A 57,671-nucleotide genomic window follows, 5' to 3' on the forward strand; every position below is an offset into this window, starting at 1 on the left:
CACGACTCGAAGCTATTTATATAGAACAGGAGCTTACCTTACAACCGGATTTTTGGGATGATCCCAAAAAGGCCGAAAAGCATTTGGCAGGAATGAATTCTAAAAAGGTATGGACAGATGCCTGGCAGAAAGTGAATGCCGAATTTGAAGATACACAGGTCTTGTTTGATTTCCTGCAATCAGGAGATGCAACAAAAGAAGAGATGGAAGAGCAGTTTGAAAAATGCCTGCACCTGATCGAAGACCTGGAGTTGAAAAATATGCTCAGCAGCAAGGAAGACCAGCTGAACGCGGTGATGCAGATCACTGCCGGTGCCGGTGGTACGGAAAGCTGCGACTGGGCAGCCATGCTGATGCGGATGTACATCATGTGGGGCGAGAAGAATGGTTACAAGGTGACGGAACAGGATTTCCAGGCGGGTGAGGTAACAGGGGTTAAATCTGTTACATTACAGTTTGCGGGAGACTTTTCTTACGGATACCTGAAGGGGGAAAACGGGGTACACCGGCTGGTGCGTATATCTCCTTTTGATTCCAATGCACGCCGTCATACATCTTTCGCTTCTGTATACGTTTATCCACTGGTGGACGATACGATTGAAATTGAGATAAAAGACGCGGATATTGAATTTGAGACCTTCCGTTCAGGCGGTGCCGGCGGACAGAATGTAAATAAGGTGGAGACTGCTGTGCGTTTGTACCACAAGCCTTCGGGCATTGTGATTAAAAACCAGGAATCAAGATCACAGCTGCAGAACAAGGAGAATGCATTGCGGTTATTGAAATCGCAATTGTATGAAGCCGAGATGCGCAAACGGATGGAAGCATCTGCTGCCGTTGAAGGTTCAAAAATGAAAATAGAATGGGGTTCCCAAATCAGGAACTATGTTTTGCATCCGTACAAGCTGGTGAAGGACCTGAGGACGAATTATGAGACCTCAAATGCACAGGCGGTACTGGACGGGGAGCTTAACGACTTTTTAAAGGCATATTTAATGGAATTCTAATGGGAAAATTTTGGCTGTTAAGTTTAGGACTTATGATTGGATTGCAGACACTGAAAGCACAGCAGGTTGTAGAGCTGTACCCGGGAGCGATACCCGGAGCAAAGGCTGCGCCTGCATCCTATAAGGAAATACAAACAGTAAAAGATGGTAAGGTGACAGGCCTTTCTAAGGTCTTTCACCCTACTATTACCATGTACGAGCCTGCTGCGGGCAAAGGCAGCGGCACAGCCGTAATTATTTGTCCTGGCGGTGGCTATCAGCACCTTGCTATCGGGCATGAGGGAGATGAAGTAGCGAGGAGGTTTACAGAGAATGGCATAACTGCCTTTGTATTGAAATACCGTCTTCCGGATGATACTACTATGGTGGATAAGTCCTTTGGTCCATTGCAGGATGCAGAACAGGCTATCTATCTGCTGCGCAAAAATGCAGCTAAATGGAAAATTGATCCTGCAAAAGTAGGAATCATGGGTTTCTCTGCCGGGGGACACCTTGCCTCTTCATTAACGGTACATTATAGGGACAGTAAAATAGAAAACAAAGAAAAGATAAGCCTGAGGCCAGATTTTGCAATACTGCTTTATCCGGTGATCAGTTTCACTGCACCAACTCATGCGGGATCTGTCAAAAGCCTGATTGGAGCTGACGGTACCCCGGAGCAGAAAGAGTATTTTTCCAATGAAAAACATGTAGATGCCCAGACGCCAATAACTTTTCTGGTTCACGCAAATAATGACAATGCTGTTCCTGTTGGAAACAGTATTTTATTCAACGAGGCACTTGTGAAAAACAAAGTTGCTGCGGAGATGCATCTCTATCAGGGCGGAGGCCACGGTTTTGGCCTGCATAACAAGACTACATCGGACGACTGGTTTGAGCGCCTGCAGAACTGGATGAAAGCTAATAAACTTTAAAGGTTGCTGTTCAGCAGGATCTCCTGTAATTCTTTCAGTTCTTCTACCTTCTCTGCCGAGCCGAGATTCTCATACGAGGAAATCAGGTTCCTGATGATTCTGCGGATGATCTCTACGTTACTGCATGGGGCATAAAAACCCGGAAGCGGCTGCAGGTTAAGCTGGCGCAGAAACTGATCCACATCGTGTTTGCCAAAGATTGCACCTTTATTAAAGGCGTTGATGTAAAACAATACCCCAAATTCATTGTCATCCCTTTTACTTTCATCAATATATCCCAGTATAAAATGCTGTGGCAGGTTTACGCCATAAACAGGTATATCCAACTTTTGCGCAATGGTAGAATAAATAATAGCCAGTGAGATCTGATTGCCTTTTTTTGTTTCCAGTACCTGATTGATATAGGAATTCTGAGGATCGTGGTGGTTTTTGGTATTGCCGCCGAAGCCGTTGATATTGTAAAAGATATGATTGATCAGTTTGATCTTTTCAACAGAACTCATTTCATACTGGAGGCCGGTCCATATTTCCCTTTTGATCTCCTCGATCTGGTTAATTATCTTTTGTTCGTCGAGATCAGGGTATTGATAGCGGTTAATTACCAGGGCTCCCTGTAAAAGATCGAATGCCCCGCTTTGATACCAGAGACTCAGATCTTCTTTTACGCTGTTAAACTGGATCTGGTGGACAAGATTTTCAATTCTTTCCTGCAATAGGGTGTCCAGGGATTTTTCCCATTCTGTTTCCAGGAAATGGATCACAGAATTCCCGTGTTCCAGCAGCCGGTCGCTGACATGCGAGAAAACTTCCGGATCGGGATCGTCCAGTAATTTTACCAATGCGCTTATTTCTGTACTATTTTCCATTAAATGCGAATTACAATGTTGTGTTTGCCTATTTTTGCTTTATGGTCTTACAATTTTTCAGCGATTATCTGAAGCATCGTTTAACTGCTAAAAGCAGGCATGGTACCCACTCACCTTTTGTATACAAACTGGTTGATGAGGTAATTTACGATTTTAACTCCAAAACCGATTATATTGGTATTGAGGCGCAGAGAAAAAAACTTTTAAATGACGATACCGTTATTACGGTGACTGATCTCGGCGCCGGCTCTCATTTGAATAAGAACCGTACCAAAAAAGTCAGAGAGATCGCGAAAAATGCCCTCAAGACCCCAAGACTGGCACAGCTGATCTACCGTCTGGCTAAAAACACCGGGCCCGAAACCATTCTGGAACTGGGAACATGTCTGGGTATAACTACTGCTTATCTCTCCAAAGCTGCTCCGGAAGCAGATATCGTAACTATTGAGGGCTGTCCTGAAACGGCAAAAAAGGCCTATAATAATTTTCAGGAGCTTGAACTGGAAAATATAGAACTGCAGGTAGGAAATTTTGATGAACTGCTGCCCAGGGTAATTGAGGAAACACCCAAACTGGATTTTGTTTACATTGACGGGAACCACCGGAAGGACGCTACGTTAAATTACTTTAAGTGGTGCCTGCCCAAGGTACATGAAGACTCGCTGCTGATCTTTGACGATATCTACTGGAGCAAAGGCATGAAAGAAGCCTGGGAAGAGATCAAAAGCCATCCTGATGTAAGGGTAACAATTGATCTGTTCTGGATCGGGCTGGTTTACTTTAAAAAGGGACAGGCTAAGGAGCACTTTAAGATTAAGTTTTAAAAGGCTTCTGCAAGACTCAGGTAAAAGCCTGATTGCCTGGCTTCATGCGGGCGTTTTTCCCCGATACCATAATCTGCCCTTACGCTCAGGCCTTTGGCCGGATCAAAGAAGTACCGCATTCCGCCACCTACTGATGGTTTAAATTGCTTCAGGGAGAAATCCCCATTCTGAAATACACGTCCGCCACCAGCGAAAACCACTACGCCAAAGCGGTTACTGAAACGGTAACGCAGTTCGGTTTGTGCGGCGATAAGATTTTCATCCCTGTACCGCCCGGCATAATAACCGCGCATAATGTCTTCATTGCCCATCTGGGGCAGTAAATAAAAGGGTGTATTGTTACCCTGAATGGTATAAAAGATCCCGTTTACAGCAAAAACAAGCTTTTTGGCAACCGGCCAGAAGTTTTTGAGCACCACGCGAATCTGGCTGCCACTAAAATCGTCCTTTCCAAAGATATCAGGAGCATACTGGTAAGTAACCCTGCCAAAGAAGCCCCTTGTGGGATAGTTATTTGAATTTCTTGTGTCGTATGTCTGTGATACGCCCAGGTAACCTACGCTCCCACCGGTTTTATCCAGAACGCGGGGGTCAGTATCTAAAATGCCCCCTGCATCTACGTCTCTGAAGGTATTTCTTTCAAAGGATATGGATACGCCGGTATAGGCGAAGGGAAAGATATTTTTTTCTACATCAAGGCCTGTCCTTATCTGGTGCTGTACAACCCTGTCTTTGTTGGCTGCCAGAGTTTGATTTCCGATGCCGAAGAAATCAAAAGGTGTACTGCGCAAACGCAGATCCCCAATAATATGGAAGTCGTTGCCTTTAGTCCAGATATCTCCTTTAAGGGTAACGTTATATTGTTTTTTGGTAGAAACGGATAGGATCGTTGCAAAGTTGGAACTCCTGTTCAGCGGGTCGGCTTTATCCAGATAGGTAGAATATAATGCGCCAACGCCAAATTCCATTCCTACTTCCTGAGAATATTTCAGAAAGGGGAGCGGCATAAAGCTGGCTTTACGGGTGGTGTCCATGTCTTCTGATAACATACGTTTGATCAGTTTCATTTGTCCGAAGCCGGACAGGGCAGAGAGCAGCAGGAGGTTACAGAATAAGAGTTTTTTCATTCGCTGTTTAACGCTTTATAATAGGTACGAATCCGCCAAATTAAACATTTGAAATGAATTATCTTTCTGAACAGTTAATATAGAGCCCCGGATACTACTGTTAAAATAACGTATAAGTACTGTACTTGGTTTTATCTATTTGATAACCTGCACCGACAAATGTTTTTAATATTATTTGCTACTTTTGCGGCTGATAAAAAAACAATATAAAATGAGCGTAACAAGAGGACCAATATCTAAATTCATGGAGGGGCATTACCTTCACTTCAATGCAGCGGCAATGATGGATGCAGCCAAGGGCTATGAAACACATCTGGATGAAGGCGGTAAAATGATGATCACCCTTGCCGGTGCAATGAGCACGGCAGAGCTGGGTATTTCACTGGCTGAGATGATCCGTCAGGATAAGGTTGCAATAATTTCATGTACAGGTGCCAACCTGGAAGAGGATATCATGAACCTTGTTGCCCATTCACATTATAAACGTGTGCCTAACTACCGTGACCTGAGTCCGCAGGACGAGTGGGACCTCCTGGAGAACCATTACAACCGCGTAACTGATACCTGTATTCCTGAAGAAGAAGCTTTCAGGCGTCTGCAGAAACACGTTCACAAAATCTGGAAAGATGCAGAAGATGCCGGGGAGCGTTATTTCCCGCATGAGTTTATGTATAAGATGCTGCTGAGCGGTGATCTTGAACAATATTACGAAATTGATCCTAAGAATTCATGGATGCTGGCAGCAGCGGAGAAAAACCTTCCGATTGTTGTACCGGGATGGGAAGATTCTACAATGGGAAATATTTTCGCATCATATGTGATGAAAGGCGAGCTTAAAGCTACGACCATGAAAGGTGGAATTGAATATATGGGCTACCTGGCGGACTGGTATATTGCCAACAGCGGCGGTAAGGGAATAGGTTTCTTCCAGATTGGTGGGGGTATTGCAGGCGATTTCCCGATCTGTGTGGTACCAATGTTATATCAGGATATGGAAATGGAAAATATTCCTTTCTGGAGTTACTTCTGCCAAATCTCTGACTCCACTACTTCATATGGTTCATACTCAGGAGCTGTGCCAAATGAGAAGATCACCTGGGGGAAACTTGACATCAATACGCCCAAATTTATCGTGGAGTCTGACGCGACAATAGTAGCTCCCCTGATTTTTGCATGGATATTAAAAATGTAATTATAACTTCCAAATTTTCCTAAAAAAAAGAGGGGATCAGAAAATCAGCAAAATTGAAAAAATGCTGATTTTCTTCGTTTAAAGCATAAAAAAGGCAATGTTTAGAATGATTATAAATTGTATTTACTGTCATTTCTTTGTCATTGGTAAATTAATAAATTTTACTTTTGTGGACGCTTTGACGGAGAACAGAAGTTTAAACATCAATTGCGGTTGTTACAGTTTTTTAAAATAAAGCATAAAATACTCATTATGAGGAATATCTCATTGATCATTAGAAGAGTTTGGAAGTCGGCATTCATGGTTACGGCTCTATCTGTTTTAATCGTTTCAGGTACACAAGCACAAGACGCAGCAGCGGGAAGAACGATCTTCAAAGAAAAATGTACGTCATGCCATGCTCTGGACCGCGATTTAATCGGTCCTGCACTGCAGACAGCCATTCCATTGAAGAGCGAAGCCTTTTTGATTAAATGGATTAACAATGCTCCGGCATTTATCGCATCAGGTGATAAAGAAGCAGTGGCAGAGTCTAAGTGGAATCCTAATGCAGAGATGACTGCATTCCCGACATTAACTCCGGTTGATATCAAAAACATCCTTGCATACATTAAAGCAGGTGAGCCGAAAAAAGCAGGTGATGCTGCCGGAGCCGGAGCTGGTGCTTCAGAAGAAGTATCTGATTTCTCTCTTGCAGGCGTTGTTGCAATTATCCTGATCTCAATCGCTGTATTGGTGATCTTAGGCCGCGCAATTAAAATGCTCGAACGTCTGATCCTTCAGAAACAGGGTGTGGTATTAGTAGAAGAGGAAAGTGTTTCAATGGCTGCCGGTATCAACAGGTTGTTCAAGAACAAAAAATTCGTTTTCTTCTTTATCCTTTGTTTAGTGATCAGTTTAGGTTCATGGGGATGGATGGGTATGTGGAATACTGGTGTCAACACTGGTTACCAGCCAACTCAGCCAATTAAATTCTCGCACGAACTGCACGCTGGTGTAAACCAGATCGATTGTCAGTACTGTCACGCTGGCGCATTCGAATCCAGAAATGCAACTATCCCATCGCTTAACGTTTGTATGAACTGTCACAAAGCTGTTCAGGCAAGAGACAGCCACGATGGTAATATTTCTCCTGAAATTCAGAAGATCTACAATGCACTGGGTTACGATGCGGATAAAATGACTTACGACAAGTCTAAAGAAAAACCAATTGAATGGGTTCAGGTACACAACCTTCCGGACTTCGCTTACTTTAACCACTCACAACACGTTGTTGTAGCTGAAGAAGCTATCCGTAAGGAAAAAGGTCTGAAACCAAACGAGCCGGTATGTTTTGCCTGTCACGGACCAGTGAATACTATGGCAGAGATCTATCAGTATTCTCCTCTGACCATGAAATGGTGTATAAACTGTCACAGAGACACAAAGTTAGAGGTGAAAGACAACGCTTTCTATACAAAAATTATTGCTGCGCATGAGAAAATCAAAAAAGGTGAGAAATTGACACCTGCGGCTTTAGGCGGAATAGAGTGTGGCAAATGTCACTATTAATAGTAGAGTTTAATAAAAAGAACGTTCGATAAACAGTAATATAGCTTAAATGGAAAGCAATAAAAAATACTGGAAAGGCTTAGAGGAATTTAACAAGACCTCCGATTTTGTTGAAAGTAACAAAAACGAATTCGCAGAGCCGCTTCCAATAGAAGATGTTTTAAATGAAGCAGGGTTAAGTACAGTAACCCCGCGCCGTGACTTTTTAAAAGCCTTAGGCTTTGGTCTTGGTGCGGTTTCACTGGCAGCTTGCCAGCCTGCTCCGATACACAAATCAGTACCTTACCTGATCAAACCAGAAGAAGTAATCCCGGGCGTTCCGAATTACTATGTATCCAGTTTCAAAGGGCAGAGTATATTGGTTAAAACCAGAGAAGGCCGTCCTATTAAGATTGAACCGAATCCTAATGCAGGTGAGTTTAACAATGGTACAGATGCAATTGCACAAGCTTCAGTTTTAGATTTATATGATGTTTCAAAACTTAAAACTCCGGTTTTAAAGAATGAGGAAGCCACATGGTCTAAAGTAGATGCGTTTGTAAGTGCCGAACTGGCAAAAGCTAAAGCTTCGGGTAAGAAAATCCGTATCGTTTCTTCATCTGTATACAGTCCTTCTACACTTGCGGTAGTGGCCGACTTTATTGCTGCCTATCCAACAACTAAACATGTTCAGTATGACGCTGTATCTTATACAGGTATCATCAAAGCGAACGAGAATAGTTTCGGAAAAGCTGTTGTTCCAAAATATAACTTTAACAGGGCAGACCTGATTGTAAGTTTTGGAGCTGACTTCCTGGGAACATGGATTAGCGGAGAAGAATTTACTTCTCAGTACATGACTAACAGGAACCACAAATCTTTGGCAAAAGGTAAAATGTCACGTCATTTCCAGTTTGAAGCTGGAATGAGTATGACAGGTACGAATGCCGATACACGTGTACCAATTAAATTATCAGAGCAGGGTGCTGCACTGATAACCTTATATAATGCGATTACTGGTGCAAATCTCGCAGGTGGTGCTTTGCCAAACAATGTTACTGCTGAAAAAGCATTAAAACTGGCTGGTAAAGAATTATTGCAGCAGAAGGGTAAAGCGCTTGTTGTTTGCGGATCAAATGATGTTTCTACGCAAATTCTTGTAAACGCTATCAACTCTGCCATCGGAAGTTACGGTACAACTATTGACCTTGATAACCCGATTAAACGTTACGCAGGAAATGATGCTGAGTTTGCAGAACTGCAAAACGAAATGAACAGAGGTGAAGTAGCAGCTGTTTTATTCCTTGATTCCAATCCTGCATATGACGTATCCAACTCAAAAGCATTTACAGATGGCTTGAGTAAAGTGCCCTTAAAAATTTCCTTCTCAGACCGTAAGGATGAAACTTCTGTTCTTTGTGATGTTATCGCGACTGGTCAGAACTACCTTGAAAGCTGGGGAGACGCAAATTCTTATGAAGGTACCTACTCGATTGTTCAGCCAACGATCAATCCTGTCTTCGACTCACGTCAGGCAGAACAAAGTTTACTGATCTGGTCTAACGCCCCGGTTAAAGAATATTTCCAGTACGTACGTAACAACTGGGAGAAAAATATCTTACCTGGTATTGGTAAAACGTGGAACGAATTGTTACAAACTGGTGTTTTCTCGGCCCCGGCCAGACCAGCAGGAACATATACCTTCAGTTTATCACTGGCAGCAGTAGCGCCTTCAGTTCTTAGTGCAGGTAAAGCTCTTGCCAAAGATATCGAACTTCATGTTTATGAAAGTGCTGCAATGCGTGATGGTAAACATGCAAACAATGCCTTCCTTCAGGAATTACCTGATCCGGTATCAAAGGTAACATGGGATAACTATGTTGCCCTGGCACCTAAATTCGCTGAAGAAAAAGGCCTTGCAGAATTTGATCTTGTTGAGGTTAAAGGAAGCAATGGTTACGCTATCATTCTGCCGGTTCTGATTCAACCAGGACAGGCAAGAGGAACTGCTTCTATCGCTTTAGGATACGGACGTACCAAAGTAGGTAAGGCTGGTGACAACGTTGGTAAAAATGCGTTTCCTTTCCTGAGCTTCAGCAATGGAACATTACAATATGCAACTACGGTAACGATCAGCAAAACTGGTGGTACTTACCAGCTTGCACAGACCCAGACTCACCATTCGTTCGAAGGCAGAAATATTATTCGTGAAGCAACCTTTGCTGAATACAAGAAAAACGCTGCTGCAGGAACTGGTAAAAAAGAAGAAGGACATAAATCTTACGATCTTTGGGATAAATACGAAAAACCTGGAAACAACTGGGTAATGGCAATCGATCTGAACGCCTGTACAGGTTGTGGTTCTTGTATCGTTGCCTGTAACGTAGAAAATAATATTCCTGTAGTAGGCCGTGATGAGGTTCGCAGACGCAGAGAGATGCATTGGATCCGTATCGACCGTTACTACAGCTATGAAGAAGGTGATAAGAGCGTATCTGAAGAAAAAGAGATCGCCCATATGGAGAACCTTGATAATGTGACTGTTGTTCACCAGCCGATGTTATGTCAGCACTGTGATCACGCTCCTTGTGAAACTGTTTGTCCGGTACTGGCTACCACTCACTCTTCAGACGGATTAAACATGATGGCTTATAACCGTTGTGTTGGTACACGTTACTGCGCAAATAACTGCCCGTACAAAGTTCGTCGTTTCAACTGGTTCAACTACTGGAATGATTCACGTTTTGATAACTACCTGAACAACGAGTTTACCCAACTGGTGCTTAACCCTGATGTTACTGCCCGTTCAAGAGGGGTAATGGAGAAATGCTCTATGTGTATCCAACGTATCCAGGCTGGTAAATTGCAGGCTAAAATTGAAAAACGTCCGTTAAAAGACGGTGATATCAAAATGGCATGTCAGCAAGCTTGTTCAGCAAATGCAATTGTATTTGGTGATGCAAATGATCCGGAATCAGAAGTTTCGAAAGCATTGAGAAGCGAGCGTATCTACTATGTTCTTGAAGAGATAAACACTCAGCCAGGTATAGGTTACATGACTAAAATTAGAAACACAGATTCACCAACAACAATAGCGTAAGCTGATATTAAAGAAAATACATTATGTCAGGACATAAGGAATCAATATTAAGAGAACCACTGATCACCGGAAGGGATATCACGTATGCAAAAATTACGAATGATATTTTGGACCCGGTTGAGAACAAGCCCAACAAGGCGTGGTGGATAGGATTTATCTTTGCCGTTTGCGGCGCACTGCTATGGGTAGTCTCAGTAAGTTATACTTTCTGGAACGGGATTGGATCCTGGGGTCTGAACAAGACTGTAGGATGGGCATGGGATATCACCGGCTTCGTATGGTGGGTAGGTATCGGTCACGCAGGAACATTGATTTCTGCAGTATTGCTGCTCTTCCGTCAGAACTGGAGAAACTCAATTAACAGGTCGGCAGAGGCCATGACTATCTTTGCCGTAATCTGTGCCGCTACATACATTATCGCTCACATGGGCCGTCCATGGTTGGCATATTGGGTATTCCCATTGCCAAACCAGTTCGGATCACTTTGGGTAAACTTTAACTCACCACTGGTGTGGGATACATTTGCAATCTCGACGTACTTCTCTGTATCATTATTATTCTGGTACACAGGTTTACTTCCTGATATCGCTACTATCCGTGACCGTGCTACCGGCTTACGCCGCAAGATCTATTCGATCTTCTCTTTCGGATGGAGCGGTAACGTAAAAACATGGCAGCGTTTTGAGACTGTGTCTCTGATCCTTGCAGGTATTTCAACTCCCCTGGTACTTTCAGTACACACGATTGTATCAATGGACTTTGCGACATCTGTAATACCAGGATGGCATACAACGATCTTCCCTCCATACTTTGTGGCTGGTGCGATTTTCTCAGGATTCGCGATGGTATTGACACTATTACTTGTTGCCCGTAAGGTGCTGGGTCTTGAGGACTATATCACCATGTTCCACATTGAATCGATGAATAAGATTATCATCCTTACAGGATCTATTGTGGGTGTGGCTTATATAACTGAGTTCTTTATCGCCTGGTATTCAGGTTCGGAATATGAAGCATACGCATTCGTCAACCGTTCAACCGGTCCTTACTGGTGGGCATACTGGATGATGATGACCTGTAACGTAATTTCACCGCAGTTGCTTTGGTTCAAAAAGATCCGTCTGAGCATTCCTGCTACCTGGATTCTTTCGATTGTAGTAAACGTAGGTATGTGGTTTGAGCGTTTTGTAATTATCGTGACTTCACTTCACCGTGATTACCTTCCGTCAAGCTGGGCAATGTTCTATCCAACCTGGGTAGATGCAGGCGTGTTTGTTGGTTCAATCGGGGTATTCTTTACATTATTCCTGTTGTTCCTGAGGGTTCTTCCTTCAATCGCGATTGCGGAGGTTAAGCTGTTGCTTAAATCTTCAAGCGAGCAGGCCAAGCTGGTTCAGATCAAAGAAGGTCACCTTGACAAGGCTCACGTTAAAGAATACGTAGAGTCGTTAGAGAAATTCGATAGTGTTAAACATGAAGATTACGCAAAAATATAACAATGAGTAATATCAAATATATTTTAGGCAGTTTTGGCGATCCGGACGAAATGATGCATGGCATCGAAAAGTTGCAGGAAAACAACATTAAGATACACGATGTGTATACGCCTATGCCAATTCACGGCATTGAAGCCAAATTAGGAGTTAAAAGGTCCAGACTGGATATCCTCGCTTTTTTCTGCGGGATCACAGGAACAGTGTCAGCATTTGCGCTGATCTACCTTACATCCGTTGTAGACTGGAGAAACAACATAGGTGGTAAACCTGCCTTCGCATTGCCGGATTTTATTCCGATTATGTTTGAGCTGACCATTTTGTTTACTGCATTTGGATTGGTATTATCTTATTATGCCTCAACCCATCTTTTCCCAGGAAGAGCGCCAAGGGTGATGGATTTAAGAGCTACTGATGATAGATTTATTATCGCTGTTGACGCACAGATAAATGCTGAACACAGTAAAATTGATGAATTATTAAAAGACGCTGGTGCTATAGAAGTTAAGCACAATGAAAGGAAGTATGTTAGCTATGAATAAGAATAAAATAGTTCTGGCCTCTTGTGTTGTTCTTAGCGTTATTGCATCGCTTTCAGCATGCAGGGACAAAGAGAGCAGAGGTTTAGAGTATGCAAGGAATATGTATGACAATGTTGCTTATAAGCCAAACAAGGCGAATAAGAACTTTGCAGACGGACTGACCAATCAGACTCCTCCTCCAAATACAGATCCGATTGGATTTGTGAAATATGAGTATGCAAATACTAAAGAAGGATACGAAGCAGCTGGTGTAAACCTTAAAAACCCATTGGCTAAATCTCCGCAGAACCTGTTGTCAGGTAAACATTACTTCACTGTGTTCTGCAGCCCTTGTCACGGTGATCAGGGTGATGGTAAAGGCCACCTGGTTCAGATTGAAAAATTCCAGGGTGTTCCGTCTTACCATGGTGATGCAGCATCCTCACGTGGTGGTATGATGAAAGACCTGTCTGAAGGAAAGATCTACCATACTATCATGTACGGTTTAAATAACATGGGTTCACATGCTTCACAACTTACACCTGATCAAAGATGGAAAGTGGTGATGTATGTTCAACAATTACAACAAATACAATAGAAAACAGATATAGATGGGAACTCACAATTATAATTTAACTGAGCAGTTTGAGTTTACTGGGAAGGCTAAGACTTTAAGTATAGTCGGTATCGTAATCGGTATCGCTTGTATAGCTTATGGTTTTTCTGATCATGAACTTCATGAGCGCACCTTTGGTAACCTGTTACTGATGGCATATTACTTTGCTTGTGTATGTATGTCGGGCACATTCTTTTTAGCTGTTCAGTTTGTCGCGCAGGCGGGATGGTCAGCTTCTATCCTGCGTGTACCGCAAGCTATGGCTAAAACACTGCCGATTGCAGTAGTTATATTGCTGGCCGTAATTGGTGCAGGTTTGTACTCACATAACCTTTATCACCACTGGCATGCAGATGGCTTAACTGATCCTAGCAGCCCTAACTACGATAAACTGATCGATGGTAAGTCTGCTTTCCTTAACGTTCCTTTTTTTATGGGACGCCAGGTGATCTTCTTGGGTATCTACAGCATATTCTCTATGTTGCTTACCAAATTGTCTAACAATGAGGATCTGGAAGGAGGTTTAAACTCTTACACTAAAAGTTTTAAATACTCTTGTATATTTTTGGTGATCTACGGATTTACTACGCCAATCTTTGCTTTTGATACAGTGATGTCACTGGAAGCACACTGGTTCTCTACAATGTTCGGTTGGTATAACTTTGCAGCAATGTGGGTGAGCAGTCTTGCAACGATGGCAGTGATCATCATTCTGCTAAGAAAAGCAGGTTATATGCAATGGGTAAATAACAGTCACCTGCACAACCTGGGACAGTTTATCTTTGGATTCTCTATTTTCTGGACTTATGTATGGTTCGCTCAATTTATGTTGATCTATTATGCAAACATGCCGGAAGAAACTGTGTATTTTTACAAACGATTTGAATTTTATAAGATCTGGTTCTTCCTGAATCTGGTAATGAACTTCCTTGCACCGGTACTTTTACTGATGGACCGCGACAACAAAAGGAAGGAAAATATCTTGTTAACAATATCTATTATCGTACTTTGTGGTCACTGGGTTGATTATTACCAGATGATTATGCCAGGTACAGTTGAAGATGGCACTAACGGATTCGGAATAATTGAAATAGGAACAGCTATTGGTTTTATAGGCTTGTTTACCTTTACAGTACTGACTGCATTAAGTAAGAAACCACTGATTGCAAAGAATCACCCTCTCTTAGCGGAGAGTCTGAATCACCATTTGTAACCGGTTGGATTAGAGAGTATATAAATTAATAGTATAGTAGAAGTACATCGTACTACTTTTAAGAAAATGAGTTTAAGAAAATTTATAAGCAATAAGACAATGGCGGCCCTGGCAGTACTCGTTACTGTATTTGCAAATACCAGCGCATTTGCACAAGAAGCAGCCGCCGGCGCCGCTGCATCCGCCCCGAAACAAATTGATATGGTTCCGATCTATAAGTCGGTTGCATTCTATACCATGTTATTTCTCCTGCTTTGCTTATTTGTAGCAATCGTTGGAAAAGCGATCAGGGTGTACGAACTTACACGTGAAGCGCAGGACAAACCAGACAGTATCAACTGGAATACTGTTAACGGTGTGATCTTCGTCCTTTTCTTAATCGCTGGATTGGTAGGGGTTTATTTTGAATATACTGTTCATGGACATATGCTTCTTCCAGATGCTGCTTCTGAGCACGGTAAAAAGATCGACTCGATGTTTAACATCACACTGATCCTGACTACCATCGTGTTCATCGGAACGCATATAGCCCTGTTCCTGTTCTCATTTTTCTACAGAAACTCAGGAAAAAGAAAAGCGTACTACTATCCGCATAACAATGCTTTAGAGCGTATTTGGACAATTGTGCCTGCATTGGTATTAACTGTATTGGTTTTGATGGGTTTTTTAACCTGGAGATCAATTTTCTATAAAATCGAGGATCCTAACAATAAACCATTAAGTGTTGAGCTTACTTCTCAGCAGTTTCAGTGGACTTTACGTTATCCTGGTGCTGACGGTGTAGTAGGTTTGAAAAACTACAAACTGATCACCGGAACAAACGGGCTGGGTATGGATTTCAATGATAAAAACAATCTTGATGACCAGAATGCTGATGAAATGGTACTTCCGGTAAATAAACCAGTAAGGTTGATCATCACCAGTAAGGATGTTGTACATAGTGTATACATGCCGCATTTCAGGGTTCAGCTGAACAGTGTGCCGGGTATGACTTCATATTTTGAATTCACTCCAACCATCACTTCAGAAGATATGAAGGCTAAAGTTAATGATCCTGCATTTCAGTATCTGCTTTACTGCTCTAAAATCTGTGGATCAGGTCACTATAACATGAAAAAGGTAATCAGAGTTGTTTCTCAGGCTGAATATGACGCATGGGTAGTAAAACAACCTAAATTCATCAATAACGATTTGAGAAAAGAATTCAAATTGCCTCTTGTACCTGACGCAGCAGCCCCTGCAGCAGCTCCTGCTGACAGCACAGCTAAGCCTGCAAAGGACTCGTCTGCTGTAGCAATGAATAAACCGGCTTTAAAAAAATAATTATACTGGAATAGCGCATTATGTCAACTATAACATTACACGATACACATAACAACGGTCACCATGACGATCACGATCATGGGCACCACGAACAATCTTTTATAACGAAGTACGTATTTAGCCAGGATCACAAAATGATCGCTAAACAGTTTTTGATAACTGGTATCGTTATGGCTGTTATTGCAATGGGATTGTCTATCTTATTCCGTATTCAGCTGGCCTGGCCGGATAAAAGTTTCCCTATTCTGGAAACATTCCTTGGAAAATGGGCTGAAGGAGGAAGGATCAAACCTGATTTTTACCTGGCCCTTGTAACAATACATGGTACCATCATGGTATTCTTTGTACTGACTGCAGGACTAAGCGGTACTTTCAGTAATTTACTGATTCCGCTCCAGCTTGGGGTACGGGATATGGCTTCGCCCTTTATGAACATGCTTTCGTACTGGTTCTTCTTTATTGCATGTATCATCATGATGAGTTCATTCTTCATCCAGACTGGTCCTGCAAGTGCAGGATGGACAATCTATCCGCCACTGTCGGCATTGCCTAAAGCAATCCCGGGTTCTGGATTAGGTATGACTTTATGGTTATCAAGTATGGTGCTGTTTGTTGTATCACAGCTAATGGGTGGTATCAACTATGTAAGTACTGTATTAAACATGCGTACCAAAGGAATGGACCTTTGGAAAATGCCTTTGACTATCTGGGCGTTCTTCCTCACTGCGATCCTTGGTGTACTCTCTTTCCCTGTTCTTGTAGCGGGTGTGGTGTTACTGATTTTTGACCGTAGTTTTGGAACAAGTTTCTATTTATCTGATATCGTAATGGGCAGCCAGGTATTGCCAAATGAAGGTGGTTCACCAATCTTATGGGAACACTTATTCTGGTTCCTGGGACACCCTGAGGTTTATATCGTAATCATGCCTGCTTTGGGTATTTCATCTGAAGTAATCTCTGTAAACTCAAGAAAACCAATCTTTGGTTACCATGCAATGGTTTACTCACTGATCGGTATTACTGTTCTTTCATTTATCGTATGGGGTCACCACATGTTTGTGACAGGTATGAATCCATTACTGGGCGGGGTCTTCATGATCACTACGCTGATTATTGCGGTTCCTTCTGCTGTTAAGACTTTCAACTACCTTGCTACATTATGGCGCGGTAATATCAGGTTCACTCCTGCGATGTTATGTGCAATCGGTATGGTATCCTTCTTTATCTCTGGTGGTTTAACAGGTATTTTCCTTGGTAACGCATCACTGGATATTAACCTTCATGATACTTACTTCGTTGTTGCCCACTTCCATCTTGTAATGGGTTCTGCTGCTATCTTTGGTATGCTTGCAGGTGTTTATCACTGGTATCCAAAAATGTTCGGCAGAATGATGAACGCCAAATTAGGTTACCTGCACTTCTGGGTTACATTTATCTGTGCATACCTTGTATTCTTCCCGCTTCACTTCCTAGGTTTGGATGGTGTTCCTAGACGTTACTATGCTTTCACTGAATTTGAATTCATGCAGAAATGGGTAACAGTAAATATCTTTGTAACTTGGTCTGCGATTGTTGCAGCCCTGGCTCAGGTGGCCTTCCTGTTCAACTTCTTCTACTCGATCTTCTTCGGTAAAAGAGCGACGCAAAACCCTTGGGAAGCAAATACATTAGAGTGGACTACACCGGTAGAACATATCCACGGTAACTGGCCGGGAGAAATTCCAACAGTACACCGCTGGCCATATGATTACAGTAAACCAGGTGCTGAGGAAGATTTTATCCCTCAGACTGTTCCTTACTCTGAGACAATGTTATCAAACATGCCGCACGATTTCGAAGGTAATGCTGAATCTGAGCGTATCCAGAGAGAGTGGGATGCTAAAAATGCCCCTGAAAAAACTCACGTGCATTTTCATTAATCCCGTGCTTTAAAAAATATACAATGAGGTTACCTGCTTGAGTATATACTTAAATCAGTAACCTCATTTTTTTTAACATAACTATACCCATGGTTCCTAAATCTGAACATAGATTTATCCGGCTAAACCTGATTACAATCATCGTGACGTTAGTGCTCATCCTTGCGGGGGGCGTAGTACGGAGCACTGGTTCTGGTATGGGTTGCCCGGATTGGCCTAAGTGTTTTGACCAGTATATCCCGCCAACAGCTGTTGACCAGCTGCCAAAGGATTACAAAGCAAAATATGTGGCCGGGAGGATGAAAAAGAATGAACGTTTTGCCCGCTTGCTGGACAAAATGGGAAGGACTGACATAGCTGACAGTATCCGCCGCGATCAGACAATCACAGTTCCTGAAACTTTTAATGTAGCTAAGACCTATACTGAATATATCAACAGGCTGACTGGTGCAGCGACGGGCTTTCTCCTGATCGTATTGGTAGTATTGTCATTCACTTACCGGAAGAAAGCTAAAAGGGTTGTTGTGCTCAGTATTCTGAATCTGATAATAGTCGGTTTTCAGGGTTGGCTGGGATCTATTGTAGTATCTACAAACCTGCTGGCCTGGATAGTGACGCTGCACATGTTGCTGGCACTCGTTATTCTCGCTATCCTGGTGTATACCTATTATTATACGGATACGCTTTATAAACAGGAAACCGTGATCATGTCTAAGGTGATCTGGCTAAAGATACTGATCCTGGCAGCTATTGTACTGAGCGTAATTCAGATTACACTGGGTACAGAAGTCAGGGAAGCTATTGATATGGTCTCAAAGAAACTGCTGTATGCTAACCGCGCAACGTGGGTAGGACAGGCAGGTCAGGTATTTTCCTATCACAGGGACCTGGCGATCTTCGTAGCAATAGTCAATGTTTTTGTTTACCAGATTGTGATGAACCGCTTCGGGGGAAAGGCTACTGAGCTAAGACTTGGTAACTCAATCCTGATCGTTTTGTTAATTCAGATTGCAAGTGGCCTATTATTGTCTAACTTTGCGCTGCCCCCGGTAACCCAGGTCATACATTTAGTGTTCTCAACAGTTTTGTTTACCCTGCAGTTTTATCTTTATCTGCTGGTCTACCGGACTAATACTTATAATCAGTAATATTAAACAAATAAGAATTGAAATTATTTTTCTCAGATTTATCCAAACTCATCAAATTCAGGCTTACGTTCCTGGTCGTATTTTCAGCATCGATCACTTTTCTGATTGGTTCGAGAATGCAGGTGGCCCGCGGAGAGGTTCCCGGGATTGACTGGGGCAACTGGGGCATTCTTGTAGCGGGTGGTTTTCTGGTTACTGCTGCAGCAAACTGCTTTAATGAGATTATTGAGGTTGATCTGGATAAACTGATGACCCGTACAATGGATCGTCCTATGCCTGCCGGCAGGATGACTACGGGGCAGGGTCTGGTAATGGGTTTAATCATGGGTATGCTGGGCACATGGCTGCTTGGGAAACTCAACCTGGAAACCGGTTTACTATCCGTATTTTCAATTCTGTTATATGCATTTGTATATACTCCTTTAAAAAGGAAATCTCCTATTGCAGTATTTGTAGGAGCTATTCCAGGTGCATTGCCACCACTGATTGGTTACCTCGCAGCATTAGGCCATATCAGGCATTTTATGCCGGTAGATTATGAAATTGCAGGGATATTGTTTTTAGTGCAGTTTGTATGGCAGTTTCCGCATTTCTGGTCTATCGCCTGGGTACTGGATGATGATTATAAAAAAGCAGGCTTCAGGTTGCTGCCAACAAAGAAAAGAGATAAGATAAGTGCCGCTTTTGTGTTTGTCAGTACAATAATACTGATACCTGTTAGTTTGTTACCAACCATTTACAAATTCGGTGGTTATTACATCGCGGGATTTTCAGTGATCGCAGGGCTGATATTTGCATGGCTGGCGTTTAAGTTACTGATGAAGCAGGATATTGACAGTGCACGTAAGGTAATGTTCTGCTCATTCTTTTATATACCCTTAGTGCAGTTGATTTTATTGTTTGATTTTATAGGTAAATAGAGTTTTTATATGGTACATACATTAAATCATGGAGAACTGGAACCCGAGGTTCCACCTTCGCTGAAGGCCAAAAAGTTTATACTTTGGCTGTTTGTAGTTTCCTCTACGATTATGTTTGGGGGATTTACAAGTTATTATATTGTGTTTGCGGCATCAAAGGGTAAAGGACACGGATTGGTTCTTCCTGATGTATTTGTTTACAGCACTGCGGTACTCGTATTGAGCAGCATCTGTTTGTTTTTTGCAGCCAAGGCAGTACGTAACCAGAATATCCAGTCGCAGAAGATATTTTTGTCGGCCACAATGGTTCTGGGTCTGGTCTTTGCGTATTTCCAGGTAGGGGCGTGGTCTGAATTGTATCAGACAGGCGCTACGCTGGTAAACAACAACGCTGCGATCTCCCTGATTTATATCGTGTCAGGAATGCACTTACTGCACATTTTTGCGGGCCTTTGCTTTATCGGGATTAGTCTTTACGGCGCATTTACCAATGTTCCGGCACAAAAAGCGGTTTATCGTATCGAGATCGCTTCTATATTTTGGCATTTTATAGATATATTGTGGATATATCTGTATGTTTTTTTACTTTTGAACAGTTAGACTTTTTAACAAACTATTACAATTTTCAAAATGGATTCATTATCACAATTAGATCAGGTAAAGACTACTCCATGGAGTGGCGGCCGTTCACCATGGTCGATAGAATATGGAAAACTAATGATGTGGTTTTTCCTGCTATCTGATGCGTTTACCTTCTCTTCGCTATTAGTTTATTACGGAGCCCAACGTTTCTCTAAAACTACCTGGCCAAATCCTGATCTCGTATTTCAGTCGATTCCTGGTATCAAGGATTCCGGCGCACCACTTGTATTTGTGGGTATCATGACCTTTATCCTGATCATGAGTTCGGTAACTATGGTATTGGCTGTTGAGGCTGGGCACAGACGTGCGAAAAGCCAGGTTGTAGGATGGATGATCGCTACGATCATTGGTGGATTTATGTTCCTGGGCTGTCAGGCTTTGGAATGGACTCACCTTCACCATGAAGGTTTCTGGTGGGGATCTATTCCTGACGCAGAAAAACTGCAGGAATTCTTTACAGGCCCGGTATCTAATGTTGCTGCTCAGCAGTTTGCTAATCTGTTCTTTACGATCACAGGGTTCCACGGGTTCCACGTTTTCAGTGGGGTAGTCATCAATATCATCATTTTATGCATGACTATTAATGGTACTTTTGAAAAACGCGGTCACTATCTGATGGTAGAAAAAGTAGGTCTGTACTGGCACTTTGTGGATTTGGTATGGGTATTTGTATTTACCTTCTTCTATTTAGTTTAAATTCCTTATAAAATATATTATGTCTGAACAACACATACACACAACAGATGGCCACGAGCATGATGAACATGCTGGCTTGAGTAAATCAAAAATCTGGCAGGTATTCTTTATTTTACTGGGAATAACTGTAGTAGAATTTATTATAGCACTGGTGATTTTGCCAAAAGGTATGGTTCCCCGTACTGCCGGTAATATTGCTTACATCTTATTAACGCTGTTGAAAGCTTATTACATTGTAGCTTTCTTTATGCACCTTAAGTTTGAAAAGACAGGTCTGAAATTATCAATGGGACTGGCATTCATTTTCATCATCTATTTTATTACGCTGATGTTAATTGAAGGCGGTTACCTGCACGTACACATGACTCTTCATTCATGAAGCTTGCTTCAATAAAAAAAGTATTAATCCTGGTAGCCATTTTAGCGGTACCGGGATTTTTATATTATGAGCTTGTTCACCAGGGCAAGAACAGATATAAACCTCTGCCTTTTTTTGGTCCCAAAGCAGTAGCGTCAACGTATCATACTTTCCACGGGAAAAAGATTCCGGATACGATTTATCACAAACTGCCTGATTTCAGATTTGTAAACCAGGAAGCCGATACTTTGAGCTGGAGAAGTTTCAGGGGAAGGATTATTGTGCTGAACCTGTTCTATACCAAAGGCAATAATTATGCGGTGCAGTTTGCCAACAAGGCTATGGGAGCGTATTTACAGAGTTACGGTACCAACAATATGATACGGCTCGCTGGTCTTAGTATAGATCCTGTGACGGACCGTCCTTCGGAGTTAAAGCCATATGCTGCCAAGCTGGGTGCAAAAGCCGGTAAATGGGACTTGATGACGGGAGACAGTACAGCTGTATACAACTGGATCAACGAGGGCCTGTTCATTGATGCCCATCAGGACTTTGATAAGGGAGAACGTAAGTTTATCTATAGCAATCTGTTTGTGCTGCTTGATCCTCAGCACCGCATCAGGGGATATTATGATGCGACCAATCAGGAAGCACTCTCCAAACTGAATGATGAAGTCAAGGTATTGGTTGCCGAAGAATTACGGGCCAGAAGAGCCAAAGAACCTGTTTAATTCTGAATGATAAAGGGATGTGTTTTCATCCGAATAAAATATACAAATGAATATAAATGATAAATTTTTCCTGCGACTGATCTGGATAGTGACAGCCGTAGTTCTTGTAGTAGTGGTTGTATTAAAAGTTGTACCGCCACCAGCTACAAAACCTTCCTTCATCTATCTTCTGCCACATATCATTGGAGGTATCAATGCAGTCTGCTCAGTATTATTGATCCTGTCACTGATCTTTATCAAACGAAAAATGATTCAGGCGCACAAGATCACAAATGTGATCACCTTTATCCTGTCGGCTTTTTTCCTGGTATTTTATATACTTTTTCACCTTTATGAGAAAGATACCCGCTACGGGGATATAGACCATAACGGGATTTTATCTGCGGCAGAGCTTGCTGCAGTAGGGGCTTCGCGAATGATTTATTTTGTGATCCTGATTACACACATTATGCTGGCGGTGATTGTTCTTCCACTTATCCTGATCAGCTTTCTGCATGGCTTTAGCATGCAGATCGAGCGTCACCGCAAGATTGTGAGATGGGCTTATCCTGTGTGGTTATATGTAGCAGTCACCGGGGTGATTGTTTACCTGATGATCTCTCCTTATTACAATTTCTAGCCTGGTGTTTTTACATTGAGCTTATGTAATTAAGATCATGGTTATTCGTTTAATGAGTATATTTGTAACATTGGATATGATTGTGGTGTAAGCATCCCGCATTATTATTAAAAGAAAATTATGAAAAAGTCAATCCTGATATTCATTCTCTTTATCTCCGTATTTGCCGGTACAGGAATCAAGACTGCATCTGCACAGTGTGCAATGTGTACTATCAATGCAGAGCAGGGCGTTAAAAATGGCAACACACAGGCTAAAGGAATCAACTCCGGTGTATTGTACCTGATGGCTATTCCATACCTGATGATTGGCGCTTTGGGCGTATTATGGTATAAGAAATACCGTACCAACGCAACAAAAACTTCATAGCTTCCGGGCATATGGACAAAACCTCGAAACTGTATGCGGTGGTTCAGGGAAAATGCCCCCATTGCAGAAGGGGGAATATTTTCACTGGCAGTCTGTATGGATTTGATATTCAGCGAACCAATGAAACATGCGACCACTGCGGTCAGCGTTTTGAAATTGAGCCTGGATACTTTTATGCGGCAATGTATGTGAGTTATGCGATGAACGTGATTCAAATGATTACCACGGGAATTGCTACCTATATCCTCTCAGGCGGGAACCTTGATTTTGATTCTCTCTGGCTGTATGTAGGGGTGATTTTTGGGATGAGCTTCATGCTGTCACCGTTCAACTACCGTTACTCAAGGATAATCCTGCTGCATATGCTCTCACCAAAAATTAGTTATAACGCCTATTACGATACACCATGATCAAACGGGAAACTCTCGCTTTTTTAACCGACTTAGTAGAAAATAACAATCGTGAGTGGTTTGCCCAACACAAAGACCGTTATGAAACGGCGAAGGCCGACGTGCTTGCATTTATTGCTGAGATTATCCCGGTATTATCGGCCGTAGATCCCGAGACTCAAACTGAGCCTAAAAAATGCCTGATGAGGATATACAGGGATATCAGGTTCAGTAAAAACAAGAGTCCCTACAAAAACAACTACGGAATTTCATTTTCGATAAAAGGCAATAAAGGCCCTGAATACTATCTGCACCTTCAACCTGGAAAATCATTTTTTGCAGGTGGATACTGGATGCCGGAGGCGGCAGACCTGAAGAATATCAGGGAAGAAATCGATTATAACACATTTGAATTTCTGGAAATCACCGGGGATAAGAAGTTTACGTCACTGTTTACACTGAGTACAGAGGATTCTTTGAAAAAAGCGCCAAAGGGATACGATCCTTCGCATCCGCAAATTGAGCTTTTAAAGCTTAAAAGTTTTATCGCTTCCTTCCCGATCAGTGATGAGGAGTTATTTAAACCATCAATAGTTAACCATTTAAAAAAGGCTTTTGAGGGTGTTTACCCTTTCGTTCAGTTTTTGAAAAGAGCCGTAGTACAATAATCATGAAGAGAATATTTTTGTTTGTGGCGGTTGCTTTACTTGGCAGCGCATTTACATCCTGTGTTGTTTTATCCCCTAAAAAATACAAAGCTTTACTGGCAAGACAGGATTCGCTGAATAATGGCTGGTCGGAATCACAGTTATCCGGAAGCAATCTGGAGAAAGCAGCAGCAAAGTTGAGACGTGATACTGCCGACTTGAACGGAAGGTTAAATGAGTTGCAAGGAAAATACGAGGATATTGATGGAAATTACAAGAAATTAAAGAGCAACAGCTCAACAACAATCGGTAAACTATCTGAGGACCTTAAAAAACGAGAACAGCGTTTAAAAGAAGTGGAGGATGTTTTGCGCAAACGCGATGAGGCTTCAAATAAACTGAAGGAAAAATTACAGGAGGCTTTGCTTGGCTTTACCAAAAGCGGGCTGACCGTAGAAATGAAAAATGGTAAGGTCTATGTATCCCTGACGGATAAGCTGCTCTTCCCATCCGGCAGTATTGTAATTGATGAGAAAGGTAAACAGGCCTTATCTCAACTGGCAAAAGTTCTAAAGGAACAACCTGAAATTATTATCGCTGTTGAAGGCCATACAGATTCGCAGAAAATCAATAACCTTGGGCAGATCAAAGATAACTGGGACCTGAGTGTACTGAGGTCTACTTCAGTGGTACGTTTCCTTACAGAGGCTGAAAAGGTGCCAGGGATCAGGCTTACTGCTACGGGTAAAGGAGAGTTTCAGCCATTAGAGGCCAATACTACTCCAGAAGGACGGAGTAAGAACAGAAGGATTGAGATTGTGCTGTCCCCTAAACTGGATGAGCTGTATAATCTGATCAAACAGTAATATTGCCGGGAGCTTGGGGTTTACCCTTGCCTTGCAAACAACTGATTCCTTGTATCGATACTGCCTGCCCCAGAAGGCACCGATAAAAGGAGTCAGTTGTTTTGAGCTAATCTGTAGCATGGCCTGAAAGACCAATCCCGCTTCATACATTATACACCATGCCCTGTGCACATAAATTGTGCATCCGTTTAGTAAATCCGATACAAAATCTATTAAAAAGATGAGGGTTACTCTATTTCGACCTAGCGTTGTTTTGCTTTGCAAAACCATGCAGGCGAAATAGAGTAATCCTTATCTTTTAATTCAGATGATCTCTCGAAAAAAAATCAAGAAAGATGAAGCCAAAGGTCATTCAGACAACAGGTGTTAAAAAGGACTTGCCCAATCCTTGAAAGCCGGCAATACAAGATCCTTGTCTGAGAGCAGAAGTTCTTCAGGATTTAAATCGGCAACCCAGTTGATATTTAAATCAGGATCATTCCAGATCACACCAACTTCAGACTCCTTATCGTAATAATTAGTTACCTTATAAGTAAAAATAGTATCATCTTCAAGCGTCAGAAAACCATGCAGAAATCCTGGCGGCACCCATAGCTGTTTGTGGTTATCACCATTGAGTTCAAGGCTAAAATGCTGACCATATGTAGGAGAATCTTTTCTTGCGTCCACAGCAACATCAAGTACACTACCCTGGATTACGCGAACCAGTTTACCTTGTGCAAATGGCGCAGCCTGTGCATGGAGCCCCCGTAAAGTCCCTTTCTGGGAAAAAGACTGGTTATCCTGAACAAAATCGGCCTCAATGCCCTGGGCAGCAAAAGCGCGGCCGCTGAAGCTTTCGTAAAAATAGCCCCTGTTATCTTTCCATACTTTTGGCTCTATGATAAACAGATCTGCTATTGGTGTTGGTATAAAATTCATATGATTATGCTACGTATTCCATAAGAGTTCTGAAAGCGACAAATTTGTCCCTGAACCTGTTGTTTAAATCTTCCTGCAGGGCAGGTGCAAATTGTTCCTGATAACTGTCATAATCCTCCTGGGACTGTGCAACATATTGTACGCAGTAAGTAACCCCTTCATTCGGAGAGTCTATCACTTTTAATAATCGGTTGGAAACAAACATACCGGTCGACATAACTTCCGGGATATGTTCTTCCTGCATCCACTGAAGCCATGCCTCCTCAGAAGCATCCTCTATAATCAGGGTAACGTTGTATAGTAACATGAAACAAAGATATAAACTATGATTCAATATTATCCCCACGAAGTTTCCTGAAATGTACCCGTGCTTCGGCGGTAAACATACTTCCGGGAAATTCAGAGATTAAGCGCTGATACAGGATTTTCGCCTGTTCAGGCTGGTGCAGCTGATCTTCATATAATCCTGCAAGAAGGAAAAGGGCATCGTCAGTCCAGATATTTTGCTGTGGGTGCGCTATCAGTTCTTTGAGCAGAGCTGCCGATTGGTTAAAATCCCCTTTTTTGATATAGATCCGTGATTTGGCCATCAGGATATCATCCGCCAGGCTATGCTGAGGATTAACAAGAGGGATACTGTCCAGTTTTTGCAGTGCAGATTTATAATCATTTCTGAACTGCATAAATTCAGCAGAAGCGTAAAGTTTAAGTGCCAGTGTATCGGCGGTGTTTTCGAGATGATCCGAGATCAGCAGGCTCAGGTTCAAAGCATCATTGGCTATCAGCTGTGTTGTAGAGGCTTTCAGCACGTCAGCCTGCGACTTGGCATAGCTGAAGTTGCCCTGGTAAAATGACAGTCGTGCAGAGCGGTATTTTGCTTCGTTGCCGACATTCTGGTTCTCATAATCCTTCGCTACCTGCCCGTATACCAGGATCGCTTCCCAGGGTTGTCCTGTTAACACATAAATGTCTCCGAGCTCCAGTTTGATCTCGGCAATTTCTGCAGAAGCTACACCAGGGATCCTGACAGCTGTCTCGAGCGCTTCTTCGGCCATGTCCAGATGATGCAGGTAATAAGCCTGGATAGTTGCCCATTTTCTTAATGCAAACAATGTTTTGGAATTGCTGCCGTATTCTTTCAGGATGGCCTGATACTGTTCCGCCAGCGCAATCACATCAGCTTCGGCATTTTGACCCAGGAGCAGAGCCTGGTATTGTGCATCCACCAATGATAACCTGGAAGGGAGATACCAGGGATTGTCCCTGCCTTTGGTTAGTAAATATTCATAAGCCTTAATGGCTGTATCATACGCTTTGTTTGAACTAAAAATCTGTGCGTTTTCGAATAGGACAGTACCATCGGCTTTTGTTCTTTTATCCTGGGCAATCAGCTGTCGCAGAGCCATGTCATATTCCTGCTGCTGCAGGTACTGCCAGATCAGCAACCTGGTGAAGGATTCATTTTCAGGTTGTTTCTGTATCTTCTTGAACAGTGCATTCTGGAGGTTCAGATAATCGGAATCCCCTTCAAATACCGATGATAGAACTGTTTGTGCCTGGGCTAACATTTGCGGCATTGTGGAGAGTGCATTCAGAAACTCCTGGATGAGCATGTTCTTATCTTTTTTGTACCTGTACAAGCTTAGCAGCTCAAATGTAAAAGCTTCAGGATTGCCCAGTGTTTCGCGGCCCTGCTGGAAGACCCTGATGGCAACATCATATTCTTCGATCTGATAGAGGTTATTTGCTATATCCCTGATCACAGCCTCATCTTTAGGGAGATTGGTGATGATACGGTCGAAGGTTTTAGCGGCGTTGTCCTGCTGCCCTTCTTCTTTATAGATCCTGCCCAGGGCGATCTCGTATTTCAGGGAGGCAGGGTTCTGGCGGATGAGTTTTTTGGTTATTTTCTCTGCTTCCTGGTATTGTTTTGATTTGAGCAGGGCATTAAAATAGAGCCCGAAATACGCGTCATCCTTAGTCTTTGTGAAAAGCTTTTCCAGTACTTCTGCTGCCTTTTTAAAATTGCCTTCCTGGTAATATTGCATAGCTATATCGTCATCGCTGACACTCTGGGCAGCTATGCTGAGGGGAAGCAGGGCGAAAATCAGGAGAACAAATCTTTTAATCATGACGCGTAGATGCTTGAATTACTAATTTAAGAAACATATCCTATTCCTGCGTACTTTAATTGTTACCTCGATTTATTTCTCCATTCGCTAAATATGGCTATTTTGAATTCCGCTTCCTGTGCTGAGGTAAAGTAACAATATTACTGTATTACCCAATGGACAGGTGGTGTTATGTATTTTTGTATGCTATGATCTTAAACAAAAGATATTTTTTGCTTGTTTTTGTTGCCTTCTTCGCCGCGTGTAAGCAAAAGGAGCAAGTGAGAATAATTCCTGTGGCCGACTTTTTCAAATCGCAGGATAAAGGCTTTTATGCCATATCTCCGGATGGGAAATTACTATCCTATCTTAAAATGCAGGGTAAGAAACAAAATTTATTTGTAGAGGACCTGAGTTCTGGCAAATCCCTTCAGATCACGCAGCTCCAGGAAAAAAATATCAATTACTATTCCTGGGTAAGTAACAATGAACTGATCTATTACAAGGAAAAAGAAGGTGTGGAGCGGCTTTCTGATATCTATATCATCAATAAAGAAGGTGGGCAGGAACGCAAGCTGAGTGATAACGGACAAAGCAGGATGCGCGTATTGAAAGATGAGCTGATTGATGGTAAGTTCCTGCTGGTGTCTTCCAACAAGCGGGATTCTACCGTTTTTGATGTTTACCGTTTAAATGTACGGGACGGCCATATGGAGATGGCTGCTAAAAACCCGGGGAACATTACCGACTGGATCACAGATTCCAGGGGGAAGCTCAGGCTGGCTACTTCCAGCGATGGCGTAAATCAAACGCTGCTGTACAGGGATACAGAGAACAGGTTTTTTAAACCTGTAATTACCAATAATTTCAAGACTACTTTCAGACCGATCTCTATCGCAGGCGACCGGCCCAATATTGTATATGCAATTTCTAATGTGAACAGGGACAAAAATGCCCTGGTTGAACTGGATTGCCTGACAGGTAAGGAAAATAAGGTCCTCTTCAGGAACGATACACTCAATGTAGTGGATGCCCAGTATTCAGATTCAAAAAAAAGGATAGCCTTTGTAGTTTGTGAAACCTGGAAAAAAGAAAAATATTACCTGGACAGTGCGGCAAAGCAGCTTTATACAAAACTGGGTAAGCTGCTGCCTGGTACAGAATCAAGGGTTATAGCCAGGGATAAGGCAGAAAATATCTTTATCGTGAGAACCTTTACAGATGTCAATCCTGGCTCTTACTACCTGTATTTTGCTAATAAAGGAACGATCAGGAAGTTGAGTGATTTTAATCCCTATGTGAGGGAATCCGATATGAGTAAAATGAGAGCAATCAGTTTTACTGCACGTGACGGGTTAAAGATCCAGGGATATCTGACACTGCCACTGCGTACCTCAGCAGAAAACCTTCCTGTAGTGGTGCTGCCCCATAATGGCCCGGGAATGCGCAATTCATGGGGATACAATGCCGAGGTGCAGTTTCTCGCAAACCGCGGTTATGCCGTTTTTCAGATCAATTACCGGGGATCAACCGGTTATGGGAAGTCCTTCACGGCAGCAGGGTTTAAGCAGTGGGGAGGGAAAATTGGCGACGATATCAATGACGGAGTGAAGTGGCTGATTGCGGAAAAAATAGCTAATCCCAAAAGAATAGCTATTTATGGTACAGGTTTTGGAGGATATATTGCATTGAATAGCTTATATTCGAGTCCGGGAATGTACGCATGCGGCGGATCTAACTCTGGGGTGATTAATTTATTCAGTTACTTAAAATCGATACCTCCATTTTTGAAGACGAACCTGCAGATGTACTATGAGATTATAGGAAACCCGGTTACCGAAGTTGATTATATGAGGCAGGCATCTCCGGTATTTCATGCAGACAAGTTTAAAGTGCCTGTGTTTATTGCGCAAAGTCCTACAGACCAGGCGGGTAATTCAGCAGAAGCCATACAGTTTGTAAAGGAGTTGCAAAAGCGAAATGTAAAAGTTACGTATCTGGAAAAGGAGTATAATGAATCGTCTGCAAATGGTGAGGAAGTACGCCAAAAGTTATACGCTGGTCTGGAGCAATTTTTATCCGCTAATCTGTCTAAGAAATAGATAAAAACAAGAATGGCATCAGAGAGATACAGTGGCTATCGTAAAAATTTTTTATTGATCCTGACCTTTATTGTTCTGATCTCCGCCCTGTTTGTGCTGTCCCTTTTCCTTGCATACAACTTTAGCAAGAAATTTATTGAAAACGAGTTTGTTTCCGAAAAGGTGAAAGTGCTGGAGGAAAGTATCAAACCATACAATGAATTCTTTACCAATAAAGTACCAGAGATATCTTATTATAACGGATACCTTGATTCCGCCACTACAGCTAAATTTGTAGATACTGTTCTGAATGATTATCCATTTGTATCGAAGGTTATATTTTATGATTCTGAGATCAACAATTTCTATGTAAAAGACGGATTGAATGCACGCCAGCATTTTTCCTTCGGCCCCAAAAATATTTACCAGTTCGGAGATCTGGTACCCCTTGATTCTGTCAAGCTCTTTTCAAAAGAAAACACAAAGAACTTTACGATAGGAGATGATTTCAATGCACTGGGCATTAAGTTTATTTCCTATATCGCCGCACTGGATACCACTAAAGCACATAGCCAGGATGAGCTTTTTACCAACTTCAGCATCATCCGCTCCAATAAGATCACCTATCTGAATATCCCCAGGATGGAAGATCTGAAAGTTTACAAAGAAATGCTGCACAAACAGCTTAGTCCTATGCCTGTTTACCAGCAGGACATGTTATCATTCTTTCTGGATCCCTATAAGATCAGGATTATCAATACCAGGAAGAAACTTTATCAGAATATCAGGATAGAACCTTTAACCTATGATCCTTTGAATACTTCATCGGATTATATTGCAACAGAGATCACCCTTCCCGGCCCTTTTTCAGATTATAAACTATATTTTATTTCTGCCAAATCCTTTGTGGACCGCGAGATACTCAGTTACTTTCTGCCGATTGCCTTGCTGATCCTGTTATTTTATAGTCTGCTGGTATTAGTGGCTTACCTGATTTACAGAAACCTGAACATCAACCATAAGATGTTTAAGTTACAGTATGACTTTGTAAACAACCTGACGCACGAATTTAAAACGCCTGTGAGTGTGATCAAGATTGCCGGGAATAACATCAAAAGCGCCAGTTCACTGACTGAGCGGGAGCTGAAACTGTATGGTAAAATCCTCGATGAGGAGGCCGACAAGCTCAATGGGCTGATGAATAAATTACTGGCATTTACACAGATTGAAAATAAAGCAATCCAGTTGAACCGTGATGAAATCTATATTGAAGACTTTATAGAAAGTACGGTAGAGTCCCATCAGCTGAAACATCCTGATTTTAAAGTCACCTATGAAGTATCCGGGTTCACTACTTTTATCACAGATCCTGTATTATTGGGTAGTCTTTTTGATAACTTAGTTGAGAACGCTTATAAGTATTCACCTCCGGAATTAAAGAAGCTGCACATCTCGGCAAAAATGATCAAGGGGAAGGTTGTATTCAGGTTTATTGATCATGGAATTGGTATTCCGACGCCGGAAATTAATAATATATTTAAGAAGTTTTACCGTATACAGAACCAGTATAACCAAAATGGCAGCGTAGGATTAGGGCTGGCATTCTGCAAAGAGCTGGTTGTATTTATGAAGGGTGAGATTACCGTAAAAAGTAAAGTAAATAAAGGAACAGAATTTAAAATAGTACTGCCTTATAATAATTAATGATATGTCTAAAGGAATTAAAATACTAATAGTCGAGGACGATGAGAATTTAAGATTTTTAGTAGTACACCGTTTAAAATCGGAAGGTTACGAAGTGCTTGAAAACGGCGATGGCGAACTGGCTGTGAAAATGATATTGGATGAGAAACCTGATATTGTGCTGCTTGACTGGATGCTGCCCGGTAAACAAGGTTCTGAGGTTTGCGAAGAAGTACGCCAGAAGGGTTTTGAAAACCTGATCATTATGATGACTGCCAAGGCGCAGGACGTAGATAAGATTGATGCCTATAATTTTGGGGTGTCAGACTATGTGGCAAAGCCTTTCAATATGGATGTGCTTGTAGCTATGCTGGAAAGCAAAGTTAAGTTTCTGCTGAACAATGACAGGTCTGAGATCCACCGTTTTGGTGACATGGAACATCATCCGAATATCCACACCCTGTACCGTAATGGCAGAAAAATCGAGCTTACGATACTGGAGAACAGGATTCTTTTATACTTCCTCAGAAACCCTAATAAGGTGATCAACCGTGATGAACTGATGTTGGTTGTATGGGGATATAATTCTGATGTAAATACCCGTACCCTGGATATGCATATTGTACGACTAAGGAAAAAGATTGAACTGAATCCTGATAATCCGCAGTTGCTGCAAACTGTCAGAGGTATAGGATACCGCTTCAACGCGGGATAAAAAAAGTATAGCCTGTAATTTACAGGCTATACTTTTAAAATGAATTGCTATCCAGGTTTATCCTTAAGCCCTTTTCAGGGTAAAGACAGTGATTTCTGGCAAAATACCTACTCTTCCGGGAAAGCCCAGGAAACCGTAACCTACATTCACATACAATTGTTGCTGCTGTTCCTGGTAAAGGCCAGCCCATTCCTTGTAGATATATTCAATAGGGCTCCACTGATATTTTTCTGTACGAACACCAAACTGCATTCCATGCGTATGTCCGCTAAACATGGCATCGATCTGAGGATATTTTGGCAATACCTCGGCGCGCCAGTGTGATGGATCGTGTGATAAAAGTAACTTCACCGGCAGGTCATCTGTGTTTTTTACGGCAAGTTCCATTTTCCCGTATTTAGGAAAACGTCCCATTCCCCAGTTTTCGATGCCCAGGATTCCGATTTCCTCGCCGTCAACTTTAAGGCGCCTGTTTTCATTCATCAGCAGGTCCCAGCCCATCAGTTCATGAGTTTTGATCACGTCCTTCAGGTTTTTTGCTTTGGCCGGAGAAGATTCTCTTCCAAAGTGGTAATCCCCATAATCATGGTTCCCAAGCGAAGAAAATACGCCAAGAGGGGCTTTAACTTTACTGAAGATATCCTGGTAATCCCGCATTTCATTGGCCATATCATTAACGATATCGCCTGTGAAAAATATAAAATCAGGTTTCTCGCCAAGGAGCATTTCTACCCCGCCCCTGACAGCTTTCGGATTATAGAAACTGCCGGAATGGATATCAGAGATCTGCGCCATAGTAATCCCGTCAAATGCGGCTGGCAAATTAGGCAGGATCAAAGTTTTCCTTCTTACCTGATAATCATAGGCACCAGAGACAATGCCCCAGGTGAGAGAAGTCAGGGGTACAGCAGCTGCCACAATACCTGCTTTCACAAGAAAAGAAGAGCGGCTGATTGTATCTCCATCCTCAGAAGGATTTACAGTTGGGCTTTGAGGTGTTTTTCTAAACTGTCTGAAAAGGAAGATCAGGCCCCTGCGCAGATCATCTATTACCAGAAACAGCAACATTACAATCTTACATGCTGTGATCAGGAAGAACGACACCAGGATCACTGCACGCAGGGATAGAAAGATATTAACGAAAATACCTGCAAATACTCCGATAATGAGCACGATGCTCACTCCATAGTAAATGCGGGTAAATCTCTTCTTTGACTTCTCAGTCCAGTTCTTAAATACAGAGAGCGCTGCATTCACAAAATAATAATCGAATGCCAGAATCAACAGGCATCCTGCAATAAGAAAGGGTAATCGGCCCATTGGATTTTAGGTAATAATATTTTGTGTTACTTATCTGAAGTCGGTATCTTCGTCTTCGTCATCATCCTCGCCAATTTCGGTATTAAACAGACTGTCAAACATGTCGGAAAACCCAAAACCACCGTCAAGGTATTTCTTGCTCAGCTGCGAATATTCTGCCAGGCCGTGCAATACAAATTCCATCATCAGTAAAGTCTGATTGGCGCTGAGTTTAGGATGGAATTTCTTCACCAGTTCATTCAGCCCTTTAACCTGCATCAGCTCCTTTTTATACTGCGGCCCTGTGAGGGTATCAGCAACATCTAAAGTATTGCCATCTGTAAACCAATCGGTAATACTTTGATAAGGATTTGCAGCCTTGCTTTTCTTAGCTTTTTCAGGATCAGGGAAATAACGGTTAAAAAGGGTCTTGATAGCTTTTCCTATTAAGGTATTGGCAACTTTGGCCGGGCCTTCCAGCTCTCCTTCATAAACCAGCTCGATTTTTCCGGTTACAGCAGGGATGATTCCTGTAAGATCTGACAGCCTTACGAAGGTATTTTCTTCCATGTTGATCAGCATTCTTCTTTCGGCAGAACTGATCAGGTTTTCATAGGCAGAGATGGTTAAACGTGCAGAAACACCTGATTTCTGATCGATAAACTCACTTTTACGCGCTTCAAACGCTACCTGCTCTATCAGGTCTTTCACCAAACCGTCTGCTTCAACTTTCAGTTTCTGCGATTCAGTGATTTTTGCTTCCTGAAAAGTAATCTTTCTGGAGATAGCAATAGTTTTAGGATAATGTGTTAAGATCTGGCTTTCAATCCTGTCTTTCAGTGGCGTTACAATCGATCCCCTGTTGGTATAATCTTCAGGATTGGCCGTGAAAACAAACTGAACATCAAGGGGTAACCGTAATTTAAATCCTCTGATCTGGATATCTTTCTCCTGCAGCATATTGAATAAGGCTACCTGGATACGTGCCTGAAGATCTGGTAATTCATTGATTACGAAAATACTGCGGTGCGCTCTCGGGATCAAACCAAAGTGGATTACACGTTCGTCGTTATATGTCAGTTTTAATGTAGCCGCCTTGATTGGATCAACGTCACCAATTAAATCCGCTACAGTTACATCTGGGGTAGCCAGTTTTTCTGTATAGCGGTCAGAACGATGCTGCCAGCTGATCACAGTATCATCACCATAAGTCTCTATTTCTCGCTGGGCGAACCAGGAAATAGGGTTCAGGGGATCATCAAATATTTCACTTCCGGTTACATAAGGGATATATTCATCCAGCAGGTTAACCATTAAACGGGCAATACGTGTTTTAGCCTGGCCTCTTAAACCCAGCAGCAGAATATTGTGCCTGGAAAGGATAGCAGTCTGTAATTCGGGGATAACAGTTTCATCATAGCCTAAGATACCTTCAAAACCAGCATCTTTATTCTGAAGCTGCTGAATGAGGTTTTTGCGCAATTCATCTTTTACCGAGAGCGAAACGTAATTGGAGGCTTTTAATTCGCCAAGAGTTTTAATTGATTTATAATCCATATGATTTGTATCTCCGTTTAACGGACCGTTTTTCTTCTGTTTTTAATATAATCTTCAAAAATGTATTCGCCCAATCCAGTCAGAGAGCTGTAAAATGCCCTTCCTCCGTTGATCTGGGTAAATTCTCTGACAAATTGCTGCAGGTAAGGGTCCTGGGCAATCATAAATGTAGTAATAGGGATATTCAGCCTTTTGCACTGCGCTGCCATGTTCAGTGTTTTATTGATCACCTTCCTATCCAGTCCCATACTGTTTTTATAGTAACGGCCATTTTCTTTCAGGCAGGTGGGTTTTCCGTCAGTGATCATAAAGATCTGTTTATTATGCGTTTTGCGCCTGCGGAGCAGGTCGGCAGCCAGTTCAAGTCCTGCAAACGTATTTGTATGGTATGGCCCAACCTGCAGATAGGGAAGGTCCTTAACTGTAATCGGCCATGCATCATTACCAAACACAACAATGTCAAGTGTATCCTTAGGATACCTGGTTTTAATCAGCTCTGCGAGTGCCATGGCTACTTTCTTTGCAGGAGTGATCCTGTCCTCGCCATAAAGGATCATGGAGTGGGATATATCAATCATCAGCACTGTTGAAGTGAGTGTCTTGAAATCTTTCTCTTCCACTTCCAGGTCGCGCTCAGTAAGGGTAAAGTTGCCTATCCCGTGATTGATCTGTGCATTCTGGATCGATGCGGTCATATCGATCTGGTCCAGGCTGTCACCAAATGAATACTCACGGCGGTCGGCATTTTTCTCCTCGCCTATACCAGACAGGTTGCTGTTATGATTTCCCTTTCCAGCTTTTTTCAGTTTACCAAAGATCTCTTCCAGTGCAGATTTGCGTATTGTCTGCTCTGTTTTGGAGGTGATCTCCATGTCGCCATCTTTAGGATTTTCTTTAATATAGCCTTTGTCTTTCAGCTCGTCAATAAAATCACCCATCCCATAGTCGCCATTGGTAAACTTGTATTGCTTATCCAGTTCATTCATCCAGGCAAGCGTTTCGCCTGCATCACCTGCTGTATAATTCAACAATTGTGTGAATAGTTTTAGCAGTTCATCAAACCCGCCCTTTGGAAGGTCGTCGGGTTGAAAATCAGAAAAATGGAAACCTCTCATATTCTTATATTAACGGTAAATCGAAGGTAAAAGTTTAGCCCCGCACTAATGTTACCTGCTTGTAAAAATACTTAAGAGGGAAAAGAGCCTTTTTAGGGCTTTGGATAGCCTTTAGCCAAGGCCCTGTCTGCACGTTTCACCGCCAGTTTCTCCCTGAAATTTGCATAAGGCGCTTTCAGTGCCATCTTCAGCAAACTATCCAGGCCGCCTTTGATAGCCAGGTTAAATAAGCTTTGTGCTTTTCTTACGGGCGATGCGTCCCATGCCCTTAGGCTGAGAGAGAAAGAACCGTCCAGATACTTCATCCAGTGCCACATACCGGTAGGCATAAACAGCGTATCTCCATGTTCCAGGAACACTTCGTATCCTTCCACACCGTTCAGTGCAGGGAAATTTTTAAAGTCGGGATTGGCCACATCATAATCTTCCAGGGCATAAGTAGCATTGGGGATACAATACAGGCGTTCTTTCCATTTATTGTCGAAAAGGATGATATGTTTTCTGCCCCCGAAATGGGTATGAAAGAGGTGTGGCAGATCGATGTCATAATGAAGAAAAGTAACCGAATTGGAACCGCCGAAAAACATGGCCGGCATACTTTCAATAAAACCGCCCATCAGGTCCTTTGGCAGGATAACATCGTTGATCAGGCTGGGAACATGTTTGAAAAGGTTAAAGAAAAAGATGCGCAATTCAGTTGGCTCCCTTTTAATGAGGTCCAGATAATCACCAAACAGCATATGCGCAGCTGCAGAATTGATCGGTTTGGAAGGATCTGCCTTTGCGTTGTCATACAGTGGAACTTCAAGCTGCCCTGCTATTTCTTTCAGATAATCAGTAGTCCACTTCTCTCTTGCAGGCCAGTTCTTTGTTAAACCTTTAATGATCAGAGGTTTCCTTGGGTCTAAATAATTTTTTTTAAAATCAGAGGGACTGATGCTCTCAACGGTATCTACTGGCTTAAGAATGAAGCTCATAAAGGGTGAAATCTGTTAAAGAACAAAAGTGTAAATTAAATTCTACTTATTTTCAATAAAAAGGAACAGCAGCTTTATTTATTGAGGAAGATGACTTTCCAGTGCTTTATTGGCCCTTTTGATGGCCAGGCGTTCCTTCCATGCCATATATTTATCCCTGAAATTACCTTTCATAAAGTCATCAAATTTGCGCTGTATAGTTAAATTGTACAGGCTTTTTGCCTTCACTGCCCAGGATTTATCCCATGCCCTCAGGCTGATGGAAAAAGAACCGTCAAGATATTTCATCCAGTGCCAGTATCCTGTTGGCATAAATAAGGTATCGCCATGCTCGAGATAGGCTTCGATACCTTTCACACCTTTCAGTGCCGGGAATTTTTCGAAATCAGGATTTTCAACATCATAGTCTTCCAGGGCATAAGTTGCATAGGGAATTTGATAGAGCCGTTCCTTCCATTTGTTTTCGAACAGAATAACGTGTTTTCTGCCATTGAAATGGGTGTGGAAGATATGAGCCATATCAATATCGTAATGCAGAAAGGTTACAGAGCCCTTACCGCCAAAGAACATGTTTGGATAGCTGTCAAGAAATCCTCCCATCAGATTTTTCGGGGCGATATAATCATCCAGAAGTTTTGGTGCCTGTTTGATAGGATCAAAAAGAAAGATGCGCAGATCAGTAGGCGTACTTTTGATGAGGTCTATATAATCTCCGAATTTCATTTCAGCTGCCGATGCATTGATCGGTTTGGATGGGTCTGCTTTGGAACTGTCATACAGGGGAACAACCTGATCGCCCACAACAGTTTTCATGTAGTCCATAGACCATTTTTCGTACGCCGGCCAAGTTTTAGCCATGTTCTTTATGACAAGAGGCCTGCGTGCATTGAGATAGTTTTTCTCGAAATCTTCTTTAGAAATCTCATCTACGCAATCAATCTGAGATAAGTCAAACTTCATGTTAATATAATGTTAAATCATGTAAAATTATATAAAAATAGATATAGCAATCAACAGTGGAAATGATTAATCAAAAATTCTGACAATAAAAAAACACAGCTGATAAGACTGTGTTTTTTTATAACTTTTACTGGTTAGGTTAGCTTAGTTTGGCATTAAAACAGTATCAATTACATGTATAACGCCGTTTTTTTGCATAACGTTTGCAACTGTTACTGCGGCGGTTCCACCTTTTTCGTCAGTTAAAACAAGTTTGTCACCTTCCATTGAAGCCCAGAGTTTTCCACCAGCCACTGTAGTGAGTTCTGCTTTTCCATTGCCGGCTTTAATCGCGTTTGCAATTGTTTTTGCATCCATTTTGCCTGCAACCACGTGATAGGTAAGAATCTTAGTCAGCATCGCTTTGTTTTCCGGTTTAACCAATGTTTCCACAGTTCCGGCAGGTAGTTTATCAAATGCTGCGTTTGTAGGAGCAAAAACTGTAAATGGTCCTTTGCTTTTTAAAGTTTCTACAAGGCCGGCTGCTTTCACCGCTGCAACAAGCGTAGTGTGGTCTTTTGAATTTACTGCATTGTCCACAATGTCTTTTGTCGGGTACATTGCTGCACCACCAACCATTGGGTTTTTTTGCGCGTAAACGTTAGTTGAGAATGCCATAGCTACTATAGCAAATAAAGGCAGGATTAATCTTTTCATATTTTGGTATTTTGATTTGCGAAAAGATACGTTGGAAAATAGCGCTTGGTTTTTAAGTTTTTAACGATCAGACAGCGTGATAGTTAACCCTCTGATTTCTCGTCGATCAGAAATAATTCCGAGGCAATATAGTCGGCAAAAAGCTTACCGTCCTGGGTAAGCATCAGTGTGCCATCCTTGTATTCCAGCCATTTTCTTTGGATAAAAGGTTTAATGTTTTTAATCGTATCAGCCAGAAAGACCCTGCCAAAATCCCTTTCAATTTTATCCATATCAGTTCCCCACATCGTACGCAGGGAGGTCATTACATACTCATTAAAACGGTCATAAATATCCAGTTCTTCCACTGTTTCCGGTAGTTTGCCATCTGCAATCTGGCTGAGGTATTTGGCGTTATTGGCGATGTTCAGATACCTGATATTGCCATTGAAACCATGGGCCGAAGGGCCTATGCCCAGGTAGGGAATGCCCCGCCAATAGTTGGTGTTGTGAACGGCATGGCGGCCGGGCAGGCTTAAGTTGGAAATTTCATAATGGTCAAAGCCCGCCGCGCCGGATTTCTCAATCAGTGAAATAAACTGTGCGGCACTCTGTTCATCGTTTACAGGAACCTGTTTTCCTTTTTTAATTGCCGCTGCCAGTGCAGTTCTTGGCTCTACTGTTAAAGAATAGGCAGATAAGTGAGGCACCTGTAAGCCAATCGCTTTATTGATATTGCTATGCCATTTTTCGTCGGTCAGCAAAGGGTAGCCATAAATCAGGTCGATGCTCAGGTTTTCAAAGCCTGCATCCTGACTGCGTCTGATGCAGGTATCTGCTTCACTTGCGTTGTGCGCCCTGTTCATCCAGATCAGGTCTTCATTAAAAAAAGACTGCACACCGATACTGAAGCGGTTAACAGGAAGCTGGCGCAGCTCCGCAATCTTTTTTGCATCCAGATCGTCCGGATTGGTTTCTATGGTGATCTCTGCATCAGATGCGATAGAGAAGTGTGTGGTCAGTACGTCAAATATTTTTTCAAAAGATTTTTGTGGCAGAATAGAAGGGGTACCACCGCCGAAATAAATGCTTCCTACCTGATCAGTAATCCTGTTCTTTTTCATAATGATTTCTTTGCAGATCGAATCAGTCATCTCGTCTACAAACTGCAGGGAAGTGCTGAAATGGAAGTCACAATAGTTGCAGGCCTGTTTACAAAAGGGGATATGGATATAAATTCCGGACATTCGGCAAAGGTAAGTGCAATTAAGGATTGTTTTATCGTATTTTCGTAAGATGAAGAAGAGTGTTATTGCTTTAGCGTTTCTGGCATGCTGTGCCATGCCATTTCTGACAGCAGTCGCGCAATCTAAACTGAAGATTGTGATCATCCGCCATGGTGAAAAACAGGATAAATATGAAAATCTGGATTGTGCTGGCCTCAACCGTTCTCTAAAATTAGTGAGCGTACTTTATAAGAAAATTGGTGTTCCGCAGGACATCTACATTCCTTCAATAGGTAATGGTGTTAAAACAACCCACGCCAGGATGTTCCAGACTATCAGTCCGTTCGCTTCTGCTTATAATATCAGTATCAATAGTAAGTACAGCGGTAAAGACTTTGATAACATTCTGAAAGATCTTGAAAAAAAAGAGGGAACGGTACTGTTTGTGTGGGACCACGAAAATATTGCAAGCCTGGCAAAAGCATTGGGCATCAAAGAAAAGACAAGCTGGAGCGACAGCGATTTTGATTCTGTCTGGATCATCAGCGGTAAGAAAAAAAGCAGGGTACTGCAAAAAGACAGAGAGGGAATTATCCCGGCGAAGAACTGTGGTACCTGGTAAACCATTTTACCAATCGGGTGAGATTGTAAACAATATTATCTTAAATTTGCGACAATGCAATTTGATCACTTATCAGCTCCATGTATAGAAATCTTCTGCTAACTATTTTCCTGTTCTGCGGACTGGGCTTTAGTGAGGCTAAGGCGCAGATCAGTCCGGTTGCGGGAGATACTGTTGTAAAACAAAAATTTTACAAGCCGCGAATAGTAAGGGATTCTGCATTTCTGGCCAGGCAAAAGTTCTTGACCGATTCGATCATGACACACACCTGGATTCTGCCCGACTCGCTCGTTAACCGGCATATTTTAATAGACAGTATTGTAAAAGCGAACGTTTTTGAAAAGCTCGATCTCGAAGCATGGTTTAAAAAATACGGTAAATTCAAAAAGGAAAATAAATTCAGGACCGGCAATCCGCTTCCCAAAGGGAAAACATGGGTGCTGGGATTTATCTGTTTGTTACTCGTAGTTTTTGCGGTGCTCAGGATTTCTTTTGCCAAACAGCTGCAGAATATTATACAGTCATTTTACAGCAACCGCGGATTAAATAATTTGAATAAAGAGGATAACGTGTTTAGTTCCTGGCCTTTCCTTTTTTTGTTTATACAGTTTGGCTTTACTATAGGAATGTTTTTTTATCTGGTTGCGCAATACTATCAGCTCGCCTATGTCCATCAGGGCTTTCGTTTTTTTGTAAGTGTTTCGATACTGATCGTGGTACTTTATGCCTTGAAAATTGTACTGCTCCGCCTGCTGGGACACCTGTTTAATATCGAGAAAGCAGTGAGCGAATATGTCTCTATATTATATTTAAGTTATTTTAATATCTCCTTAATATTTATCCCCCTGGTGGTCGCTTTTGCTTTGTCGCCATTGAAATATGGTATCTATTACATAGTTATATCATTTGTTTTACTGGCGATAATATTCACGTTTCAATTTATAAGGGCAGGGGTAAATATTTTATCTCATTATCGGTTTTCAAAATTCTATTTATTTATGTACTTTTGTGCCCTCGAAATATGCCCTATTTTGATATTAATCAAGGCAATAGGATTACAGCTGTAACTAGTTAAAATGCAAGAAATGACAGAAGATAGGTTGCGTAAAGTAAAAAGTATACTGATAACTTTGCCAAAACCCGAAACAGAAAAATCGCCTTATTTTGATTTGGCCAAGAAATACAACCTGAGAGTTGATTTCAGATCCTTTATTCACGTGGAAGGTATACCTGCGCGGGATTTCAGAAAAGATAAGATCACACTGAGTGAATATACTGCTGTAGTTTTTACAAGCAGGAATGCGGTAGATCATTTTTTCAGGATATGTGAGGAAATGCGGTATGAAGTACCTGCTGATCTGAAATACTTTTGTATTTCGGAATCTACTGCACTATATCTGCAAAAGTACATCCAGTACCGGAAGCGTAAGATATTTTTTGGTAAGCAGACTGCTGCAGATCTTTCAGAGGTGCTTAAAAAACATTCAGGGGAAAAATTCCTGTACCCATGTTCTGATGTGGCCACTGAAGATACCATGAATTTCCTGCTGAAGAACGGATATGACCTGACTCCGGCAGTATTATTCAAGACTGTAGTAAGTGATCTTTCTGATCTGGCTGACGTGACCTACGATGTGATTGCATTTTTCAGTCCTTCCAGCATTCAGTCGCTCTATACCAACTTCCCGGATTTCCAGCAAAATAACACCAGGCTTGCTGCTTTTGGAGTGAATACGCATAAGGCTGTGACGGATAAGAACTTAATTGTGGATATCGCTGCGCCTTCGCCAGAATCGCCTTCGATGATTATGGCGATAGAGAATTACATCAAAAAATCCAACAAGTAACGTAATCTGTTGCTTCAATTCCCCACTCTGGGGAATCCAAAATATTTGCATTTTCTTTAAAATTTGGAATAAGCAAGTTGTTAACATGAGGTTAACGGCTTGCTTATTTTGCATTTAGGAGAGATTTTTATGTTGAAATAGTTGTTTATATCAATCATAATCTATAAAATTGTGTAAAATTGCTCAACGGCTTATGAGGAAAATTTACACGCTAGGTTTTATAATGATTGCAATACTCGTTTCCAGCTGCGGAAAAGGTGGGCAGGGGGAGCTTGTGGGCGTATATAACCGGAAATTCAACAATAAAAAGATGCCACGTGGAATGGTTTACATTCCCCAGGGCAAAACGCTGATCGGGATGTCTGACGAGGATATTAATAATTCTCAGAGTGCGCCCAGCAAAATGACCTCTTTCAGTGCATTCTATATGGATGAAACTGAAATTACCAATGCCGAATACAGGCAGTTTGTAAACTGGGTCAGAGATTCGGTAGCACTGACTACATTAGGTCCGGGCGCGGCAGCAGCATATTTTATTAATGCCAAGACTACACCTGGTGGTGCAAGCCTTTCATCACAAAAAAATATCAACTGGAAAAAGGTTGGTAATGGTTCCGGGCTATGGAGCAATAAGAGCGGCGGACTAAACTCCAAGTTACAGGATATGTATTACAGTGGCGATGATGCTTTGCCTGGACGTCCTGAGCTTGATGTAAGAAAATTCAGATATTCTTACAGCTTTGTAAACCTTGATCTTGCTGAACAGGGAAGAAAAGACCCTACAAAAAAACGTAAAGATTTTATTGAGAGTTATGTAGACTCTCCTGATCCAAATAACCCAAACCAGTTCCCTTCGGTAAGTGTGTATCCTGATACCATGGTATGGAAGGTAGATTATTCTTACTCACAGAATGATCCAATGGTTAAATCTTATTTCAATCACCCATCATATGATAACTATCCTGTAGTAGGTGTATCATGGGAGCAGGCCAATGCATTCTGTGTTTGGCGTACCCGTTTATATGAGCCGGTTGCTGCACAGAGAAAACTTCCGATCAGCTCACGCCCTGAGTACAGGTTGCCTACTGATGCTGAATTTGAATATGCGGCAAGAGGTGGTAATTCAAAAACAAAATATCCATGGGGCGGTCCTTACATCAGGAATACCAAAGGATGTATGCAGGCTAACTTCAAAGTCGGAAGAGGGAACTATGCTGATGACGGAGGTTTATACACTGTAAATGTAAGGTCCTATTTCCCGAATGATTATGGACTGTACAATATGGCTGGTAACGTTTCTGAATGGACGGTGACCGCCTATAATAACTCTGCTTCACCTTTACTGCTCGACTTCAATCCTAACTTTACGTACGTAGCCAAAGGATCCGACAGCAAATATATGAAACGTAAAGTTGTCAGGGGCGGTTCATGGAAAGACATAGGTTTCTTCCTTCAAAACTCCGTAGGTACTTATGAGTACCAGGATCAGGCAAGATCGTACATAGGCTTCAGATGTGTTTCGTCATTTGCAGGTACAGACATCAATTTCAAAAACTAAAGGACTAAAATTCTCGTAAACTACTAATACATCAACATTTATCTATCTAAAAAACATGGCAGCAAAAAAGAAGTTTGATTGGTTACACGTAGCCATATCATGGGGTGCAAGTATCGTTATCATTGGAGCATTATTCAAAATCCTTCACCTTGGAGGGATATGGGGAAATTATATGATTGGTATCGGTCTGGGCGTAGAAGCATTTTTATTCTTCTTAACCGGATTTTTCCCGCCAGCACCAGAACCAGCATGGGATAGGGTTTACCCTGAACTAAGTGACAGCTTTACAGGTGAGTTGCCTACAGTGTCTGCAAGACCGGTAGCACCAGTGGCCCAGACCGGATTCTCGTCTACAGCAGCATTGGATAAAATGCTCGGAGATGCGAAAATCGGACCTGAACTGATAGAAAGCTTAGGAAATGGCCTGCGTACCTTCGGCGATAAAGTTTCGGCAATAACTTCAGTAGCGGATGCTTCAACAGCAACTACAGAATATACGGGAAAAATCAAACTGGCCTCAGCAAGCTTTGACACCCTTACCGGTGCTTTCAGCAAAGCAACAGCTCATTTAGTTGAATTGGGTGAAACCAGTACCGATGCTAAAGCTTACCACGAACAGGTAACTCACCTGGCAAAGAACCTTTCTTCTTTAAATGCAGTATATGAACTGGAATTACAGGATTCAAGTGCGCATCTGAAATCAATGAATAAATTTTATCAGAACTTATCCCTTACCATGAACAACTTCAATGAATCAATGGAAGATTCAAAACAGTTCAAGGAAGAGGTGGGTAAACTGGCTAAAAATCTGTCATCACTAAATGCTATTTATGGTAATATGCTGACGGCTATGAACCAGCCACGTACCTAGTCTCAGATAATTAAATATTTACTTAACCAGAGAGAGCTTATATAATGGCCGGAGGAAAAGAATCAGCAAGGCAGAAGATGATCAATATCATGTATTTGGTATTGTTAGCTATGCTTGCGCTAAACGTATCTGATACAATATTGAATGCATTTAAGAATATCAACGATAGTCTTGAATCATCCAGAACCAATGTGAACACAAGCATTGACCAGCTCTTTACAGCTTTCCAGAATACAAAGCTGAAAGAAGAGCCGGCAAGGGCACAACCTATTTGGGACAAAGCCAATCAGGCAAAAAAATATGCTGATGAACTGAATGCATATGTGCAGCAGATCAAACAGCAGTTCAGCACCGCCGGTGGCGGATTGAGCGAAGAAACAGGTGACCTTGTTGAAAGAGGTAACCTGGATATCGCCCAGGGCATCATGATCAACCAGAAAGAAGGCGAGAAACTGAAAGCGAAAATCAACGAAACCAGGGAAAAGCTGATCGCTTTACTGGAGCCGCAGGACCGCAAAAGTGTTTCCTTTTCACTGGAAGCCAAAGATGCAGAAAAAAATGTTTCGGGTAAAAAGTTATGGGAAGACATCAACTTCGGTGAAGGAACTCCATTAACGGCAGCAAATACTGTACTGAGCAAAATTCAGGCAGATACTAAAAATGCTGAAGCAGAGATCGTAAAAAAATTATTCGGTAATATGGATAAATCTCTGGTTAACCTTGACCAGTTTGCTGCGGTAGCAGTAGCACCAAGTTCATATGTAATACAGGGACAGCCTTACGCTGCACAGGTATTCCTTACGGCCAGTGATTCAAAGTCAAGTCCTGAAATTACCGTTAACGGCAGCAGGTTAAATACCAAAGACGGTAAAGGAACTTATACCGGCGGTACAGGATCTGTTGGTGTTTTCAAATGGTCAGGTGTGATCCGTGTGAAACAAACCGACGGGCAGGTGAAAGAATACAGAACTCCGGAACAAACTTACCAGGTGGCAAAACCATCAGCTACAGTTTCACCGGATAAGATGAACGTAATTTATGCAGGTATTCCCAATCCGTTTTCAGTATCTGCAGCAGGTTTTCCTCTGGAAAGCGTAAGGGCAAGCATGCCGGGCGGATCTATTACTGGTTCAAACGGTAAATTCTCAGTAAAAGTTGGTGCAGATCAGGTAGGTAAAACTTTGAATATTTCGGTATCTGCAAGCAATGCCGGAAAAACACTTAATCTGGGTTCTCAGGCATTCAGGGTAAAAGCCCTGCCTACACCGAAAGCTTTTATCAAAGGAAAATCCGGTGGTAATGTAGACCTCGAATGGCTGGCAAGATCAAACGTGATCGAGACACAGCTGGATGATTTTGTATTCGATATTACATATAAGGTAATCAGGTTCAATACCACATTCATTAATCCAAGATCAGACGCTGTTACTATGGCAAACCCAGGTGGTTCTTTTGGCGGACAAGTGAAAGGTGCCCTGAACTCAATTAAACCAGGTGCAACAGTAATCTTTAAAGATATCGTTGTTGAAGGCCCTGACGGCAGACAAAAAAGCCTGGATGCAATAACATTTATAGCTAAATAGATTCAAGATGAAGAAAGTTCTATACACTATTATCCTGCTGTTATTTGGAACAGCGTCTTTTGCGCAGACGCCGGCTACTCCGGTAAGTGCCCCTGTTCTTAAAAAAACCAAGATCAAAACTCCACCTAAAGATGGTTTTTATGCCAGAAAAGATGTGGATAGTAGTGTTATGGTGCCTTTTGCTGATGTAAGGGAAGAAGATGTTTTCTATTCAAAACGTGTCTGGCGCGAAATCGACCTGCGTGATACCATCAACTCTGTATTGAAATCAGAAAGTTCAAAACTAATTGAAATCCTGATGGATGCCGTGGCAAATGAAGAACTGACGGTTTATTCACCAAAAGATACGACTTCAGGTAAATTACTGGAAGATAACGACTCCTTTAAGATTGCTTTGACTGCCAATGAAGCTTTAACAAGCGCAAGAGGAACCTCTGAGGGAGATCCTGATGCGAATGGAAAGGTAGGTGCCCCGATTATGAAAAGGCTCAGACCAGACGAGTTCCTGAAGTACAGGATCAAGGAAGACTGGATCCTGGACGTGAAAAGATCCGTTTTTGAACCACGTATCATAGGTATTGCACCGATGAAAATGGTTGAAGGCAACTGGCAGCCGGTATTTTGGATCTACTATGATGAAGCCAGGCCTTTGCTAAGCAAATCTAAACTGGTAAATCCTGCCAATGACGCATCTGTACTGACTTATGACGACTTCTTTGTAAGACGACTGTTCTCAAGTAACATTGTGAAAGAGACTAACCCGGCAAATAAAACAATCATAGAAATTCTGAACCAGACCGATCCTAAAGATCCGAGAAAGTTATATGAATCTGACCGTATCAAAAAAGGGATGTCAGATTATGAGCAGAGTCTCTGGGAATACTAATCCAGTCGCTGGAAAGCGTAATCCAAATGATAAACAAAACCCCGGTGCCATTGGTACCGGGGTTTTGATTTTACATATTTTTGGCGGCAAAAAAGGCCAGCAGTGTTTGTACCTGCGATTTATTAAGGACCTTCTCCAGATCGGCAGTAGTCGCTTCTTTGATTTTCTTTACCGATTTAAACTGGCGCAGCAGTTTATCAGCCGTAGTTTTTCCAATTCCGGGAATAGATTCCAGTTCTGTTTTCAGGGTGCCCTGATCCCTCTTCTTCCTGTGAAAGGTAATACCGAAACGGTGGGCCTCGTCACGCAGCTGCTGGATGACCTTCAGGGTTTCCGATTTCTTATCCAGATGCAGCGGGTAGCTGTCTCCCGGATAATAGAGCTCTTCAAGGCGTTTTGCTATACCAATCACGGTAACCCTCTTATCTATACCCAGCTTCTTCAGACTGCTTACAGCCGAGGATAGCTGCCCTTTACCACCATCAATGATGATCAGCTGAGGCAAACTCTCTTCTTCCTCCAGCATCCGCTTATATCGCCTGTAAACAGCTTCCTCCATAGTGGCAAAATCGTTGGGACCTTCTACTGTCTTTACGTTAAAATGCCTGTAATCCTTTTTTGAAGGTTTGGCATCTTTAAATACTACAATAGCCGAAACGGGGTATGCGCCCTGGAAGTTGGAGTTGTCAAAACATTCGATATGGACCGGCAGCTGGGTAAGCATCAGATCTTTCTGCATTTGCGTTAAAATGCGTTCAGAACGAAGGTCCGGGTTCAGTTTTTCATACTGGTTCAGTTTTTCGCGTCTGAAGAACAATACGTTTTTATGGGATAATTCCAGCAGGTTTTTCTTTTCTCCCAGTTTTGGAACAGTAAATTTCAGATTTTCATCAGACAGGGTGATGTCAAAGGGGACAATCACTTCTCTGGACGTACTGTTAAATTTTGTCCTGAATTCAGTAATGGCTATGGTCAGCAGTTCCTCATCAGATTCATCCAGGCGTTTTTTGATCTCTATGGTCTGCGTCTGGATAATACTGCCATTCATGATCTTCAGATAATTCACAAAGGCATACCTTTCATCAGAGGCAATGTTTACCACATCCACATTAGTGATAGAACTGTTCACCACAGTAGATTTACTCTGGTATTTCTCCAGCACCAGCAATTTCTTCTGGTACTGGTGTGCGTATTCAAAGTTGAGGTCAGCCACAGCATTTTTGATAATCTGCTTCACTTCCCTGATCACATTACTGATCTTTCCGTTCAGGATTTCTTTGATCTCTTCTATATTCTGGTCGTAATCGGTGTGCGACTGATAAGCCTGACAGGGGCCTTTACAATTCCCGATCTGATATTCCAGGCAAACTTTAAACTTGCCGCTTTCGATATTATCGTCAGTGAGGGGCAGGTTACACGTACGCAGGGGATAGGTTTCCTTAATCAGGTCCAGAATAGTATGCATCATGCCAACAGAGGCGTAGGGGCCAAAGTAAGTTGATCCGTCCTTGATCTTGTTCCTGGTCCAGTAAATACGTGGGAAAGCTTCTTTTTTGATAATAATCCATGGATAGGTTTTATCATCCTTCAGCATGATATTGTAGCGCGGCTGATGCTTTTTGATCAGGCTGTTTTCCAGTAACCAGGCATCAATCTCACTGTCAACAATGGTAAAGGTAATCTTACGGATCTTGGAAACCAGCACCCTGGTCTTGCCATTCATCTGGGTATCCTGATTGAAATAAGAACCCACCCGGTTCCTCAGGTCTTTGGCCTTACCGATATAGATCAGTGTATCCTCCTGGTCCCAGTACTGGTAAACACCGGGATTATGGGGAATATCGGCTAATGCCTTTTTGTAATCAAAACTGCTCATTTAAAAACCTAACTTCTGGTCAAGTGCTGTCGTATCTGTTTGCTGCTGCTGATACTGGTTACAGTCATAAGTGATGGATACGCCGTTTTTAGGCATTTCAAAATCACCCTTGCTTATTTTCAATTTTGAGTTTGCGTATACTTTTTTGAAGAACCCTCCAAAAACAGGCATTGCGGTTTTCGCTCCTTCACCCTGATTGGTATTTATAAAGTGGAAAGCACGGTCTTCGCAACCTGTCCAAACACCTGCAACCAGGTCGGGCGTGATACCAACAAACCATCCGTCAGAGTTGTTTTGAGTGGTACCGGTTTTTCCGCCAACAGGAGTGGTGATGCCATATTTACTGATCAGCGGGTAGCCAAAACCTGTTTTTACTACACCAATCAGCATGCGTGTCATCACATAGGCTACCTCTTCATTCATTGCCGGGTGTTTCTGCGGCGTCTGAGAGAATAAAACGACTCCGTTCTTATCTTCGATCCTCAAAATATAGGTCGGCTGCGTCCATACGCCCTTATTGGCAAATACACTGTAGGCACCTACCATGTCAAAAACCGAAGCATCAAAAGTACCCAGTGCAATAGATGGGTAAGCAGGAACATTTGAGGTAATCCCCATTTTCTTTGCAAGTGTTGCCACGGCGGTAGGGCCTACCTGTTTCATCAGATATGCGGCAATAAAGTTTTGTGAATAAGCCAGTGCTTTTTGTAAGGTCAGGTATCCGGGCAGTGTACCTCCTGATTTTGGTGTCCATGGCGCACTGCCGGGAACTTCAATCGTCACAGGTTCATTCAGTACCTGGTAACACGGGGAATAACCATTTTCAATTGCTACAGAATAGGTAAAAGGTTTGGCTGTTGAACCTACCTGTCGTGTTCCCATTTTTACCTGGTCGTACTTAAAATGCTCATAGTTGATACCACCTACCCAGGCTTTTACATAACCTGTTTTGGGATCCATGGCCATCATCGCATTTCTCAGCAGTAATTTATAATATTTAACCGAATCAATTGGTTTCATCAGTGTATCAATATCACCCTTCCAGGTAAAGATGCTCATTTCCGCAGGCGTGTTGAAATCTGATTTGATCTCTTCATCAGATTTTCCTTCCAGCTGCAAAGCCTTGTAGCGATCTGACCTTTTGATCCCCTGTTCAATCTGCAATTCCTTGTCTTTAAAAGGGTCCTTGCCTTTCCAGCTTTTCAGGAATTGTGCCTGCAGCAGCTTCATCGCATCTTTCTGGGCATCCTCGGCATACACCTGCATGTCATAGTTGATCGTTGTAATTACACGGAGACCATCCCTGTCCAGATCGTATGGTGTGCCGTCTGCCTTTACAATAGAGCGTTCCTGAAAAATTCTTCTGATATCGTTTTTAAGAACTGCCCTGAAATACGGGGCGATACCGTCATTTACGGTTGCTGCACTGAAATGCAAACCCAAAGGTTTCTCTTTTTCCTCTTCAAACTGCTGCTGGGTAAGCATATCTTCCTTGACCATATTGGCCATCACTGTATTCCGGCGGGCCAATGAGCGCTCCGGGTTGCGGGTAGGTGAGTAGCGGGTAATCCCTTTCTGCAATCCCACCAGGGTAGCTGCCTGCGGTACAGTAAGCTGATCAGGGGTTGTATTAAAGTATACTCTGGCGGCCGACTTAATTCCATAAGCCTGGTTACCGAAATCCACGGTGTTCAGGTACATAGTAATAATCTCTTCCTTGGTATAGTTGCGTTCCAGTTTTACAGCTACAATCCATTCCTGAAACTTCTGCATCAGCCTTTTGAAGAAATTGCGCTGGCGTCCCTCTTCAGAAAACAGGTTTAAGGCCAGCTGCTGTGTAATGGTACTTGCGCCCTGTTTTTTACCGATGAGGTTGTAGAAGATAATAGTAAAAGTACGTTTGAAGTCGATTCCCGAATGTTCTTTGAAACGGGTATCCTCAGTTGAGATCAGCGCGTTGATTACATTTGGGGAGATCTGGGAATAATTTACATTTGATCGGTTCTGTACAAAGTAGGTCCCGAGAACTCTTTTGTCTTCGGTAAGAATTTCAGATGCCTGGTTACTTTTCGGATGTTCAATATCCCTGAAAGAGGGCAGCGCACCGAATAATCCGAATCCGATGGCAACGATGAACAAAGAAAAGATAAGCAGTGCTCCAATAAAAAGCTTCCAGAGGGTAAGGTTATAAGATTTTATCTCTGCAGCTGAAATATTCTTGGTCATTTTTGATAGGTGTTATTGTAGAAATCTAAGTATTTAGTTACAAGATCTTTACTCTGAAGTTTTTCAAAGTTTTCCTTACTAATAATAAAGCTGGAATATATTCCGGCCGGAACTTTCATGATCTGCTTCAATTGAGGAGTAATTCCATCAGCGTAACTTTTTGCTTCTGCAAAACTACTAAAGTTCCCAACATATATGAGTTGGTCATTGTCAAATTCTGTTAATTGATGCCTTAGTCCCGCATCAGCATAGTTGCCCCTGTTAAACTGGCCGATCCCGAAACGAGAAGAACTGAGCCTGAGGCTGGCGTCTTCCACGTCAATTACGTAATAGTACACTTTTGACTCCTCAGCGCTGAAGATCGGTTTCCCGATAACAGGTGGAGGCGTAACAGTAGTTTCTGCTTTTGGTGTTTCTTTCAGGATAAGCTCAGCAGTTTTAACCTCTGGTTTTGGAAGGACTGCGGGTTGAGCGGCTTTTGGTGGCAGAGGCTGCGAAGGCAGTGGCTCCGAAACAAAGAAACGGGGTTCATTGATATCAAAATCTGGTAGTGCAACTTTCCTTTTACTGAATTCATCCCTGTGGGCAGCAATATAGGCGAGATGACTTTTTACAAGTGGTACGATTACTTTATCGAGGGGATAAGCAGCAGTAATATCAGTAAAAGCGGCAACCAGGCTGTCGATAGGCTGCGTTCTTCCGATAGCAATGGATTTGAGGTAGCTGAGCTGCGGGTTCATCATGCTGTTTGGATACTTTTCCATACTCGCGTTCGCGGAATTAATCACCTCCGGAAAAGCCTTTCTTTCGTATTGCCCGAACACCTGGTTATACACAGCGAGTACTTTGGCTTCCAGTTCCGACTGCTTCAGGGAATACTGGGGATCCAGTATAGTTTTGGCATACACACTTGAAGGAAACTGATCCAGTACGAGTTTTCTGTATTTATCTGAACTTGCCGCATTGCTGCTTTTGTAGCCGAGGTACAAACTATAGTAGATCGGGGCCAGACGGTTATTATCTGGAAAGCGGCTGAGGATTACCTGGTAAATTCTGAGTGCCTCTGCCTGGTCTTCCAGTTCCTGCTGGTAGAAATTGGCCATCTCATAATAGGCATCTATGATCTTCTGATTGGATGCTGCCAGCTGTGCCGGCGTAAGCGGTAATGCAGAAAGGTATCTGCTGGCGGAAGTATCAGCGGCGCTGCCGATCGCAATAGTTTTTTCGTTGGGCCTGCCACCATTCTCTACTTTTACGATACTTTCAGTAGTGGCCTGTGAGGAAGACTTCAGGCTCTGGCGCCAGTCGTCCTCCAGTTTCCTCTTGCCCCATCTCGTACTGAAATCGGAGCTGCCCCTGTTCATTGCAGCAGGATTGCTAAAGTAGAAGGTAGAACCACTATTCAGCGCAGCATTACCTCCCGCAGTTACTGCCTGATTCGCCGCGGCAAAAGGATCTTCTTTAAAGCTCCCGTTATCGGCTGCGGCGGTTTTTGCCTTCAGCGTCATCTGTTTGATCCTTGCTTGCTGTTCCGCTTCCGGTAATTTTGCCAGCAGCTGTAAAGTATCCTGAAAGGCTATCGCCTCATAACGTTTGCTGATATACTCCAGGTTATTGCTTTTCCTGAGGATCTGTTCGTATCCCGGATAGCTTTTTGGCAGCGTAGTGACAGTACTGTCATAATAATCTTTTGCTTTGAGGAAGTTCCTGAATTCCTTAAAGTTCAGATCGGCCAGCCTGAGGTATGAAATCCCTTTCTGGTAACTGTTCCTGCTGCTGTTGCGGACGGATAGCTTATAGTATTTTTCTGCAGCAGTAAAATCACTGTCATCTGCATAACTTTCTGCTATATGGTAATAGATCTGATCAATATACTCCAGGTTTTTATCATCGCGCAGCAGGGCAGTCAATTGTTTCTTCCTGTTGAGACGTTCCCCGTTCAGCAGCCCGGTCAGTTTAATCCTGTTCAGGTTCGCGTTAAAGTACAGTTCAAAGGCAGCGTTGCTTTTCTGTACGCTGAGATAGTGGGACAGGGCTTCCTTGTAATCTTTTTGCTGTTCATACAACTGGGCAAGGATGTACGTCCAGCGGATGCGGTTGCGTTTCAGCGGTGTGGCTTTCACTGCGTTTGTCAGGAGTAGTATTGCATCAGCGTAGCGTCCCTGGTAAATATACATTTGTGCAATGGTGGCCAGAGGTTCTGCTTTGCCGCCTTTCATATCGGGCAGGTCCCTGTATACGGTATCCAGGATCAGCGCAGCATCCTTCAGGTTATCCAGCTGCATCAGGCTTCTGGCTTTCCAGTTTAAAGCGCTCACCCGGATATTTGGTTTTGAACTGTAAGTTTTTGCAGTGTAATCAAAATACTCTTCAGAAACAAAGTAATTGGTCTTGTAATACTGTGCCCTTCCCATAAGTATGTAGGCATTGTCAATATAATTGCTGAATGCTTTATCCGCAACAATTGCCTGGGCTTTGGTAATGATCTTATCCAGGTCCCTTTCGTTTACCGGAACATTGGCTAGGGTACTGAAACTGAATTTTTCAGGAACAGTATACACAGGCAAGATTTCATTGTAATTGTCTTTATACGTTTCGTAAAGCTGTTCCTCGTAACTATCGAGGATAAGATTGGAATTGTAGATATAGTTATACCTTGCAGTAAGGTTTTGCATGCCCCTGCTCATTGCGGTGTCTTTAGGAGTGCCACATGCTGCCAGCAAACACAGCCCTATAAGAGAAGAGAATAATCTGATGTGGCGGTAGGCTGTATTCTTCAAAAGGCAGAATTGGTTCATTACAAATGTAATAGAATATGACAAAAGTATTTTATTAAGCACTATTTTCTAAGTAAATTAATTTAAATTCTAAGTTTGCATAAAATGGATAATAACCGGAAAGGAAAAAACACCACAAACTTTGTCAGGTATACCGGCATGGGCTTCCAGATGCTGGCCGTTATCGGCCTGTTTGCCTTTGCAGGATATAAAATAGATACGTACCGGCATAGCGATAAGTTTATCTTCATGGCAATTTTAGGATTGATCGGGGTAATCATTTCACTTTACCAGGTTGTGAGACAATTGAATAGTAAAAATTAAGAGGTGGATTCATCTGCTAATTTTATATTTTTGTAAAAAAAAGAGATTTGAATTTAGCCAAATTTACCCTGTACTATGTAATTTATACGTTGATTCTTGCGGGAATTGCGTACGCCCTTCCATTCTTATTCCCGCATGTCACTTTACTTGTTAACAAGTTCTGGCTGGTGTTCGGCTTCCTCGGAGGGCTTACCTACATTGCTTATCTCACTGCTTTTTTCGGTATAAAAATAGATCCGCAGGCCGGTGTAATGGCCATTATGGGCTCTATTGTTTTAAAAATGATCTTTTCTCTGGCTTTCGTGCTGATTTACAGCCTGAACAGTACTGAGAAGGGGATAGTTTTCGCGCTTAACTTTTTTTCTTTATATTTATTGTTCAGCTTCTTTGAAATATACTCCCTGTTATGTAACTTGCGCCACCAAAATAAATAGTAAAAATCTGCCAGTAAATGGATTGTAGCCACGTTTTTGATTTTAAAGTAAGTAGGTTAATTGTTGTTTTCACGCTTTTTTTAGCGTTTTTCTTTGTAACGCCCCTGTTATATGCGCAGGAGGACACTTTGAAGACAACTGAAGCCGCTCATGCCGAACCAGAGGCAGAGAAAAAGTTTAACCTGGGTAAGTTTGCTCTGCATCACGTTGCTGATTCGCACAGCTGGCATGTATTCGGCGACTATACAATTGGTCTTCCTGTAATACTTTACACACCTTCCGGATTAGCCACATTTAACGCCAGTGAATTCCATGAGGATGAAGATGGTAAAGTTGTTGTTGAAAGGGCGGGCCAGCGTTTTGTAATGGTGCATGATAAAATTTATTATGCAGCAGACAGGGCAAATGAGCATGGCGCTTATGCAGAGCATGATGCTGCCGGTAAGGTGACCAATAAACGTCCCCTGGATTTCTCTATCACTAAAAACGTGTGTACACTGTTCCTTTCTGTGGTACTTCTTCTTGCGGTATTCCTGAAAGTAGCCAACGGTTACAAGGTTAGAAACGGCAAATCCCCTAAAGGATTGCAGTCATGGTTTGAACCGATCATCATGTTTGTACGTGACGATATTGCCAAACCTAACTTAGGTCATAAATACGAGCGTTTCATGCCATATTTGTTAACCGTGTTTTTCTTTATCTGGTTTAACAATATGCTGGGTCTGATTCCTTTCCTTCCGGGAGGAGCCAACTTAACTGGCAACATCTCTATCACTGTAGTTCTGGCAACGATTACCTTCCTGCTGGTGAACTTCAATGGTAACAAGTATTACTGGAAACACATCTTTACACCTGATGTGCCATGGTGGTTATACATTGTACTGGTACCGGTAGAGATCATTGGTATATTTACCAAGCCTATTGCACTGGCCATACGTTTATTTGCAAACATCACTGCAGGCCACATTCTGGTACTGGCACTGATAGGACTGATCTTCGTATTCAACTCTGTTTTTGTATCGTTTGTATCTGTTCCTTTTGCACTCTTCATTTATGGAATTGAGTTGCTGGTTGCATTTATACAGGCGTTTATATTTACCATATTATCTGCACTGTTCATTGGAATGGCTGTAGAGGAACACCACTAATTAGAATTTTTAACAACAATTAATATATAGAATCATGATTACAGGAAGTATTGCTGCAATTGGTGCTGGCTTAGCTGCTATTGGCGCTGGTATGGGTATCGGAAAAATCGGTAGTTCAGCTATGGAAGGTATTGCCCGTCAACCGGAAGCAGCCTCTAAAATTCAAACTGCGATGTTGATCGCTGCTGCATTCGTTGAAGCAGTTGCTCTTTTCGCGGTAGTAGTTGCATTAGTGTAACTAAAAATGGTATTGTACTTTGTAGGATTGCTACAAAGTACAATCCTATTGTTTAAGAAAGAAGATTTACATATATATAGTTAGATGGAATTATTATTACCGGAAATTGGTTTAGTTGTTTTTCAGACAATAGCATTTCTATTGTTGATGTTTGTTTTGGCTAAATTTGCATGGAAGCCTATTCTGGCTTCGATCAAAGAACGCGAACATACCATTGATGAAGCCTTAAACCAGGCTGAATTAGCTAAACAGGAAATGGTGCGTCTTGCTGCCCAGAACGAGGAAACTTTGAGAGAAGCCCGTGCTGAAAGAGACCTGATCCTGAAAGAAGCGAAAACATTAAAGGATGCCATCGTTAATGAAGCAAAACAACAGGCTCATACCGAAGGTGCTAAATTAATTGAAAAAGCAAAGATCGAAATCGAGAACCAAAAGAAAGCTGCCTTAGCTGAATTGAAAAATCAGGTTTCAACATTATCAATCGATATCGCTGAGCGCGTATTGCGTACCCAGCTGGCTGATAAAGCCAAGCAACAGGAATTGGTTGCAGGTCTGTTGAAAGATGTTGAATTGAATTAATTCTTGCTACTCTAATAAAAAATAACATGTCAGAAAATAAAGCAGCATCAAGATACGCCAAATCATTAATCGACCTTTCCACAGAGCAGAATGCTTTCGAAGAAATCAGAAATGATATGGTTCTTATTGAGCAGGTGGTGAACCAGAACAATGAGCTTGAGGCCATTCTTCAGAACCCTGTTATCCCTCTGGACAAAAAGTACTCAATTTTAGAAGGGATTTTCGGCAAAAGTATCCATGCCATCACAAAAGCCTATCTGAAACTGATTGTGAGCAAAGGCCGTTCTGCTATTTTATTTGATACTACAAAAGCGTTTATCAGACAATACAATGTGATCAAAGGAATTGTAAC

The 57,671-nt window shown here is 42.2% G+C and carries 54 protein-coding genes (1 of these 54 running past the window's edge); 39 read left to right on the forward strand and 15 right to left on the reverse strand.

Annotated elements, in window-relative coordinates; genetic code table 11:
• Nucleotides 1-1,007 (forward strand): peptide chain release factor 2 (prfB, locus tag ABWY16_RS17650; protein WP_353905982.1); only part of this gene is annotated, 1,007 nt, incomplete at its 5' end.
• Entirely contained in the window at nucleotides 1,007-1,921 is a 915-nt protein-coding gene (locus ABWY16_RS17655) for an alpha/beta hydrolase (RefSeq protein ID WP_353905983.1), read from the forward strand. The genes prfB and ABWY16_RS17655, both read left to right, overlap by 1 nt.
• On the opposite strand, the gene ABWY16_RS17660 is transcribed toward ABWY16_RS17655, so the two are convergent.
• The gene (locus ABWY16_RS17660; protein WP_353905984.1) at nucleotides 1,918-2,787 is read right to left on the reverse strand and encodes a transglutaminase-like domain-containing protein; all 870 of its coding nucleotides are present in this window, start codon (nucleotides 2,785-2,787) and stop codon (nucleotides 1,918-1,920) included. The two genes, ABWY16_RS17655 and ABWY16_RS17660, sit on opposite strands and share 4 nt — an antisense overlap.
• A gap of 41 nt (nucleotides 2,788-2,828) precedes the next feature.
• Here ABWY16_RS17660 and ABWY16_RS17665 point away from each other — a divergent pair, with 41 nt between their 5' ends.
• On the forward strand, nucleotides 2,829-3,611 hold the full coding sequence (locus ABWY16_RS17665) for an O-methyltransferase (protein ID WP_353905985.1): 783 nt from the start codon (nucleotides 2,829-2,831) through the stop codon (nucleotides 3,609-3,611).
• Here the strand turns inward: ABWY16_RS17665 and ABWY16_RS17670 are convergent.
• Nucleotides 3,608-4,738 carry a BamA/TamA family outer membrane protein gene (locus tag ABWY16_RS17670; RefSeq protein WP_353905986.1) on the reverse strand — a complete coding sequence of 377 codons (1,131 nt, stop codon included), beginning with the start codon at nucleotides 4,736-4,738 and terminating at the stop codon, nucleotides 3,608-3,610. The two genes, ABWY16_RS17665 and ABWY16_RS17670, sit on opposite strands and share 4 nt — an antisense overlap.
• 211 nt (nucleotides 4,739-4,949) lie before the next feature.
• Here ABWY16_RS17670 and ABWY16_RS17675 point away from each other — a divergent pair, with 211 nt between their 5' ends.
• The 20 genes from ABWY16_RS17675 to ABWY16_RS17770 all read left to right on the forward strand — a co-directional run bounded on the left by ABWY16_RS17675 (nucleotide 4,950) and on the right by ABWY16_RS17770 (nucleotide 25,030).
• Nucleotides 4,950-5,930, forward strand: a complete 981-nt coding sequence (locus tag ABWY16_RS17675) for a deoxyhypusine synthase family protein (protein WP_353905987.1) — start codon at nucleotides 4,950-4,952, stop codon at nucleotides 5,928-5,930.
• 252 nt (nucleotides 5,931-6,182) lie between these two features.
• The gene (locus ABWY16_RS17680; RefSeq protein WP_353905988.1) at nucleotides 6,183-7,481 is read left to right on the forward strand and encodes a c-type cytochrome; all 1,299 of its coding nucleotides are present in this window, start codon (nucleotides 6,183-6,185) and stop codon (nucleotides 7,479-7,481) included.
• Between the two features lie 49 nt (nucleotides 7,482-7,530).
• Nucleotides 7,531-10,560, forward strand: a complete 3,030-nt coding sequence (locus ABWY16_RS17685; RefSeq protein ID WP_353905989.1) for a TAT-variant-translocated molybdopterin oxidoreductase — start codon at nucleotides 7,531-7,533, stop codon at nucleotides 10,558-10,560.
• A 23-nt stretch (nucleotides 10,561-10,583) separates the two neighbouring features.
• Complete coding sequence (gene nrfD, locus ABWY16_RS17690; protein ID WP_353905990.1) at nucleotides 10,584-12,056, forward strand: NrfD/PsrC family molybdoenzyme membrane anchor subunit; 1,473 nt, start codon at nucleotides 10,584-10,586, stop codon at nucleotides 12,054-12,056.
• 2 nt (nucleotides 12,057-12,058) lie between these two features.
• Complete coding sequence (locus tag ABWY16_RS17695; protein ID WP_353905991.1) at nucleotides 12,059-12,595, forward strand: DUF3341 domain-containing protein; 537 nt, start codon at nucleotides 12,059-12,061, stop codon at nucleotides 12,593-12,595.
• Complete coding sequence (locus ABWY16_RS17700; RefSeq protein ID WP_353905992.1) at nucleotides 12,588-13,172, forward strand: c-type cytochrome; 585 nt, start codon at nucleotides 12,588-12,590, stop codon at nucleotides 13,170-13,172. The genes ABWY16_RS17695 and ABWY16_RS17700 overlap by 8 nt, the downstream gene beginning before the upstream one ends.
• Nucleotides 13,173-13,185: 13 nt before the next feature.
• Nucleotides 13,186-14,403: a quinol:cytochrome C oxidoreductase gene (locus ABWY16_RS17705; protein ID WP_353905993.1), complete on the forward strand. Its 1,218-nt coding sequence runs from the start codon at nucleotides 13,186-13,188 to the stop codon at nucleotides 14,401-14,403.
• Between the two features lie 66 nt (nucleotides 14,404-14,469).
• A complete protein-coding gene (locus ABWY16_RS17710) occupies nucleotides 14,470-15,726 on the forward strand; it encodes a cytochrome c oxidase subunit II (RefSeq protein ID WP_353905994.1) in 1,257 nt (418 codons plus the stop codon).
• A 20-nt stretch (nucleotides 15,727-15,746) separates the two neighbouring features.
• Nucleotides 15,747-17,645 (forward strand): cytochrome c oxidase subunit I, encoded by a 1,899-nt coding sequence (locus ABWY16_RS17715; protein WP_353905995.1) that lies wholly within the window; start codon nucleotides 15,747-15,749, stop codon nucleotides 17,643-17,645.
• An 89-nt stretch (nucleotides 17,646-17,734) separates the two neighbouring features.
• Complete coding sequence (locus ABWY16_RS17720) at nucleotides 17,735-18,793, forward strand: COX15/CtaA family protein (protein ID WP_353905996.1); 1,059 nt, start codon at nucleotides 17,735-17,737, stop codon at nucleotides 18,791-18,793.
• A 17-nt stretch (nucleotides 18,794-18,810) separates the two neighbouring features.
• On the forward strand, nucleotides 18,811-19,713 hold the full coding sequence (gene cyoE / locus ABWY16_RS17725; RefSeq protein WP_353905997.1) for a heme o synthase: 903 nt from the start codon (nucleotides 18,811-18,813) through the stop codon (nucleotides 19,711-19,713).
• Between the two features lie 9 nt (nucleotides 19,714-19,722).
• Nucleotides 19,723-20,313 (forward strand): cytochrome c oxidase subunit 3, encoded by a 591-nt coding sequence (locus ABWY16_RS17730; RefSeq protein WP_353905998.1) that lies wholly within the window; start codon nucleotides 19,723-19,725, stop codon nucleotides 20,311-20,313.
• A gap of 30 nt (nucleotides 20,314-20,343) precedes the next feature.
• Nucleotides 20,344-21,051 (forward strand): cytochrome c oxidase subunit 3, encoded by a 708-nt coding sequence (locus ABWY16_RS17735; protein ID WP_353905999.1) that lies wholly within the window; start codon nucleotides 20,344-20,346, stop codon nucleotides 21,049-21,051.
• A 19-nt stretch (nucleotides 21,052-21,070) separates the two neighbouring features.
• Complete coding sequence (locus ABWY16_RS17740) at nucleotides 21,071-21,430, forward strand: cytochrome C oxidase subunit IV family protein (RefSeq protein WP_353906000.1); 360 nt, start codon at nucleotides 21,071-21,073, stop codon at nucleotides 21,428-21,430.
• A complete protein-coding gene (locus tag ABWY16_RS17745) occupies nucleotides 21,427-22,140 on the forward strand; it encodes an SCO family protein (RefSeq protein ID WP_353906001.1) in 714 nt (237 codons plus the stop codon). Before ABWY16_RS17740 ends, ABWY16_RS17745 begins: the two co-directional genes overlap by 4 nt.
• Nucleotides 22,141-22,186: 46 nt before the next feature.
• Nucleotides 22,187-22,759 (forward strand): DUF420 domain-containing protein, encoded by a 573-nt coding sequence (locus ABWY16_RS17750; protein WP_353906002.1) that lies wholly within the window; start codon nucleotides 22,187-22,189, stop codon nucleotides 22,757-22,759.
• A 120-nt stretch (nucleotides 22,760-22,879) separates the two neighbouring features.
• Nucleotides 22,880-23,128: a CAMCR motif-containing small membrane protein gene (locus ABWY16_RS17755; RefSeq protein ID WP_353906003.1), complete on the forward strand. Its 249-nt coding sequence runs from the start codon at nucleotides 22,880-22,882 to the stop codon at nucleotides 23,126-23,128.
• A gap of 11 nt (nucleotides 23,129-23,139) precedes the next feature.
• The gene (locus ABWY16_RS17760; protein ID WP_353906004.1) at nucleotides 23,140-23,538 is read left to right on the forward strand and encodes a DUF983 domain-containing protein; all 399 of its coding nucleotides are present in this window, start codon (nucleotides 23,140-23,142) and stop codon (nucleotides 23,536-23,538) included.
• Nucleotides 23,535-24,185, forward strand: a complete 651-nt coding sequence (locus ABWY16_RS17765; RefSeq protein ID WP_353906005.1) for a DUF2461 domain-containing protein — start codon at nucleotides 23,535-23,537, stop codon at nucleotides 24,183-24,185. Before ABWY16_RS17760 ends, ABWY16_RS17765 begins: the two co-directional genes overlap by 4 nt.
• A 2-nt stretch (nucleotides 24,186-24,187) precedes the next feature.
• The gene (locus tag ABWY16_RS17770) at nucleotides 24,188-25,030 is read left to right on the forward strand and encodes an OmpA/MotB family protein (protein ID WP_353906006.1); all 843 of its coding nucleotides are present in this window, start codon (nucleotides 24,188-24,190) and stop codon (nucleotides 25,028-25,030) included.
• A gap of 366 nt (nucleotides 25,031-25,396) precedes the next feature.
• Here the strand turns inward: ABWY16_RS17770 and rfbC are convergent, their stop codons facing one another.
• The 3 genes from rfbC to ABWY16_RS17785 are packed head-to-tail and all read right to left on the reverse strand — an operon-like array spanning nucleotide 25,397 to nucleotide 28,083.
• Nucleotides 25,397-25,951, reverse strand: a complete 555-nt coding sequence (gene rfbC / locus ABWY16_RS17775) for a dTDP-4-dehydrorhamnose 3,5-epimerase (protein WP_353906007.1) — start codon at nucleotides 25,949-25,951, stop codon at nucleotides 25,397-25,399.
• Nucleotides 25,952-25,955: 4 nt separating this feature from the next.
• Entirely contained in the window at nucleotides 25,956-26,258 is a 303-nt protein-coding gene (locus tag ABWY16_RS17780; protein WP_353906008.1) for a DUF4286 family protein, read from the reverse strand.
• A gap of 16 nt (nucleotides 26,259-26,274) precedes the next feature.
• Complete coding sequence (locus ABWY16_RS17785; RefSeq protein WP_353906009.1) at nucleotides 26,275-28,083, reverse strand: tetratricopeptide repeat protein; 1,809 nt, start codon at nucleotides 28,081-28,083, stop codon at nucleotides 26,275-26,277.
• Nucleotides 28,084-28,343: 260 nt separating this feature from the next.
• Here ABWY16_RS17785 and ABWY16_RS17790 point away from each other — a divergent pair, with 260 nt between their 5' ends.
• From ABWY16_RS17790 to ABWY16_RS17800, 3 genes are read left to right on the forward strand one after another with little or no spacing between them, the layout of a single operon-like run.
• Nucleotides 28,344-30,164 (forward strand): S9 family peptidase, encoded by a 1,821-nt coding sequence (locus tag ABWY16_RS17790; protein WP_353906010.1) that lies wholly within the window; start codon nucleotides 28,344-28,346, stop codon nucleotides 30,162-30,164.
• Between the two features lie 12 nt (nucleotides 30,165-30,176).
• Nucleotides 30,177-31,847 (forward strand): sensor histidine kinase, encoded by a 1,671-nt coding sequence (locus tag ABWY16_RS17795; protein ID WP_353906011.1) that lies wholly within the window; start codon nucleotides 30,177-30,179, stop codon nucleotides 31,845-31,847.
• A 4-nt stretch (nucleotides 31,848-31,851) separates the two neighbouring features.
• Nucleotides 31,852-32,541 carry a response regulator transcription factor gene (locus tag ABWY16_RS17800; protein WP_353906012.1) on the forward strand — a complete coding sequence of 230 codons (690 nt, stop codon included), beginning with the start codon at nucleotides 31,852-31,854 and terminating at the stop codon, nucleotides 32,539-32,541.
• Between the two features lie 63 nt (nucleotides 32,542-32,604).
• On the opposite strand, the gene ABWY16_RS17805 is transcribed toward ABWY16_RS17800, so the two are convergent.
• From ABWY16_RS17805 to hemW, 7 genes are all read right to left on the reverse strand, one after another.
• A complete protein-coding gene (locus ABWY16_RS17805; RefSeq protein ID WP_353906013.1) occupies nucleotides 32,605-33,861 on the reverse strand; it encodes a metallophosphoesterase in 1,257 nt (418 codons plus the stop codon).
• 30 nt (nucleotides 33,862-33,891) lie between these two features.
• On the reverse strand, nucleotides 33,892-35,397 hold the full coding sequence (locus ABWY16_RS17810; protein ID WP_353906014.1) for a sigma 54-interacting transcriptional regulator: 1,506 nt from the start codon (nucleotides 35,395-35,397) through the stop codon (nucleotides 33,892-33,894).
• A 17-nt stretch (nucleotides 35,398-35,414) separates the two neighbouring features.
• Entirely contained in the window at nucleotides 35,415-36,512 is a 1,098-nt protein-coding gene (locus tag ABWY16_RS17815; RefSeq protein ID WP_353906015.1) for a vWA domain-containing protein, read from the reverse strand.
• Nucleotides 36,513-36,604: 92 nt separating this feature from the next.
• Nucleotides 36,605-37,489, reverse strand: coding sequence for a cupin-like domain-containing protein (locus ABWY16_RS17820; protein ID WP_353906016.1), 885 nt, complete (start codon nucleotides 37,487-37,489; stop codon nucleotides 36,605-36,607).
• A 78-nt stretch (nucleotides 37,490-37,567) separates the two neighbouring features.
• The gene (locus tag ABWY16_RS17825) at nucleotides 37,568-38,449 is read right to left on the reverse strand and encodes a cupin-like domain-containing protein (RefSeq protein WP_353906017.1); all 882 of its coding nucleotides are present in this window, start codon (nucleotides 38,447-38,449) and stop codon (nucleotides 37,568-37,570) included.
• 144 nt (nucleotides 38,450-38,593) lie between these two features.
• Nucleotides 38,594-39,145: a fasciclin domain-containing protein gene (locus tag ABWY16_RS17830; protein WP_353906018.1), complete on the reverse strand. Its 552-nt coding sequence runs from the start codon at nucleotides 39,143-39,145 to the stop codon at nucleotides 38,594-38,596.
• Between the two features lie 83 nt (nucleotides 39,146-39,228).
• Nucleotides 39,229-40,371, reverse strand: coding sequence for a radical SAM family heme chaperone HemW (gene hemW / locus ABWY16_RS17835; RefSeq protein WP_353906019.1), 1,143 nt, complete (start codon nucleotides 40,369-40,371; stop codon nucleotides 39,229-39,231).
• A gap of 49 nt (nucleotides 40,372-40,420) precedes the next feature.
• On the opposite strand from hemW, the gene ABWY16_RS17840 reads away from it, so the two are divergent.
• The 7 genes from ABWY16_RS17840 (at nucleotide 40,421) to porN (ending at nucleotide 47,717) form a co-directional block, all read left to right on the forward strand.
• The gene (locus tag ABWY16_RS17840) at nucleotides 40,421-40,972 is read left to right on the forward strand and encodes a histidine phosphatase family protein (RefSeq protein WP_353906020.1); all 552 of its coding nucleotides are present in this window, start codon (nucleotides 40,421-40,423) and stop codon (nucleotides 40,970-40,972) included.
• Nucleotides 40,973-41,052: 80 nt separating this feature from the next.
• Entirely contained in the window at nucleotides 41,053-42,039 is a 987-nt protein-coding gene (locus ABWY16_RS17845; RefSeq protein ID WP_353906021.1) for a DUF4271 domain-containing protein, read from the forward strand.
• 9 nt (nucleotides 42,040-42,048) lie between these two features.
• Entirely contained in the window at nucleotides 42,049-42,819 is a 771-nt protein-coding gene (locus tag ABWY16_RS17850) for a uroporphyrinogen-III synthase (protein WP_353906022.1), read from the forward strand.
• A 193-nt stretch (nucleotides 42,820-43,012) separates the two neighbouring features.
• The gene (gene porK / locus ABWY16_RS17855; RefSeq protein WP_502931001.1) at nucleotides 43,013-44,377 is read left to right on the forward strand and encodes a T9SS ring complex lipoprotein PorK/GldK; all 1,365 of its coding nucleotides are present in this window, start codon (nucleotides 43,013-43,015) and stop codon (nucleotides 44,375-44,377) included.
• A gap of 55 nt (nucleotides 44,378-44,432) precedes the next feature.
• Nucleotides 44,433-45,248, forward strand: a complete 816-nt coding sequence (gene porL, locus ABWY16_RS17860) for a type IX secretion system motor protein PorL/GldL (protein WP_353906024.1) — start codon at nucleotides 44,433-44,435, stop codon at nucleotides 45,246-45,248.
• Nucleotides 45,249-45,292: 44 nt separating this feature from the next.
• Nucleotides 45,293-46,831: a type IX secretion system motor protein PorM/GldM gene (porM, locus tag ABWY16_RS17865; RefSeq protein WP_353906025.1), complete on the forward strand. Its 1,539-nt coding sequence runs from the start codon at nucleotides 45,293-45,295 to the stop codon at nucleotides 46,829-46,831.
• 7 nt (nucleotides 46,832-46,838) lie between these two features.
• Complete coding sequence (gene porN, locus ABWY16_RS17870) at nucleotides 46,839-47,717, forward strand: type IX secretion system ring subunit PorN/GldN (protein WP_353906026.1); 879 nt, start codon at nucleotides 46,839-46,841, stop codon at nucleotides 47,715-47,717.
• Between the two features lie 70 nt (nucleotides 47,718-47,787).
• On the opposite strand, the gene uvrC is transcribed toward porN, so the two are convergent.
• From uvrC to porW, 3 genes are read right to left on the reverse strand one after another with little or no spacing between them, the layout of a single operon-like run.
• Complete coding sequence (gene uvrC / locus ABWY16_RS17875; RefSeq protein ID WP_353906027.1) at nucleotides 47,788-49,593, reverse strand: excinuclease ABC subunit UvrC; 1,806 nt, start codon at nucleotides 49,591-49,593, stop codon at nucleotides 47,788-47,790.
• The gene (locus ABWY16_RS17880; RefSeq protein ID WP_353906028.1) at nucleotides 49,594-51,819 is read right to left on the reverse strand and encodes a transglycosylase domain-containing protein; all 2,226 of its coding nucleotides are present in this window, start codon (nucleotides 51,817-51,819) and stop codon (nucleotides 49,594-49,596) included. It lies immediately after the preceding gene.
• Nucleotides 51,816-54,617 carry a type IX secretion system periplasmic lipoprotein PorW/SprE gene (porW, locus tag ABWY16_RS17885; RefSeq protein ID WP_353906029.1) on the reverse strand — a complete coding sequence of 934 codons (2,802 nt, stop codon included), beginning with the start codon at nucleotides 54,615-54,617 and terminating at the stop codon, nucleotides 51,816-51,818. Before porW ends, ABWY16_RS17880 begins: the two co-directional genes overlap by 4 nt.
• A gap of 84 nt (nucleotides 54,618-54,701) precedes the next feature.
• Here porW and ABWY16_RS17890 point away from each other — a divergent pair, with 84 nt between their 5' ends.
• The 6 genes from ABWY16_RS17890 to atpH form a co-directional block, all read left to right on the forward strand.
• Entirely contained in the window at nucleotides 54,702-54,920 is a 219-nt protein-coding gene (locus ABWY16_RS17890) for an AtpZ/AtpI family protein (RefSeq protein WP_353906030.1), read from the forward strand.
• A gap of 47 nt (nucleotides 54,921-54,967) precedes the next feature.
• Entirely contained in the window at nucleotides 54,968-55,354 is a 387-nt protein-coding gene (locus tag ABWY16_RS17895; RefSeq protein WP_353906031.1) for a hypothetical protein, read from the forward strand.
• A gap of 128 nt (nucleotides 55,355-55,482) precedes the next feature.
• Nucleotides 55,483-56,502 (forward strand): F0F1 ATP synthase subunit A, encoded by a 1,020-nt coding sequence (atpB, locus tag ABWY16_RS17900; protein WP_353906032.1) that lies wholly within the window; start codon nucleotides 55,483-55,485, stop codon nucleotides 56,500-56,502.
• Between the two features lie 37 nt (nucleotides 56,503-56,539).
• On the forward strand, nucleotides 56,540-56,740 hold the full coding sequence (atpE, locus tag ABWY16_RS17905; protein WP_090555667.1) for an ATP synthase F0 subunit C: 201 nt from the start codon (nucleotides 56,540-56,542) through the stop codon (nucleotides 56,738-56,740).
• Between the two features lie 84 nt (nucleotides 56,741-56,824).
• Complete coding sequence (gene atpF, locus ABWY16_RS17910; RefSeq protein WP_353906033.1) at nucleotides 56,825-57,319, forward strand: F0F1 ATP synthase subunit B; 495 nt, start codon at nucleotides 56,825-56,827, stop codon at nucleotides 57,317-57,319.
• Nucleotides 57,320-57,345: 26 nt separating this feature from the next.
• Nucleotides 57,346-57,671, forward strand: the 5' portion of a protein-coding gene (atpH, locus tag ABWY16_RS17915) for an ATP synthase F1 subunit delta (protein WP_353906034.1). It continues 223 nt past the right edge of the window; 326 of the gene's 549 nt are visible here — the first part of the coding sequence; the start codon lies at nucleotides 57,346-57,348; its stop codon lies beyond the right edge, outside the window.

It is taken from the genome of Pedobacter sp. (genome assembly GCF_040513095.1).
In the GTDB taxonomy this organism is placed as follows: domain Bacteria; phylum Bacteroidota; class Bacteroidia; order Sphingobacteriales; family Sphingobacteriaceae; genus Pedobacter.

Coding starts and splice junctions, on each gene's coding strand:
- ABWY16_RS17700 (WP_353905992.1), top strand. CDS start 12,588: ATGAATAAGAATAAAATAGTTCTGGCCTCTTGTGTTGTTCTTAGCGTT.
- ABWY16_RS17665 (WP_353905985.1), top strand. CDS start 2,829: ATGGTCTTACAATTTTTCAGCGATTATCTGAAGCATCGTTTAACTGCT.
- hemW (WP_353906019.1), bottom strand. CDS start 40,371: ATGTCCGGAATTTATATCCATATCCCCTTTTGTAAACAGGCCTGCAAC.
- ABWY16_RS17660 (WP_353905984.1), bottom strand. CDS start 2,787: ATGGAAAATAGTACAGAAATAAGCGCATTGGTAAAATTACTGGACGAT.
- ABWY16_RS17845 (WP_353906021.1), top strand. CDS start 41,053: ATGTATAGAAATCTTCTGCTAACTATTTTCCTGTTCTGCGGACTGGGC.
- ABWY16_RS17890 (WP_353906030.1), top strand. CDS start 54,702: ATGGATAATAACCGGAAAGGAAAAAACACCACAAACTTTGTCAGGTAT.
- ABWY16_RS17780 (WP_353906008.1), bottom strand. CDS start 26,258: ATGTTACTATACAACGTTACCCTGATTATAGAGGATGCTTCTGAGGAG.
- ABWY16_RS17730 (WP_353905998.1), top strand. CDS start 19,723: ATGGTACATACATTAAATCATGGAGAACTGGAACCCGAGGTTCCACCT.
- ABWY16_RS17825 (WP_353906017.1), bottom strand. CDS start 38,449: ATGAAGTTTGACTTATCTCAGATTGATTGCGTAGATGAGATTTCTAAA.
- ABWY16_RS17765 (WP_353906005.1), top strand. CDS start 23,535: ATGATCAAACGGGAAACTCTCGCTTTTTTAACCGACTTAGTAGAAAAT.
- ABWY16_RS17715 (WP_353905995.1), top strand. CDS start 15,747: ATGTCAACTATAACATTACACGATACACATAACAACGGTCACCATGAC.
- ABWY16_RS17750 (WP_353906002.1), top strand. CDS start 22,187: ATGAATATAAATGATAAATTTTTCCTGCGACTGATCTGGATAGTGACA.
- ABWY16_RS17685 (WP_353905989.1), top strand. CDS start 7,531: ATGGAAAGCAATAAAAAATACTGGAAAGGCTTAGAGGAATTTAACAAG.
- nrfD (WP_353905990.1), top strand. CDS start 10,584: ATGTCAGGACATAAGGAATCAATATTAAGAGAACCACTGATCACCGGA.
- ABWY16_RS17800 (WP_353906012.1), top strand. CDS start 31,852: ATGTCTAAAGGAATTAAAATACTAATAGTCGAGGACGATGAGAATTTA.
- uvrC (WP_353906027.1), bottom strand. CDS start 49,593: ATGAGCAGTTTTGATTACAAAAAGGCATTAGCCGATATTCCCCATAAT.
- ABWY16_RS17680 (WP_353905988.1), top strand. CDS start 6,183: ATGAGGAATATCTCATTGATCATTAGAAGAGTTTGGAAGTCGGCATTC.
- ABWY16_RS17745 (WP_353906001.1), top strand. CDS start 21,427: ATGAAGCTTGCTTCAATAAAAAAAGTATTAATCCTGGTAGCCATTTTA.
- ABWY16_RS17760 (WP_353906004.1), top strand. CDS start 23,140: ATGGACAAAACCTCGAAACTGTATGCGGTGGTTCAGGGAAAATGCCCC.
- ABWY16_RS17820 (WP_353906016.1), bottom strand. CDS start 37,489: ATGAGCTTCATTCTTAAGCCAGTAGATACCGTTGAGAGCATCAGTCCC.
- rfbC (WP_353906007.1), bottom strand. CDS start 25,951: ATGAATTTTATACCAACACCAATAGCAGATCTGTTTATCATAGAGCCA.
- ABWY16_RS17880 (WP_353906028.1), bottom strand. CDS start 51,819: ATGACCAAGAATATTTCAGCTGCAGAGATAAAATCTTATAACCTTACC.
- ABWY16_RS17840 (WP_353906020.1), top strand. CDS start 40,421: ATGAAGAAGAGTGTTATTGCTTTAGCGTTTCTGGCATGCTGTGCCATG.
- ABWY16_RS17705 (WP_353905993.1), top strand. CDS start 13,186: ATGGGAACTCACAATTATAATTTAACTGAGCAGTTTGAGTTTACTGGG.
- ABWY16_RS17770 (WP_353906006.1), top strand. CDS start 24,188: ATGAAGAGAATATTTTTGTTTGTGGCGGTTGCTTTACTTGGCAGCGCA.
- ABWY16_RS17735 (WP_353905999.1), top strand. CDS start 20,344: ATGGATTCATTATCACAATTAGATCAGGTAAAGACTACTCCATGGAGT.
- ABWY16_RS17810 (WP_353906014.1), bottom strand. CDS start 35,397: ATGGATTATAAATCAATTAAAACTCTTGGCGAATTAAAAGCCTCCAAT.
- ABWY16_RS17720 (WP_353905996.1), top strand. CDS start 17,735: ATGGTTCCTAAATCTGAACATAGATTTATCCGGCTAAACCTGATTACA.
- ABWY16_RS17850 (WP_353906022.1), top strand. CDS start 42,049: ATGCAAGAAATGACAGAAGATAGGTTGCGTAAAGTAAAAAGTATACTG.
- ABWY16_RS17805 (WP_353906013.1), bottom strand. CDS start 33,861: ATGGGCCGATTACCCTTTCTTATTGCAGGATGCCTGTTGATTCTGGCA.
- ABWY16_RS17795 (WP_353906011.1), top strand. CDS start 30,177: ATGGCATCAGAGAGATACAGTGGCTATCGTAAAAATTTTTTATTGATC.
- ABWY16_RS17785 (WP_353906009.1), bottom strand. CDS start 28,083: ATGATTAAAAGATTTGTTCTCCTGATTTTCGCCCTGCTTCCCCTCAGC.
- porK (WP_502931001.1), top strand. CDS start 43,013: ATGAGGAAAATTTACACGCTAGGTTTTATAATGATTGCAATACTCGTT.
- ABWY16_RS17695 (WP_353905991.1), top strand. CDS start 12,059: ATGAGTAATATCAAATATATTTTAGGCAGTTTTGGCGATCCGGACGAA.
- ABWY16_RS17740 (WP_353906000.1), top strand. CDS start 21,071: ATGTCTGAACAACACATACACACAACAGATGGCCACGAGCATGATGAA.
- porL (WP_353906024.1), top strand. CDS start 44,433: ATGGCAGCAAAAAAGAAGTTTGATTGGTTACACGTAGCCATATCATGG.
- ABWY16_RS17755 (WP_353906003.1), top strand. CDS start 22,880: ATGAAAAAGTCAATCCTGATATTCATTCTCTTTATCTCCGTATTTGCC.
- atpF (WP_353906033.1), top strand. CDS start 56,825: ATGGAATTATTATTACCGGAAATTGGTTTAGTTGTTTTTCAGACAATA.
- ABWY16_RS17655 (WP_353905983.1), top strand. CDS start 1,007: ATGGGAAAATTTTGGCTGTTAAGTTTAGGACTTATGATTGGATTGCAG.
- porN (WP_353906026.1), top strand. CDS start 46,839: ATGAAGAAAGTTCTATACACTATTATCCTGCTGTTATTTGGAACAGCG.
- ABWY16_RS17675 (WP_353905987.1), top strand. CDS start 4,950: ATGAGCGTAACAAGAGGACCAATATCTAAATTCATGGAGGGGCATTAC.
- ABWY16_RS17815 (WP_353906015.1), bottom strand. CDS start 36,512: ATGAGAGGTTTCCATTTTTCTGATTTTCAACCCGACGACCTTCCAAAG.
- ABWY16_RS17830 (WP_353906018.1), bottom strand. CDS start 39,145: ATGAAAAGATTAATCCTGCCTTTATTTGCTATAGTAGCTATGGCATTC.
- porM (WP_353906025.1), top strand. CDS start 45,293: ATGGCCGGAGGAAAAGAATCAGCAAGGCAGAAGATGATCAATATCATG.
- porW (WP_353906029.1), bottom strand. CDS start 54,617: ATGAACCAATTCTGCCTTTTGAAGAATACAGCCTACCGCCACATCAGA.
- ABWY16_RS17710 (WP_353905994.1), top strand. CDS start 14,470: ATGAGTTTAAGAAAATTTATAAGCAATAAGACAATGGCGGCCCTGGCA.
- ABWY16_RS17670 (WP_353905986.1), bottom strand. CDS start 4,738: ATGAAAAAACTCTTATTCTGTAACCTCCTGCTGCTCTCTGCCCTGTCC.